At 73.5% G+C, this 57,671-nt stretch carries 43 protein-coding genes, 3 tRNA genes and 1 pseudogene (1 of these 47 running past the window's edge); 41 read left to right on the top strand and 6 right to left on the bottom strand.

What is annotated here, in order from left to right; all coding sequences use genetic code 11:
• From tig to ACIQ9P_RS04870, 6 genes are all read left to right on the top strand, one after another.
• Positions 1 to 311: the final stretch of a trigger factor gene (gene tig / locus ACIQ9P_RS04895; protein WP_402349676.1), read on the top strand. Its footprint begins 1,105 nt before the window's first position; only the last 311 of its 1,416 coding nucleotides appear in the window; the start codon falls outside the window, past its left edge; its stop codon occupies positions 309 to 311.
• 267 nt (positions 312 to 578) lie between these two features.
• On the top strand, positions 579 to 1,196 hold the full coding sequence (locus ACIQ9P_RS04890; protein ID WP_380303373.1) for an ATP-dependent Clp protease proteolytic subunit: 618 nt from the start codon (positions 579 to 581) through the stop codon (positions 1,194 to 1,196).
• A 57-nt stretch (positions 1,197 to 1,253) separates the two neighbouring features.
• On the top strand, positions 1,254 to 1,916 hold the full coding sequence (locus ACIQ9P_RS04885) for an ATP-dependent Clp protease proteolytic subunit (protein ID WP_030397391.1): 663 nt from the start codon (positions 1,254 to 1,256) through the stop codon (positions 1,914 to 1,916).
• Positions 1,917 to 2,194: 278 nt separating this feature from the next.
• Positions 2,195 to 3,484, top strand: a complete 1,290-nt coding sequence (gene clpX, locus ACIQ9P_RS04880; protein WP_350569305.1) for an ATP-dependent Clp protease ATP-binding subunit ClpX — start codon at positions 2,195 to 2,197, stop codon at positions 3,482 to 3,484.
• A gap of 174 nt (positions 3,485 to 3,658) precedes the next feature.
• Positions 3,659 to 6,298 carry a valine--tRNA ligase gene (locus tag ACIQ9P_RS04875; protein WP_402349672.1) on the top strand — a complete coding sequence of 880 codons (2,640 nt, stop codon included), beginning with the start codon at positions 3,659 to 3,661 and terminating at the stop codon, positions 6,296 to 6,298.
• Between the two features lie 276 nt (positions 6,299 to 6,574).
• Complete coding sequence (locus tag ACIQ9P_RS04870) at positions 6,575 to 7,111, top strand: hypothetical protein (protein WP_402349669.1); 537 nt, start codon at positions 6,575 to 6,577, stop codon at positions 7,109 to 7,111.
• Between the two features lie 69 nt (positions 7,112 to 7,180).
• Here the strand turns inward: ACIQ9P_RS04870 and ACIQ9P_RS04865 are convergent, their stop codons facing one another.
• The 3 genes from ACIQ9P_RS04865 to ACIQ9P_RS04855 form a co-directional block, all read right to left on the bottom strand.
• Positions 7,181 to 8,713 (bottom strand): chitinase, encoded by a 1,533-nt coding sequence (locus tag ACIQ9P_RS04865; RefSeq protein WP_402349666.1) that lies wholly within the window; start codon positions 8,711 to 8,713, stop codon positions 7,181 to 7,183.
• A 182-nt stretch (positions 8,714 to 8,895) separates the two neighbouring features.
• Entirely contained in the window at positions 8,896 to 10,062 is a 1,167-nt protein-coding gene (gene wecB, locus ACIQ9P_RS04860; RefSeq protein WP_402349664.1) for a non-hydrolyzing UDP-N-acetylglucosamine 2-epimerase, read from the bottom strand.
• Between the two features lie 75 nt (positions 10,063 to 10,137).
• Positions 10,138 to 11,571 carry a glycosyltransferase gene (locus ACIQ9P_RS04855; protein WP_402349662.1) on the bottom strand — a complete coding sequence of 478 codons (1,434 nt, stop codon included), beginning with the start codon at positions 11,569 to 11,571 and terminating at the stop codon, positions 10,138 to 10,140.
• 173 nt (positions 11,572 to 11,744) lie between these two features.
• Here ACIQ9P_RS04855 and ACIQ9P_RS04850 point away from each other — a divergent pair, with 173 nt between their 5' ends.
• The 8 genes from ACIQ9P_RS04850 (at position 11,745) to rodA (ending at position 20,658) form a co-directional block, all read left to right on the top strand.
• A complete protein-coding gene (locus ACIQ9P_RS04850) occupies positions 11,745 to 13,136 on the top strand; it encodes a bifunctional folylpolyglutamate synthase/dihydrofolate synthase (protein ID WP_402349659.1) in 1,392 nt (463 codons plus the stop codon).
• A gap of 2 nt (positions 13,137 to 13,138) precedes the next feature.
• Positions 13,139 to 13,477 carry a DUF4233 domain-containing protein gene (locus tag ACIQ9P_RS04845; protein WP_402349656.1) on the top strand — a complete coding sequence of 113 codons (339 nt, stop codon included), beginning with the start codon at positions 13,139 to 13,141 and terminating at the stop codon, positions 13,475 to 13,477.
• Between the two features lie 167 nt (positions 13,478 to 13,644).
• Positions 13,645 to 14,058, top strand: coding sequence for a nucleoside-diphosphate kinase (ndk, locus tag ACIQ9P_RS04840; RefSeq protein ID WP_402349653.1), 414 nt, complete (start codon positions 13,645 to 13,647; stop codon positions 14,056 to 14,058).
• Between the two features lie 309 nt (positions 14,059 to 14,367).
• Complete coding sequence (locus ACIQ9P_RS04835; protein WP_030309693.1) at positions 14,368 to 15,393, top strand: rod shape-determining protein; 1,026 nt, start codon at positions 14,368 to 14,370, stop codon at positions 15,391 to 15,393.
• A 93-nt stretch (positions 15,394 to 15,486) separates the two neighbouring features.
• Positions 15,487 to 16,452 (top strand): rod shape-determining protein MreC, encoded by a 966-nt coding sequence (gene mreC / locus ACIQ9P_RS04830; protein WP_402349650.1) that lies wholly within the window; start codon positions 15,487 to 15,489, stop codon positions 16,450 to 16,452.
• 3 nt (positions 16,453 to 16,455) lie between these two features.
• Complete coding sequence (mreD, locus tag ACIQ9P_RS04825; protein WP_402349647.1) at positions 16,456 to 17,094, top strand: rod shape-determining protein MreD; 639 nt, start codon at positions 16,456 to 16,458, stop codon at positions 17,092 to 17,094.
• Positions 17,095 to 17,146: 52 nt separating this feature from the next.
• Positions 17,147 to 19,462, top strand: a complete 2,316-nt coding sequence (mrdA, locus tag ACIQ9P_RS04820) for a penicillin-binding protein 2 (protein WP_402349645.1) — start codon at positions 17,147 to 17,149, stop codon at positions 19,460 to 19,462.
• Positions 19,459 to 20,658 (top strand): rod shape-determining protein RodA, encoded by a 1,200-nt coding sequence (gene rodA / locus ACIQ9P_RS04815; protein WP_402349642.1) that lies wholly within the window; start codon positions 19,459 to 19,461, stop codon positions 20,656 to 20,658. The genes mrdA and rodA overlap by 4 nt, the downstream gene beginning before the upstream one ends.
• A gap of 123 nt (positions 20,659 to 20,781) precedes the next feature.
• On the opposite strand, the gene ACIQ9P_RS04810 is transcribed toward rodA, so the two are convergent.
• Positions 20,782 to 22,068, bottom strand: a complete 1,287-nt coding sequence (locus ACIQ9P_RS04810; RefSeq protein WP_402349639.1) for a M14 family zinc carboxypeptidase — start codon at positions 22,066 to 22,068, stop codon at positions 20,782 to 20,784.
• A gap of 405 nt (positions 22,069 to 22,473) precedes the next feature.
• On the opposite strand from ACIQ9P_RS04810, the gene ACIQ9P_RS04805 reads away from it, so the two are divergent.
• The 11 genes from ACIQ9P_RS04805 (at position 22,474) to ACIQ9P_RS04755 (ending at position 37,316) form a co-directional block, all read left to right on the top strand.
• Entirely contained in the window at positions 22,474 to 24,402 is a 1,929-nt protein-coding gene (locus ACIQ9P_RS04805) for a TIGR03960 family B12-binding radical SAM protein (protein WP_402349636.1), read from the top strand.
• 224 nt (positions 24,403 to 24,626) lie between these two features.
• Positions 24,627 to 25,427 (top strand): TIGR03936 family radical SAM-associated protein, encoded by an 801-nt coding sequence (locus tag ACIQ9P_RS04800; protein WP_402349633.1) that lies wholly within the window; start codon positions 24,627 to 24,629, stop codon positions 25,425 to 25,427.
• A 396-nt stretch (positions 25,428 to 25,823) separates the two neighbouring features.
• A complete protein-coding gene (locus ACIQ9P_RS04795; protein WP_402349630.1) occupies positions 25,824 to 29,531 on the top strand; it encodes an Rne/Rng family ribonuclease in 3,708 nt (1,235 codons plus the stop codon).
• Between the two features lie 238 nt (positions 29,532 to 29,769).
• Positions 29,770 to 30,087 carry a 50S ribosomal protein L21 gene (rplU, locus tag ACIQ9P_RS04790; RefSeq protein ID WP_402349627.1) on the top strand — a complete coding sequence of 106 codons (318 nt, stop codon included), beginning with the start codon at positions 29,770 to 29,772 and terminating at the stop codon, positions 30,085 to 30,087.
• A 14-nt stretch (positions 30,088 to 30,101) separates the two neighbouring features.
• Positions 30,102 to 30,359 carry a 50S ribosomal protein L27 gene (gene rpmA, locus ACIQ9P_RS04785; protein WP_402349624.1) on the top strand — a complete coding sequence of 86 codons (258 nt, stop codon included), beginning with the start codon at positions 30,102 to 30,104 and terminating at the stop codon, positions 30,357 to 30,359.
• 102 nt (positions 30,360 to 30,461) lie between these two features.
• Positions 30,462 to 31,940, top strand: coding sequence for a GTPase ObgE (gene obgE / locus ACIQ9P_RS04780; protein WP_402349621.1), 1,479 nt, complete (start codon positions 30,462 to 30,464; stop codon positions 31,938 to 31,940).
• A gap of 238 nt (positions 31,941 to 32,178) precedes the next feature.
• Positions 32,179 to 33,315: a glutamate 5-kinase gene (gene proB, locus ACIQ9P_RS04775; protein WP_402349619.1), complete on the top strand. Its 1,137-nt coding sequence runs from the start codon at positions 32,179 to 32,181 to the stop codon at positions 33,313 to 33,315.
• Between the two features lie 141 nt (positions 33,316 to 33,456).
• Positions 33,457 to 33,978, top strand: coding sequence for a hypothetical protein (locus ACIQ9P_RS04770; RefSeq protein ID WP_402349616.1), 522 nt, complete (start codon positions 33,457 to 33,459; stop codon positions 33,976 to 33,978).
• Between the two features lie 117 nt (positions 33,979 to 34,095).
• Positions 34,096 to 35,418, top strand: coding sequence for a glutamate-5-semialdehyde dehydrogenase (locus ACIQ9P_RS04765; protein ID WP_402349613.1), 1,323 nt, complete (start codon positions 34,096 to 34,098; stop codon positions 35,416 to 35,418).
• A 100-nt stretch (positions 35,419 to 35,518) separates the two neighbouring features.
• Positions 35,519 to 36,106 carry a hypothetical protein gene (locus tag ACIQ9P_RS04760; RefSeq protein WP_402349611.1) on the top strand — a complete coding sequence of 196 codons (588 nt, stop codon included), beginning with the start codon at positions 35,519 to 35,521 and terminating at the stop codon, positions 36,104 to 36,106.
• A gap of 145 nt (positions 36,107 to 36,251) precedes the next feature.
• On the top strand, positions 36,252 to 37,316 hold the full coding sequence (locus tag ACIQ9P_RS04755) for a hypothetical protein (RefSeq protein ID WP_402349608.1): 1,065 nt from the start codon (positions 36,252 to 36,254) through the stop codon (positions 37,314 to 37,316).
• A 58-nt stretch (positions 37,317 to 37,374) separates the two neighbouring features.
• Here ACIQ9P_RS04755 and ACIQ9P_RS04750 read toward each other — a convergent pair whose 3' ends face one another.
• Positions 37,375 to 38,472 (bottom strand): M48 family metallopeptidase, encoded by a 1,098-nt coding sequence (locus ACIQ9P_RS04750; RefSeq protein WP_402349605.1) that lies wholly within the window; start codon positions 38,470 to 38,472, stop codon positions 37,375 to 37,377.
• A 367-nt stretch (positions 38,473 to 38,839) separates the two neighbouring features.
• Between ACIQ9P_RS04750 and ACIQ9P_RS04745 the strand changes: the two genes are divergently transcribed.
• The 8 genes from ACIQ9P_RS04745 (at position 38,840) to ACIQ9P_RS04710 (ending at position 43,682) form a co-directional block, all read left to right on the top strand.
• Positions 38,840 to 38,986: a hypothetical protein gene (locus tag ACIQ9P_RS04745; RefSeq protein WP_402349602.1), complete on the top strand. Its 147-nt coding sequence runs from the start codon at positions 38,840 to 38,842 to the stop codon at positions 38,984 to 38,986.
• A 167-nt stretch (positions 38,987 to 39,153) separates the two neighbouring features.
• Complete coding sequence (locus ACIQ9P_RS04740) at positions 39,154 to 39,315, top strand: hypothetical protein (RefSeq protein ID WP_402349599.1); 162 nt, start codon at positions 39,154 to 39,156, stop codon at positions 39,313 to 39,315.
• 97 nt (positions 39,316 to 39,412) lie between these two features.
• Positions 39,413 to 40,045 carry a nicotinate-nucleotide adenylyltransferase gene (nadD, locus tag ACIQ9P_RS04735; RefSeq protein ID WP_402349597.1) on the top strand — a complete coding sequence of 211 codons (633 nt, stop codon included), beginning with the start codon at positions 39,413 to 39,415 and terminating at the stop codon, positions 40,043 to 40,045.
• 19 nt (positions 40,046 to 40,064) lie between these two features.
• Positions 40,065 to 41,990, top strand: coding sequence for an LCP family protein (locus ACIQ9P_RS04730; protein WP_402349594.1), 1,926 nt, complete (start codon positions 40,065 to 40,067; stop codon positions 41,988 to 41,990).
• A gap of 174 nt (positions 41,991 to 42,164) precedes the next feature.
• The gene (gene rsfS / locus ACIQ9P_RS04725) at positions 42,165 to 42,635 is read left to right on the top strand and encodes a ribosome silencing factor (RefSeq protein ID WP_045944075.1); all 471 of its coding nucleotides are present in this window, start codon (positions 42,165 to 42,167) and stop codon (positions 42,633 to 42,635) included.
• On the top strand, positions 42,632 to 43,279 hold the full coding sequence (locus tag ACIQ9P_RS04720) for a histidine phosphatase family protein (protein WP_402349875.1): 648 nt from the start codon (positions 42,632 to 42,634) through the stop codon (positions 43,277 to 43,279). The genes rsfS and ACIQ9P_RS04720 overlap by 4 nt, the downstream gene beginning before the upstream one ends.
• 199 nt (positions 43,280 to 43,478) lie before the next feature.
• Positions 43,479 to 43,551, top strand: a tRNA-Ala gene (locus tag ACIQ9P_RS04715).
• A gap of 58 nt (positions 43,552 to 43,609) precedes the next feature.
• Positions 43,610 to 43,682: transfer RNA gene (locus ACIQ9P_RS04710), tRNA-Ala, on the top strand.
• A 128-nt stretch (positions 43,683 to 43,810) separates the two neighbouring features.
• Here the strand turns inward: ACIQ9P_RS04710 and ACIQ9P_RS04705 are convergent.
• Positions 43,811 to 44,845 (bottom strand): helix-turn-helix transcriptional regulator, encoded by a 1,035-nt coding sequence (locus ACIQ9P_RS04705; protein WP_402349591.1) that lies wholly within the window; start codon positions 44,843 to 44,845, stop codon positions 43,811 to 43,813.
• A 102-nt stretch (positions 44,846 to 44,947) separates the two neighbouring features.
• Between ACIQ9P_RS04705 and ACIQ9P_RS04700 the strand changes: the two genes are divergently transcribed.
• From ACIQ9P_RS04700 to ACIQ9P_RS04665, 8 genes and pseudogenes are all read left to right on the top strand, one after another.
• Positions 44,948 to 46,432 carry an MFS transporter gene (locus ACIQ9P_RS04700; protein ID WP_402349588.1) on the top strand — a complete coding sequence of 495 codons (1,485 nt, stop codon included), beginning with the start codon at positions 44,948 to 44,950 and terminating at the stop codon, positions 46,430 to 46,432.
• A gap of 173 nt (positions 46,433 to 46,605) precedes the next feature.
• Positions 46,606 to 46,678 (top strand) — tRNA-Ala (locus ACIQ9P_RS04695).
• A gap of 261 nt (positions 46,679 to 46,939) precedes the next feature.
• On the top strand, positions 46,940 to 48,385 hold the full coding sequence (locus tag ACIQ9P_RS04690) for a hypothetical protein (RefSeq protein ID WP_402349585.1): 1,446 nt from the start codon (positions 46,940 to 46,942) through the stop codon (positions 48,383 to 48,385).
• Positions 48,386 to 48,662: 277 nt separating this feature from the next.
• Positions 48,663 to 51,557: a leucine--tRNA ligase gene (gene leuS, locus ACIQ9P_RS04685; protein ID WP_402349582.1), complete on the top strand. Its 2,895-nt coding sequence runs from the start codon at positions 48,663 to 48,665 to the stop codon at positions 51,555 to 51,557.
• Between the two features lie 317 nt (positions 51,558 to 51,874).
• The gene (locus ACIQ9P_RS04680; protein WP_402349579.1) at positions 51,875 to 52,648 is read left to right on the top strand and encodes a hypothetical protein; all 774 of its coding nucleotides are present in this window, start codon (positions 51,875 to 51,877) and stop codon (positions 52,646 to 52,648) included.
• A 51-nt stretch (positions 52,649 to 52,699) separates the two neighbouring features.
• On the top strand, positions 52,700 to 53,545 hold the full coding sequence (locus ACIQ9P_RS04675) for a DegV family protein (RefSeq protein ID WP_402349576.1): 846 nt from the start codon (positions 52,700 to 52,702) through the stop codon (positions 53,543 to 53,545).
• Positions 53,546 to 53,697: 152 nt separating this feature from the next.
• Positions 53,698 to 54,753, top strand: coding sequence for a helix-hairpin-helix domain-containing protein (locus ACIQ9P_RS04670; RefSeq protein WP_402349573.1), 1,056 nt, complete (start codon positions 53,698 to 53,700; stop codon positions 54,751 to 54,753).
• A 228-nt stretch (positions 54,754 to 54,981) separates the two neighbouring features.
• A pseudogene (locus ACIQ9P_RS04665) lies at positions 54,982 to 57,671 on the top strand (ComEC/Rec2 family competence protein); the annotation flags it as partial.

Here is a 57,671-nt window from a genome sequence, read left to right as displayed (position 1 = left end):
AGGAGCTCAACGTCTCCCAGGAGGAGCTGACCGAGCACCTCATCCGTCGCGCCGCCGGCTCGGGCCTCACCCCGGACCAGTTCGCCCAGCAGGTCGTCCAGGGCGGCCAGGTTCCGCTGCTGGTCGGCGAGGTCGCCCGCGGCAAGGCGCTGGCCACCGTGGTCGAGGCCGCCAAGGTCGTCGACACCGAGGGCAACGAGGTCAACTTCGACGACGACGAGGCCGACGAGTCGGCCGAGACCGTCGAGGCCCCGGCCGCCGAGGCCGAGGCCGAGGTCGAGGCCGAGGTCGAGGAGAAGACCGGGGCCTGACCACCCCGGTAGTCCCGCTCGCCCCGAGCCGCGACAGCGGGCCCGGACGCCGTACGGTGTCCGGGCCCGCTGCGTTGTGTCCGCGAACCCTGCGCTCACAGCGAACAGTTCTGCGTGAGGGATTCTGCGGCCCGGCCTGCGCGTTAGGGTCCATGGACAGCAACAATCACGACGTGATACCCGGAAGCTGTGCGACACCGTGACGGCCGTGGAGCGACCGTCCAAATCGACTGAGCAGGTGGCTAAGTGACGTACCCGCAGATGCAGATGCCCGGCCCGATGGCGCCGCACGCCGCCGCTGGTGACGTGCTCGGCGGCCTCGGCGACCAGGTCTACAACCGGCTGCTCAACGAGCGGATCATCTTCCTCGGTCAGCAGGTCGACGACGACATCGCCAACAAGATCACCGCTCAGCTGCTGCTGCTGGCCGCGGACCCGGACAAGGACATCTTCCTCTACATCAACTCCCCGGGCGGCTCGATCTCGGCCGGCATGGCGATCTACGACACCATGCAGTACATCAAGAACGACGTCGTCACGATCGCGATGGGCATGGCGGCCTCGATGGGTCAGTTCCTGCTGACCGCGGGCGCCAAGGGCAAGCGCTTCTCGCTGCCGAACGCCAACATCCTCATGCACCAGCCGTCCGCCGGCCTCGGCGGTTCGGCCACGGACATCCGGATCCAGGCCGAGCAGCTGCTGCGCACCAAGAAGCGGATGTCGGAGCTGATCGCCTTCCACAGCGGCCAGTCCTTCGAGCAGATCACCCGGGACTCCGACCGTGACCGCTGGTTCACCCCGGAGGAGGCCCTGGAGTACGGCCTGATCGACGCGATCATGCACAGTGCCGCGGACGTCCCCGGCGGCGGCGGCACCGGCGCCTGAGCCCCGTCCCGGGCCCACGAGACCACAGCCACAACGCTCCGGAGGACCAGAACACCCATGAACATCCCCAGCCTGTCGGCCGCCAAGGCCCGCGTCGAGGACATGCGAGCGGAGGGCCGCTACATCGTCCCGCGCTTCGTCGAGCGCACCTCCCAGGGCATCCGCGAGTACGACCCGTACGCCAAGCTGTTCGAGGAGCGCATCATCTTCCTCGGCTCCCAGGTGGACGACGTGTCGGCCAACGACATCATGGCGCAGCTGCTGTGCCTGGAGTCGATGGACCCGGACCGCGAGATCCAGATGTACATCAACTCGCCCGGCGGCTCGTTCACGGCCCTGACGGCGATCTACGACACCATGCAGTACGTCAAGCCCGACATCACCACCGTCTGCATGGGCCAGGCGGCCTCGGCGGCGGCCGTGCTGCTGGCGGCGGGCACCCCCGGCAAGCGGATGGCGCTGCCGAACGCCCGCATCCTGATCCACCAGCCGTACACCGAGACCGGCCGCGGCCAGGTCTCGGACCTGGAGATCCAGGCCCGGGAGATCTTCCGGATGCGCGAGCAGCTGGAGGAGATGCTCTCGAAGCACTCCAACAAGTCGGTCGAGGAGGTCCGCGAGGACATCGAGCGCGACAAGATCCTCACCGCCGAGGAGGCCGTCGAGTACGGTCTGGTCGACCTGGTGATCTCGACCCGCAAGGCATCGCTGACCTCCTGAGGCCGGCACCCCCGCGGCGCCGTCCTCGGCCCGCGGGGGCCGGGGGCGGGGCGTGCGAGCCGATCGCGCGCCCCGCCCCCGGCACACCGGCGGCTCCTCCGACGGCATCTGTTCGGTATCAATTCGCCCAGGGCGTAGGGCAGACCCGGCGAAGAGGGCGGAATCGACGGCTCGGCAGAGTACCGTCGGACAGCGAGACCGATCGCCGTCGGCGTCGTCGGTCCACAGCACCAGGCCCCGGAAACCCCGCGGGGCCCCTGGCGAAGGGGAAGCACCTCGTGGCACGCATCGGAGACGGTGGCGACCTGCTCAAGTGCTCGTTCTGCGGCAAGTCGCAGAAGCAGGTGAAGAAGCTGATCGCCGGCCCAGGCGTGTACATCTGCGACGAGTGCATCGACCTGTGCAACGAGATCATCGAGGAGGAGCTCGCCGAGACCTCCGAGGTGCGCTTCGAGGAGCTGCCGAAGCCCCGCGAGATCTACGAGTTCCTCGACCAGTACGTGGTCGGCCAGGACCTCGCCAAGAAGGCGCTGTCGGTGGCGGTCTACAACCACTACAAGCGGGTGCAGGCCGGCGAGGCCGGCCGCAGCGGCGGGAACGGCCGCGAGGACGCGATCGAGCTGGCGAAGTCCAACATCCTGCTGCTCGGTCCGACCGGCTCCGGCAAGACGCTGCTGGCGCAGACCCTGGCCCGGATGCTGAACGTGCCGTTCGCGATCGCGGACGCCACCGCGCTGACCGAGGCGGGTTACGTCGGCGAGGACGTCGAGAACATCCTGCTCAAGCTGATCCAGGCGGCGGACTACGACGTCAAGAAGGCCGAAACCGGGATCATCTACATCGACGAGATCGACAAGGTCGCCCGGAAGAGCGAGAACCCGTCGATCACCCGTGACGTCTCCGGCGAGGGTGTGCAGCAGGCGCTGCTGAAGATCCTGGAGGGCACCACCGCCTCGGTGCCGCCGCAGGGGGGCCGCAAGCACCCGCACCAGGAGTTCATCCAGATCGACACCACGAATGTGCTGTTCATCGTGGGCGGCGCGTTCGCGGGCCTGGAGCGGATCATCGAGGGCCGGGCGGGTGCCAAGGGCATCGGCTTCGGGGCGAACATCCGCTCGAAGCGGGAGCTGGACGCCAGCGACCACTTCCGCCAGGTGATGCCGGAGGACCTGGTCAAGTTCGGCATGATCCCCGAGTTCATCGGCCGCCTCCCGGTGATCACCAGCGTGCACAACCTCGACCGCGAGGCGCTGCTGCAGATCCTCACCGAGCCGAAGAACGCGCTGGTCAAGCAGTACCGCAAGCTCTTCGAACTCGACGGCGTGGAGCTGGAGTTCTCCCGGGACGCGCTGGAGGCCATCGCCGACCAGGCGATCCTGCGCGGCACCGGCGCGCGCGGTCTGCGGGCCATCATGGAGGAGGTGCTGATGTCCGTGATGTACGAGGTCCCCTCGCGCCAGGACGTCGCCCGGGTGGTCGTGACCGGGGACGTCGTCTCCAAGCACGCCATCCCCACCCTGGTGCCGCGCGACATGATCAAGCGGGAGCGGCGCGACAAGAGCGCCTGAGACCCCTCCGGCCCGCCGGTCCGTTCGTCCGGACCCGGGCCGGGACGAGGGCCCCGGTACCGCCTCCGCGGCGGTACCGGGGCCCTCGTGCTTCCGCCCGGGAACGGTGGTCCGGGTGTCCGGGGGGTGAAAGGCGTTCGTAACCGGGTTCCCGGGTTACGTAAACTGTTCGTCGTGACCGACACCACGAACCAGCGCCCCGCGAACACACCCGCCGGGGACGACGCAGCCACCCTCCCGACGACCTACGCTCCGGCGGACGTAGAGGGCGAGCTGTACGAGCGCTGGGTAGAGCGCGGTTACTTCACCGCCGACGCCGCGAGCGACAAGCCCCCGTTCACCATCGTCATCCCCCCGCCGAACGTCACCGGCTCGCTGCACCTGGGCCACGCCTTCGAGCACACGCTGATCGACGCCCTGGTCCGCCGCAAGCGGATGCAGGGGTTCGAGGCGCTGTGGCAGCCCGGCATGGACCACGCCGGCATCGCGACCCAGAACGTGGTCGAGCGCGAGCTGGCCAAGGAGGGCAAGTCCCGGCACGACCTGGGCCGCGAGGAGTTCGTCGAGCGGGTCTGGAAGTGGAAGGCGGAGTCCGGCGGCCAGATCTCCGGCCAGATGCGCCGGCTCGGCGACGGCGTCGACTGGTCGCGCGAACGCTTCACCATGGACGAGGGCCTGTCCCAGGCCGTCCAGACCATCTTCAAGAAGCTCTTCGACGACGAGCTGATCTACCGCGCCGAGCGCATCATCAACTGGTGCCCGCGCTGTCTGACCGCCATCTCGGACATCGAGGTGGAGTACCAGGACGACGACGGCGAGCTGGTCTCGATCCGCTACGGCGAGGGCGAGGACTCCATCGTCGTCGCCACCACCCGCGCCGAGACGATGCTCGGCGACACCGCGGTCGCCGTCCACCCGGACGACGAGCGCTACCGGCACCTGGTCGGCACCGAGATCGAGCTGCCGCTCACCGGCCGCCGGATCCCGATCGTCGCCGACGAGCACGTCGACCCGGAGTTCGGCACCGGCGCCGTCAAGGTGACCCCGGCCCACGACCCCAACGACTTCGAGATCGGCCAGCGCCACGGCCTGCCGAACATCGCGGTGATGGACGAGCACGCGGTGATCACCGTGCACGGCCCGTTCCTGGGCCTGGACCGGCTGGAGGCCCGCTCGGCGATCGTCGCCGCGCTGCGCGCCGACGGCCGGATCGTCGCCGAGAAGCGCCCGTACGTCCACTCGGTGGGCCACTGCTCGCGCTGCAAAACCACCATCGAACCGCGGCTCTCGATGCAGTGGTGGGTCAAGGTCGGCCCGCTGGCCCAGGCGGCCGGAGACGCCGTCCGGGACGGCCGGGTCAAGATCCACCCGCAGGAGATGGAGAAGCGCTACTTCGACTGGGTGGACAACCTGCACGACTGGTGCATCTCGCGCCAGCTGTGGTGGGGCCACCGGATCCCGGTCTGGTACGGCCCGAACGGCGAGATCGTCTGCGTCGGACCCGACGAGCAGCCGCCGGCCGGCGAGGGCTGGCACCAGGACACCGACGTCCTGGACACCTGGTTCTCCTCGGGCCTGTGGCCGTTCTCCACGCTGGGCTGGCCGGAGCAGACCGAGAGCCTGGCGAAGTTCTACCCGAACTCCGTCCTGGTCACCGGCTACGACATCCTGTTCTTCTGGGTCGCCCGGATGATGATGTTCGGGCTCTACGCGATGGACGGAACCCCGCCGTTCCACACCATCGCGCTGCACGGCATGGTCCGGGACCAGAACGGCAAGAAGATGTCGAAGTCCTTCGGCAACGTCGTCAACCCGCTGGACTGGATGGACAAGTACGGCTCGGACGCGCTGCGGTTCACGCTGGCCCGCGGCGCCAACCCGGGTGTCGACGTCCCGATCGGCGAGGACTGGGTCCAGGCGGCCCGCAACTTCGCCAACAAGATCTGGAACGCGACCCGGTTCGCGCTGATGAACGGCGCCACCGTCGAGGGCCCGCTGCCCGCGCCGGAGGAGCTGACGGCCGCGGACCGCTGGATCCTGTCGCGCCTGAACAGCACGGTCGCCGAGGTGGACGCGCTGTACGACGACTACCAGTTCTCGAAGCTCTCCGAGGCGCTGTACCACTTCGCCTGGGACGAGGTCTTCGACTGGTACGTGGAGCTCTCCAAGACCACCCTGGCCAAGGGTGGCCCGCAGGCCGACGCCGCGCGCCGGGTCCTCGGCGAGGTCCTCGACATCACGCTGCGGCTGCTGCACCCGATCGTGCCCTTCGTCACCGAGACGCTGTGGACCACGCTCACCGGGGCCGAGTCGCTCGTCATCGCCGACTGGCCGCAGGACAGCGGGTTCCGCGACGGCGGCGCCGAGGCGGAGATCGCCACCCTGCAGCGGGTCGTCACGGAGGTGCGCCGGTTCCGCACCGACCAGGGCCTGAAGCCGGGCCAGCGGGTCCCGGCCCGACTGGACCTCGACGGCACCGTGCTGGCCGTGCACGAGGACGCGATCCGCTCGCTGCTGCGCCTGACGGTGCCGGAGGAGGGCTTCGCGGCCACCGCCTCGCTGCCGGTCGCCGGTGCCACCGTGGCGCTGGACCTGTCCGGCACGATCGACGTCGCGGCGGAGCGCAAGCGTCTCGCCAAGGACCTCGCGGCGGCCGAGAAGGAGAAGGCCCAGACCGCCGGCAAGCTCGGCAACGAGGCGTTCCTCGCCAAGGCGCCGGACGACGTGGTCGCCAAGATCCGGACCCGTCAGGAGGCCGCCGAGGCCGACATCGCCCGGATCACCGCCCAGCTCGCGGCGCTGCCGCAGGGCTGACGCGCCGGCGGCTCCCCGGAGCCGCCGCCCGGTCCGACCGGAGCCGCACCCCGCCGACGCGGGGTGCGGCTCCTCCGCTTTTCCGGATGTCGGCTGATCGGGCCTCCCAATAGCCCAATCCATTGCTCCCTTCCGGCGAATATTCGTCCTGGACCGGGTGAGGTCCTATTCCGCCCGAATTGATTCCGGTCTTGCCCGCGCGGTTTCGCGGAATTTCGCAGGTCGGATGTGTACGGTGTGCTTCGAGTTCCGGACAGTGAGGGACGACGGGAGGGCATGGGCGTGGTGGTGGTGACCGAGGTGCTGGCCGACGAACTGCCTGCCGAGGCGGTCGAGGAGGCCAAGGCGCGCGCGGCGACCCTGCTGCTCGCCTTCCGGCACGGCAACCAGCTCGCGTTCGACCGCGCGCTGGACCGGCTGCTGGACGAGCACGTCGAGCGCGAGGTGGCCACGCTGCTCACCTGGATCGCGGCCGAGGCGGTCCGCAAGGCGTACGCGCCCGAGGTGGGCGACCGGGTGCTGCGGTCGATGGCCCGGCGGGCTCCGCGCGACACCGGCGCGGTGCTCGTCGAGGAGGGCGGCGTGGACGCGGCCCGGCTGATCGAGGCTGTCGCGGCCGGCGAGGTGGCGGAGGTCCGGGACCTGGTCGCCGCCACCCCCGACACCACCTTCCTGCTCGGCGGACTGCTCCAGGGCGTGGCGATGATGCTGCCGCTGCTGCCGGAGGGCGAGTTGGCCGAGATCACCGCCGAACTGCGCCGGCGGCACGGCGGGGTGCCCGCGGGCGTGCCGGAGGCCCGGGCCGGCGGCTGACCGGCTCCGGGCCCACGGCCCCGCGTGGCGCTCACGGCCCCGCGTGACGGCTACTGCTCCGTGCGTCGGTTACGGCATCGCGTGCAGGTGCGAGCCGACGGTGGAGGCGATCCCGCCACCGTTCCTGGCGTCCCAGTTGGTCGACCAGGTCATGGCCCCGCCGATCCCGGGCCACTTGGTGTCGGGCTTGAAGCTGCCGCAGTTGGTGCCGGCGGCCAGGCAGTCCAGCGCGTTGTTGACCACGGCCGGGCTGACGTAGCCGCCGCCGGCCGCGCTGGTGGAGGCGGGTACGCCGAGGCCGACCTGGTCGGGCCGCAGCCCGCCCTTGAGCTGGATGCAGGCGAGGCCGGTCAGGAAGTTGACGGTGCCCTGGGAGTAGACCTGCCCGTCGCAGCCCAGCATCGCGCCGGAGTTGTAGTACTGCATGTTGACGATGGTGAGGATGTCCTTCACGTTCAGCGCCAGCTTGAAGTACTCCGCGCCGGTCGACTGCATGTCGATGGTCTGCGGTGCCATGGTGAGGGTGAAGCCGGAGCCCGCCCTGGCCGCCAGGGTGTGCAGGGCCTGGCCCATCCAGGTGGAGCTGACGCCGTTCTCCAGGTCGATGTCGACGCCGTCGAAGCCGTAGGTCTGCATCAGCGACCAGGCGGTGTTGGCGAAGTTGGTGGCGGAAGCGGAGCTGTTGACGGAGACGGTGCCCTTCTCGCCGCCGACCGACAGGATCACCTTCTTGCCGGCCGCCCTCTTGGCCGCGATGTCGGCCTTGAACTGCGCCTCGGTGTAGCCGCCGAGCCGGGAGGAGAGCGTCGGGTCCAGGGCGAAGCCGAGGCCGCCGGCCGTACCGGTGGCCTCGGCGAAGGAGACCGCGATGATGTCGTACGCGGCCGGGACGTCGCTGATCCGCTGCACGGTGGCGCCGTTGTCGAAGTTCTGCCAGTAGCCGGTGAGCAGGTGCCTGGCCGGCGGCCGGGGCGTGGTGGCGGTGGGGGAGGGGGTGGTGGTGTCGGTCGGCGTCGGGCTGGCCGTACCGGTCGGGGTGGGGCTGGTCGCGGTCGGGGAGGGCTTGGGGTCGCCCGGGCCGAGCAGTGACACGTCGTCGGCCAGGAAGGCCGGCTGTCCGTACCAGCCGTGCAGGTAGACGGTGACGCTGGTGGTGGCGGCCCCGGTGGTGAAGGTGGTGCTGAGCTTGGACCAGCCGGTGCCGCCGGGGGTCCAGGTGCTCGGATCGGTGCCGCCGGTGCCGCGGGCGCCGAGGTAGACGTACGAGCCCTGGACCCAGCTGCTCAGCGTGTAGGTCGAGGAGGGTCTGACCGTGACGGTCTGGGTGCACTCGCCGGTCGCGCTGCCGCTCGGGGTCGAGCGCAGCGCGCCGGTGCCGGAGTGGACGGTGGTGGTCTCCGGCGCGCCGGCCGCGCAGGTCCAGCCGTTGAGGCGGTTGGCGTCCTCGAAGCCGCCGTTGCCGACGAGTTCGACGTCGGAGGGGGCGGCCTGGGCGCCGGCGCCGCCGGCGAGGACCAGGCCGCCGAGGCCGAGCGCGACGGCGGTGGCGCCGGCGAGCAGCGAGTGGACGGCGCGCGGGCGCCGGTGTGAGGCAGGTGGCATGACTCCAGCTCCTGTGGGGGAGGCCGGCGGTCCTCGTGGGGGAGGGCCGTCCGGGTGTCGACGGATCTGTGTGCGGGAGCTACCGACAACACAAGTCCCTGTCGGGGGAGGAGACTTGCCTTCACAAGGTGGAGTAGACCAATTCCGCTGTCAAGAGGGCCCCCGGCCGGGGGCCCGGCGGGTCAGGCGGCCTGCGGCAGCCCGGCGGCCCGGTGGGCGAGTCGGGCGGTCAGGTCGGCGATCCGGGCGGAGGCCAGGCCGTCCCCGTACGGGCTGGGGGTGCCGGCGAGCCGGGCGAGCCGCTCCGGGGTGTCGGAGAGCCAGGCGCGGGCGAGTGCGCCGAGTTCGGCGCCGGGCGCCACCAGCGCGGCGAAGCCGGTCTCGACGGCCTCGGGCCGTTCGGTGGAGCGGCGCACGACCAGCAGCGGGCGGCCGAGGACGGTGCACTCCTCCTGGACCCCGCCGGAGTCGGAGACCAGCAGCGCGGCGTGCCGGGCGAGCCCCAGGAAGTCGGCGTAGCCGACCGGTCCGGTCACCGTGAGCCGGGCCAGCAGCCCGTCCAGGGCGAAGCGCTCGACGGCGGCCCGGGTGCGCGGGTGCATCGGGAACAGCACCGGCGTGCCGGCCCGGGCGATCCGGTCGAGTTCGGCGAGCACGGCGCCGAGCGCCTCGGCGGTGTCGGTGTTCTCCGGCCGGTGCACGGTGGCGAGGACGTAGCCGTCCTCGGCGAGGCCGTGCCGGGCGAGCAGGCCGGCCCGCTCCCCGGCGTCGGGCAGCGAGCGGCGGACCACCTCGACGACGGTGTTGCCGGTGAGCGCGATCCGCTCCTCGTCGAGGGCCTCGGCGCGCAGGTTGGCGGCGTTGTCGGGGGTGGCCGCGCACAGCAGGTCGGAGACGTGGTCGACCATCACCCGGTTGTGCTCCTCGGGCATCGCCCGGTCGAAGCTGCGCAGTCCGGCCTCGACGTGGACGAGCGGGATCTCCCGGGCGTTGGCGGCGAGGGCGCCGGCCAGGGTCGCGTTGGTGTCGCCCTGGACGACGACCGCGGCCGGGCGGTCCTCGGCGAAGGCGGCGTCGAGCTGGCCGAGGGACTGGGCGATCTGGCCGGCCCGGGGGCGGCCGCCGACGCCGGTGAGCAGTTCGGGGCGGGGCAGGCCGAGGTCGCGCAGGAAGCGGCCGGACATCGCCTCGTCCCAGTGCTGGCCGGTGTGGACCAGCCGGGTGGCGGGGCCGAGTTCGTGGATCAGTGGGGCGAGCTTGACCAGCTCCGGGCGGGTGCCGAGGACGACGGCGACGCTGCCGGGGGCGAGCGGGCGGGCGGCGGACCGGGGGGCGGGGCACAGGTTCATGGCGGTACGGCTCCGGGGTCTGGGCGGTGCGGTGGTGCGGCGGTGGGGGCGAGGACGTCGGCGGCGCGGCCGGGGTCAGGACTCCAGGGCGGTGGGGGCGCCGACGGCGACTTTCTCGGCGTTGCGCCGGGTCTTGGCCCAGCCGTTGCGGCCGAGCAGTATCCGGACGGCGGCCCGGGTGGCGACCACGAACAGGTGGTAGGCGTAGAGCCAGACCAGCAGGCCCCAGAGCAGGCCGGTGAGCCGGCTCCGGTCGGGGCGGACGAGCCGTCGGTAGGCGGGGCCCCAGAAGACCATCGGCAGGGTGGCGAGCACGAAGGCGACCGCCATCCAGGGGCCGTAGGTCAGCTGGAACTCGGCGGTCTCCTCGGGGAAGAGCACCAGCCCGGCGCCGGTGATGGCGAGCGACAGCGGGGTGAGGACGACCAGCAGGACGCAGACCACCGGCTGGAGGAAGGTGTACAGCACCTCGGCCTTGCCGGCGGGCCGGTAGTGCGGCGAGCGCAGGACCCGGCCGGTGTAGCGCAGGCACTGCAGGTTGCCCTGGGCCCAGCGGGTGCGCTGGGTGAGGAAGCGGCGCCAGGAGACCAGGGCCTCCTGGGAGACGTTGGTCTCGGTGACGTGGGTGAGCCGCCAGCCGGCCAGTCGCAGGTCGAGCCCGGACTCGTAGTCCTCCAGCAGGGCGCGCTCGGGCCAGGGGCGGCCGTCGCGGCCCTCCTCGGCGGTGAGCGCGTCGAGGGCGGTGAGCCGGACGAACTGGCCGTTGCCGCCGAGGCCGACGCTCCCGGTGCGGCGGCGCAGCAGCTGCATGCCGGCGTTGTTGGCCTGGAACTCGACGTCCTGCATCCGGACCAGGGCGCGGGCGAGGGCGTTGGCGAGCCGGCCCCGGCCGGCCAGCGGGCGCGGGTCCTCGGCGTTGCGCATCCGGACGCCGATCTGCACGGCGCCGGTGTCGGGTCGGCCCATGGCGTGCTCGTTGCCGACCTGTTCGAGGGTGCCGGGGTCGAGCTGTCCGTCCGCGTCGACGACGCCGAGGACGACCCGGGAGCGGTCGGTGCCGGGCGGCAGCGCGGCGGAGATCTCCCGGTAGGCGGCGTTGAGGGCGGCGCCCTTGCCGATCCGGGCGTGCGGGCGGCGGCGCTGGACCAGGTGGACCCGGGTGTCGTGCGCGGCGGCGGCGAGGACCAGGTCGCGGGTGGTGTCGTCGCTGTCGTCGTCGATCACCCAGAGGTGGGCGGCGGGGGCGACGGCGCGCAGTCCGGCCAGGGTCCGGGCGATCACCGCCTCCTCGTCCCGGCAGGGGATCATCAGGTGCCACTCGAAGGCGGCGGGGTCGCCGGGCCGGGCCGGGCGGTTGTGCCGGAAGGCGTGCCGGGAGCCGGCCCAGTAGACCAGGAAGCGGCCGAAGACCAGGGCCATGTAGACCACGAGGGCCAGCGAGATCAGCCCGCCGAGCTGGACGAAGCCGTCCCGGCGCATCTCGAAGAACTGGCGCAGGGCGTCGGGCATGGCGCGATGCTCCTCATGATCAAAGGTGTTTTGTCTCCCTGGGATGCGAATCAATGCTTCATTGCGGTCTGATATCGCCAAAACGATAGTAAACGCGGAAAACGGCCAACTCGGGCAAAGTGGTGGTTCTCACCCCGTCGGGAGTGCCGCCCCGCGCTCCGTAGACTGTGGACGTGAGCGACAAGGCCGACCCGAACCCGTACACCCTCCGCCCCGCCGACGGCGGCACCGGTGACCCCCTGCGCGACGTCGAGGTGGAACTCTCCGAGCGCTGGCCGGAGAACAAGCTGGAGCCCTCGCTCGACCGGATCGAGGCGCTGATGGACATCCTGGGCCAGCCCCAGCGGTCCTTCCCCTCCATCCACATCACCGGCACCAACGGCAAGACCTCCACCGCCCGGATGATCGAGCAGCTGTTCAACACCTTCGAGCTGCGCACCGGCCGCTACACCAGCCCGCACGTGGAGAGCGTCACCGAGCGGATCAGCCTGGACGGCCTGCCGATCAGCCCCGAGCGGTTCGTCGAGGTCTACCGCGACATCGAGCCCTACGTGCGGATGGTCGACGAGCGCGAGCCGGTCGCGATGTCCTTCTTCGAGGTGCTCACCGGCATGGCCTACGCGGCCTTCGCCGACGCGCCGGTGGACGTCGCCGTGGTCGAGGTCGGCATGGGCGGCTCCTGGGACGCCACCAACGTCATCGACGCCGGGGTCGCCGTGATCACCCCGATCGGCCTCGACCACACCGACAAGCTCGGGGGGACCACCGGCGAGATCGCCGTCGAGAAGTCCGGGATCGTCAAGCCCGACGCCGTCGCGATCGTCGCCCAGCAGCAGCTCGACGCCGCCCAGACCATCCTGCGGCGCGCGGTCGAGGTGGACGCCACGGTCGCCCGCGAGGGCATGGAGTTCGGTGTCGTCCGCCGCGAACTCGCGATCGGCGGCCAGCTGGTGACGCTGCGCGGGATCGGTGGCGAGGAGTACGAGGACGTCTTCCTGCCGCTGCACGGCGAGCACCAGGCCCAGAACGCGGCCCTCGCGCTGGCCGCCGTCGAGGCGTTCTTCGGCGTCGGCGGCGCCCGCGGCGGACAGCTCGACGCCGACAAGGTCCGCCAGGCGTTCTCCGGCGTCAGCTCCCCGGGCCGGCTGGAGGTCGTCCGGCGCAGCCCCACCATCCTGCTGGACGCCGCCCACAACCCCGCCGGCGCCCGCGCCACCGCGACCGCCATCGGCGAGTCCTTCGGCTTCACCCGGCTCGTCGGCGTGATCGGCACCAGCGGCGACAAGGACGTCGCCGGTCTGCTGGAGGCGTTCGAGCCGCTCCTCGCCGAGGTCGTGATCACCCAGAACTCCACCCACCGCGCGATGGACGTCGACGAGCTCGCCGCCCTGGCCGTCGAGGTCTTCGGCGAGGACCGGGTCCAGGTCGAACCCCGGCTGGACGACGCCATCGCCGCCGCCGTCACCCTGGCCGAGGAGGAGGGCGACCTCGGCGGCGCCGGGGTGCTGGTCACCGGATCCGTCATCACCGTGGGCGAGGCCCGCCTGCTGCTCGGGAGGAAGTGACGATGAGGACGCTCTGCTCCTCGACGCTGATCGGCGAGGCCCTCGTGGTGCTGTTCGCGGCCCTGGTCGCGATGCAGCTCACCGACGTCTCCCACGGCGCCCTGTGGACGGTCAGCGGCATCGCCATGGTGCTCTGCGTCCTGCTCTGCGGCATGATCACCCGCCCCGGCGCGGTGGCCGTCGGCTGGGCGCTGCAGCTCGGGCTGATCGCCAGCGGCTTCGTGGTGCCGACCATGTTCGTGCTCGGCGTGATCTTCGCCGGCCTCTGGTGGTGCTCGGTGCACTACGGCCGGAAGATCGACACGCTCAAGGCCGCCCGGACCGCCGCCGCGGCCGCCTGAGACGGGCTCCGGACCGGGTCCGGGGCGTTCGCTCACGCAAGGTAACCTCTGCGGTAGTCGCACGGCGCACGCGGAATCGCGCGTGCGTGCCGATCCGCGTGCGTGCCGATCCGTGCGTGCGCCGGTCCCGTGCGCGCGCCGAACCCGATTTCCCCAGGAGACGCCCCGTGTCCCAGCGCACTCTCGTCCTGCTCAAGCCCGACGCCGTCAAGCGCGGCCTGGCCGGCGAGATCATCAGCCGGATCGAGCGCAAGGCCGGCTGGCGGCTCGCCGCCGCCGAGCTGCGCACCTTCGAGCGGGCGACGCTGGAGCAGCACTACGCCGAGCACGTCGGCCGCCCGTTCTACGAGCCGCTGCTGGAGTTCATGACCTCCGGCCCGTCGATCGCCCTGATCGTCGAGGGCGAGGAGGTCATCGCCGGTATCCGCATGCTGGCCGGCGCCACCAACCCGCTGGACGCCGGGGCCGGCACCATCCGCGGCGACTACGCGACCATCACCCGCGAGAACCTGATCCACGCCTCCGACTCGGTCGAGTCCGCCGAGCGCGAGATCAAGATCTTCTTCCCCGCCCACGCCTGACGCGCGAGCACCGGGACCTTCGGGACGCCCCGGCCGGGACCATTGGCCCGGCCGGGGCATTCTTATCGGGAAATAGGGAACCAGGCCCTCCGACACGACGTCCCAATGCCCTGAGAAGCGATCACGCCCCGGACAATGGACGGCGTGCCCCGGGTCGACGTCCGTGCCGAACGGCGTGACTACGATGGACGCGACTCAAGGGCCCGGTAAGGCAGCTCAGCTGGTCGCCGCCCGTCTGCGGGCGCGCACACCGTCCACCCCCACATGACTCCGAGCCCGGGAAGGCACCCACACCCCATGGCGAGCAACCTGTCGTTCATCGGCCGCGACCTGGCGATCGACCTCGGAACTGCCAACACGCTGGTGTACGTCAGGGGCAAGGGGATCGTCCTCAACGAGCCGTCCGTGGTCGCGGTCAACACCAACACCGGCGGCATCCTCGCCGTCGGCTCCGAGGCCAAGAAGATGATCGGGCGCACCCCCGGCAACATCGTGGCCATCCGCCCCCTCAAGGACGGCGTCATCGCCGACTTCGAGATCACCGAGCGGATGCTGCGCTACTTCATCCTCAAGGTGCACCGCCGCCGCTTCCTCGCCCGCCCCCGGGTCGTCGTCTGCGTCCCCTCCGGCATCACCGGCGTCGAGCGCCGCGCGGTCATCGAAGCCTCCCTCCAGGCCGGCTGCCGCCAGGTGCACATCATCGAGGAGCCGATGGCCGCCGCGATCGGCGCCGGACTCCCGGTCCACGAGCCCACCGGCAACATGGTCGTCGACATCGGCGGCGGCACCACCGAGGTCGCCGTCATCTCGCTCGGCGGCATCGTCACCGCGCAGTCCATCCGGGTCGCCGGCGACGAACTGGACAACGCCATCGTCCAGCACATCAAGAAGGAGTACTCGCTGCTCCTCGGCGAGCGCAGCGCCGAACAGATCAAGATGAGCATCGGCTCCGCCTTCGGCCTGGAGGGCGAGAAGGACGAGCACGCCGAGATCCGCGGCCGCGACCTCGTCAGCGGCCTGCCCAAGACCGTCGTCATCTCCGCCGCCGAGGTCCGCGAGGCCATCGACGAACCGGTCAACTCGATCATCGACGCGGTCAAGACCACCCTCGACCAGTGCCCGCCCGAGCTGGCCGGCGACGTCATGGACCGGGGCATCGTGCTCACCGGCGGCGGCGCCCTGCTCCGCGGCCTGGACGAGCGACTGCGCCGCGAGACCGGCATGCCGATCCACATCGCCGAGAACCCGCTCGACTCCGTCGCGCTGGGCTCCGGCAAGTGCGTCGAGGAGTTCGAGGCGCTCCAGCAGGTACTGGACGCCGCGCCGCGCCGTTAGCAGAACCGGAACACCAGCCGAACCGACGGGTCCCCGCCCGGGTCCACAGCCCGGGCCGGCGGACCAGGGGCACGAAGGGGCAGTACCAGCACCGTGAGGGACACACGAGAGAGCCGGCTGCTGCTCATCCTGCTGGTGGCCATCGCGTTCGCACTGATCACCGTCGACATCAAGGGCGGCGAGAGCTCACCGCTCGGCGGCGCCCGGCGCGCCGCCGCCACCGTCCTCGGCCCGGTCGAACGCGGAGCCGCCAGCGCGGTCGACCCGGTCGCCGACACCGTCCGCGCCTTCCGCGACGCCGCCTCCGACAGCGGCCGCACCGACCAGCTCGCCCGCGAGAACACCGAACTCCGGCAGAAGCTGGCCTCCTCCGACATGGCGGGCGGGCGCACCAAGCAACTCGACGACCTGCTGCGCACCGCCGGCGCCGGCGGCTACACCGTCAAGGCCGCCCAGACCATCGCGATCGGCCCGGCCCAGGGCTTCTCCTGGACCATCACCATCGACGCCGGCAGCGACGACGGACTCACCCGCGACATGACCGTCGTCAACGGCCAGGGCCTGGTGGGCCGGATCACCACCGTCGCCCCCACCACCTCCACCGTGCTGCTCGCCTCCGACCCCGGCTTCACCGCCGGCACCCGGCTGGAGGGCACCGGCGAGATCGGCTTCGCCGCCGGCGGCGGCACCAGCGCCATGAAGGTCTCCCTGCTCAACGGCAAGGCCCAGGTCAAGGAGGGCGACCGACTGGTCACCTTCGGCTCCCAGAGCGGCCGCCCGTTCGTCCCCGGCGTCCCGGTCGGCCGGGTCGTCCAGGTCGAGGCCACCCCCGGACAGCTCACCAAGACCGTCCTGGTCGAGCCCTTCGTCCAGTTCACCCGGCTGGACCTGGTCGGCGTCGTCGTCGTCCCGCCCCGCACCGACCCGCGCGACGCCGTCCTGCCGCCCGCCCCCGCGCCGACCGCCCAGGGCCAGGCCCCGGCCGCACCCGCCGCCCCCGCGGCACCCGCCGCGCCGGCCGCCGCCGCCCCGCCCGCCAAGCCCACTGGGGGGAACTGAGCCATGCGCCTCGCCCGCATCCCCGTCTCCGCGGTCCTGATCCTGCTCGGACTGCTGCTCCAGGTCAGCGTCTTCGGCCGACTGCAACTGCCCGGAGCGACCCCGGACATACTGCTGCTCGTCGTCGTCGGCCTCGCCCTCGTCTACGGCCCCACCGGCGGCTGCCTGGTCGGCTTCGCGGCCGGCCTGCTGGCCGACCTCGCCCCGCCCTCGGACCACGCCATCGGCCGCTACGCGCTGGTGCTCTGCCTGATGGGCTACGCCGCCGGACTGCTGCGCCCCGAGCACGGCCGCCAGCGCTCGGTCTCCAGCGCGCTGCTCGTGGTCGCCGTCGCCGCCGTCGCCTCCACCCTGCTGTACGCGATGGTCGGCGCCCTCGTCGGCGACACCGCCGCCCGGCACGTCGGACTCGGCCAGCTCGTCGTCACCGCCCTGCTCTACGACCTCCTGCTCGCCCCCTTCGTGGTACCCGCCGTGATGCTGGCCGGACGCCGCTTCGGCAAGGACCCGCTGTCGGTCGCCGACGACGACGAGGGCGGCCCCGGCCTCGGCAGCCTCGCCCGCTACCGCACCACCCGCGAGGCCGCGACCGGACCGGGATACCGCAAGAAGCGCCTGCTCGGCGCGGGAAAGCGCCCGTAGCCCCGGCCCAGACCAGCCCGCCCGCCCTGTTCAGTTTTGGAGCGCACGAGACGTGAGCAACATCCCCGAGACCGGCCGAACCCGGCGGGTGACGATCCGTCTGGTGGTGCTGCAGATCCTTGTGCTCTCGCTGCTCGCCACCCTCGGCGGGCGCCTCTGGTACCTGCAGATCCGCAACGCCAGCGTCTACACCGCCAAGGCGACCGGCAACCACATCCGCGAGGTGGTCGAACCGGCCGTCCGCGGCGAGATCCTGGACGCCTCCGGCCGCATCCTCGCCGGGAACGAGACCAAGCTGGTCGTCTCCGTCAGCCGCACCTCGCTGCTCCAGCAGAAGGACGCCGGCAAGGCGGTGCTGACCCGGCTCGCCGAGGTGCTCGGGATGCCCGCCAAGGACGTCCAGGAGAAGGTCCGGCTCTGCGACGCCAAGACGCCGCAGCCCTGCTGGAACGGTTCTCCGTACCAGCCGATCCCGGTCACCAAGGAGGCGACCACCCAGCAGGCGATGCAGATAATGGAACGCCGCGAGGACTTCCCCGGGATCACCGCCCAGCCCACCGCCGTGCGCCACTACACCGGCGCCGAGGGCGCCAACCTCGCCCAGGTGCTCGGCTACCTCTCGCCGGTCACCGACGACGAGGTCTCCAGGACCGCCGACAAGGCCGGCCTCGACCGCTACCTGCCGGCCGACCAGATCGGCCGGGCCGGACTGGAGTCCGTCTACGACCGCGACCTGCGCGGCACCGCCGGCATCACCAAGCTGGAGGTCGACAACCTCGGCCGGGTCATCGGCACCGCCGACCAGGCCCTCCCGCAGACCGGCAACAACCTGGTGACCAGCATCGACGCCAAGGTGCAGAAGGTCGTCGAGGACAACCTGGCGCAGGCGATGGGCGACGCCCGGAAGACCTTCGACAAGGTCACCAACCGCAACTACGAGGCCGACTCCGGCGCCGCCGTCGTGATGGACGTGCACACCGGGCGGATCGTCGCCATGGCCAGCGCCCCCACCTACGACCCCAACCTCTGGCAGGGCGGCATCAGCGGCCAGGACTACCAGGCGCTGACCAGCAAGGAGTCCAACTTCCCGCTGCTCAACCGGGCCATACAGGGTCAGTCCGCCCCCGGCTCGACCTTCAAGGTCATCTCCACCACCGCCGCCGTCCAGGCCGGCTACTCGCTCGACGGCCGCTACGACTGCCCGAAGGCCATGACCATCGGCGGCCGCGAGTTCAAGAACTTCGAGAGCGAGAGCTTCGGGGCGATCTCCCTGGAGCGCGCCCTGGAGGTCTCCTGCGACACCGTCTTCTACGGCCTGGCGTACGACCAGTGGATGAAGGACGGCGGCATCAAGCCGAAGAAGGACCCGGGCGACTGGTTCTTCAAGACCGCCCACCAGTTCGGCCTCGGCGCCAAGACCGGCATCGACCTCCCCAGCGAGGTCACCGGCCGGGTTCCCGACCGGCAGTGGAAGCAGTCCTTCTACGACAACAACAAGGACGCCTGGTGCAAGCAGGCGGAGAAGGGCGGCAACACCTTCTCCGACCAGATCGCCCGCGAGAACTGCGTCGACGGCTACCAGATGCGCGCCGGTGACGCCGTCAACTTCGCGATCGGCCAGGGCGACACCCTGGTCACCCCGGTCCAGATGGCCCGGATCTACTCGGCCCTCGCCAACGGCGGCACCTTCTACCGGCCGACCGTCGCCAAGGCCGTGATAAGCCCGGGCGGGGATCTCGTCCGCGAGATCGCCCCGCACGAGGACGGCCGGCTTCCCGGCGACCAGAAGCTGCTCGGCTACATCGACCAGGCCACCGCCGGCGTCGTCACCAGCGGTACCGCCGCCTGGAAGTTCACCGGCGCGGGCTGGCCCCAGGGCAAGATCGAACTGCACGCCAAGACCGGCACCGCCGAGGTCGAGGGCAAGCAGACCACCTCGTGGCTGACCACCTACAGCCGCGACTACGCGGTCGTGATGACGATAAGCCAGGGCGGCACCGGCTCCGGCGGCTCCGGCGACGCGATCCGCCGGATCTACCAGTCCCTGTACGGCGTCGACGACAAGGGCAACATCGACCAGGGCAAGGCGCTGCTGCCGAAGCCGCAGGCCGAGCTGCCGAAGTTCAACCCGGACGGCACCGCGATCATCAAGCCGGTGTCCTTCGACGCCGGGGCGGGTCCGGCCGGCTCGGCGCTCCCGACCGGCTCCGTCGTCCCGGCCGGCGACCCCGGGGTGACCGACGGCTCGCCGCGGGTCTTCCTGGACCCGGACCGGTCCGGCGGCACCCCGGTGCCCGTCGCCGCCGCCGCGACAGCCGCGGCCGCGGTCGAACCCACCCGCTCCAGCACCGGAAGGGGCCGGGCATGACCTCCTACGGTTCGTACCGCCAGCTCCGGCTCGCCCCGCGGCGCGGCGGCGTGCCCAAGGCGCTGGCCAAGGACTCCCCGCTGTGGCGGATCGACTGGATACTGCTGCTCGCGGCGGCCGTCCTCTCGCTGGGCAGCTCGCTGCTGGTCTGGTCGGCCACCCGGGGGCGCGACTCCCTCACCCACGGCGACCCGCAGTACTTCCTGTTCCGGCACCTGACCAACGTCATGGTCGGGGCGGTGCTGTGCGCGGTGGTGATAGCGATAGGGAGCCGGCGGTTCCGCACCGTGGTGCCCTTCCTGTACGCCGGTGTGATCCTGCTGCTGATGGCCACCCTGAGCCCGCTCGGCTCGACCATCAACGGCCAGCACTCCTGGATCCAGCTGGGCGGCGGCTTCTCCGTGCAGCCGGCCGAGTTCGCCAAGCTGGCGATCGTGCTGTCCATGGCGCTGGTGATGTCCGACCAGGTGGACGCCGGGGAGCGCGAGTTCCCGGCGAACAAGGCGGTGTTCCGGGCGCTGGTCTGGGCGACCCTGCCGATGGCCATCGTGATGCTGATGCCGGACGCCGGTTCGGTGATGGTGATGGCCGTCATCGTGCTGGGCATCCTGCTCGCCTCCGGCGCGGCCAACCGCTGGGTGTTCGGGCTGATCCTGGCGGGCGTCGGCGGCTGCGTCGCGATCTGGAAGCTCGGCGTGCTGAGCAAGTACCAGATCGACCGGTTCGCCGCCTTCGCCAACCCGGCGCTCGACCCGTCCGGTGTCGGCTACAACACCGCGCAGGCCCGGATCGCGATCGGCTCCGGCGGGCTGACCGGCAAGGGCCTGTTCCACGGCACCCAGACCACCGGGCAGTTCGTGCCGGAGCAGCAGACCGACTTCGTCTTCACCGTCGCCGGGGAGGAACTGGGCTTCCTCGGCGCCGCGGCGATCATCGTGCTGCTGGGCGTGGTGCTCTGGCGGGGCTGCCGGATCGCCCGCCACGCCACCGACCTGTACGGCACGATCGTGGCGGCCGGAGTGGTCGCCTGGTTCGCCTTCCAGGGCTTCGAGAACATAGGGATGTGCCTGGGCATCATGCCGGTGGCCGGCATCCCGCTGCCGTTCGTCTCCTACGGAGGGTCGTCGATGTTCTCCACCTGGGTGGCGATCGGGCTGCTCCAGGCGGTGCAGAGCCAACGGCCGATAGCGGCCTGAGCGGGGCCGCGCGGGTGCGGCGAGGGCCGGTCCGGGAGCGTCCGGGCCGGCCCTCGCCGCGTGTCAGGGTTCTCGCCGTTACGTCCGGGTCCTGACCGCGCGTCCGGGCCCTCGCCGCGTGCGCTAGGGCAGCAGCAGGTCCGCGGCCGCGAGCACCGCCCGGGTCTGGTGGGCGACCTGGGTCTCCACCGGCACCCAGCGGGTGCCCAGGCGCTGCAGGCCCTCCAGGCTCGCCGCCGCCACCGCCCGGGCCCGCGCCCGGGCCGCGTCCGCCGCCGGGCCGCCGCTGTCCGCGAGCAGTCGCAGCAGCATCGCGGCGATCCGCAGCGGCAGCCGCTCGGCGACGATCCGGGCCGTGGTCACCCGGGACACCGACAGCGCCGCCGCCGACCAGTTCGCCAGCCAGTCGTCCACCACCGGCGGGCAGACCGCCAGATTGAACTCCACCGAGCGCAGCAGCGGCCCGTACGCCACCCCCGCGTGCGGCGGCACCTGCGGCAGCAGGGCGGTCAGCTCCGCCACCCGGGACCGCAGCCGGTCCGCGCAGGCCGCCATGGCGGCCGCCACGTCCGGCGCCGGACGGTGGTCGCCGACCGCGTCGACCGCCCACATCGGGACCTCCAGCACGGCCGTCGTCCCGCCGTGGCGCCCCGCGTAGGCCCAGGTGGACAGCTCCGGGCGGTCCGGGAGGGGCTGTCGGCTCCGGCCCGGCGACGGCATCAGATAGGTGCCGGGGGCCGGGCTGGCCCAGCCGAGAGCGTCGTAGGAGTCGACGTCCAGCGGGATGCCGCCGCGGGCCGCCGAACGGGCGAAGCGCCCGGCCAGGGCCGGCAGCGGCCGGGTCAGCTGCACGAAGGCGCCGCCGAAGTCCACGCCGTGCAGCGAGCACTGGAGCACCGGGCGCAGTTCGTCGATCAGTCCGGTCAGGACCCGGCTCTCCGGCATCGGGGCGAGCGGGCCGTCCGGGTGCGGCAGCAGTTCGGGCTGCTCGTGGAAGGCCGGGCGGAAGAAGTGCTCGTAGTGCCGGGCCGCGGTGAGCGGGCCGTTCAGCCAGCCCTCGTTCAGCGCGGCGCCGTCCGGGTCCAGGCAGAGCAGGATGTGCCAGCCGACCCCGGGGCGGGGCGGTTGCGCGAGCGCCAGCTCGGCCAGCCGGACGGCGGCGGCGAGGCCGACCGGCTCGTTCGGGTGCGGGCCGCCCACCACGAGGACGGTGTGCTCGCCCCCGTCCACCGAGAGCAGCACCAGCGGGCGTCCGGCGCGGGAACGGCCCACCTCGCGCACCCGGCAGCGGCCGGGGTGGCGGCGGGCCAGCCCGCGGGCCGCGGCGATCGCCCGGGCCACGGTCGGGTAGCTCTCGGTGTCGTTGCACGGGCTGTCGATCCGGCGCGTCCGCCGGCCCGTGTCGGTCATGGCTCTCCTGTCCTCGGGGCGGGCGGGGCAGCCCGATCGGGGGCCTGGGCGGGGAGTCCGGCGCGGAGTCGCGCCGGGCCGCCCGGCACGGCCGGTTCGCGCGCGGCCAACTCCCTTGTCCCGGGGGGCGCACAGGACCTTCCGGTGGAGCCTTGCCAGTACCGCACGTGGCCTCGGAGCGTGTCAACAGTCGCCGGGGTCCCGCGGTGGGGCCGCGTTCACGTGCCGGGACCTGTCCGTACACCCCTCGGCACGGACGGTCGACCGGCCGTGCGGCCGGCCCCGGGGCGTGCTCGCCCGGGCCCGGCGGACACGGCGGTTCGGCTACTCTTGAGGGTCACCCCTCCCAGCCGTCGCCCCGCTGAGCGCGCGGCGGTCCGAACGTCGTAAGGGTTCCTGGTACTCATGACTGTCGAATCGGTCTTCCCACGCCTGGAGGCTCTCCTCCCGCACGTCCAGAAGCCGATCCAGTACGTCGGCGGCGAGCTCAACTCGACCGTCAAGGACTGGGACGCCTGCGACGTCCGCTGGGCGCTCATGTACCCCGACGCCTACGAGGTGGGCCTGCCCAACCAGGGCGTCATGATCCTGTACGAGGTGCTCAACGAGCAGGAGGGCGTCCTCGCCGAGCGCACCTACAGCGTGTGGCCGGACCTGGAGGCGCTGATGCGTGAGCACGGCGTGCCCCAGTTCACCGTGGACGCCCACCGGCCGGTGAAGGCGTTCGACGTGTTCGGGCTCTCCTTCTCCACCGAGCTCGGCTACACCAACATGATGGCGGCGCTCGAACTGGCCGGGATCCCGTTGGAGGCCCGGAACCGCACCGAGGACGACCCGGTCGTGCTGGCCGGCGGCCACGCCGCGTTCAACCCCGAGCCGATCGCGGACTTCATCGACTGCGCGGTGATCGGTGACGGCGAGCAGGCCGTGCTCGACATCACCAGGATCGTCCGGGAGTGGAAGGCCGAGGGCCGCCCCGGCGGCCGCGACGAACTGCTGCTGCGGCTGGCCCGCACCGGCGGCGTGTACGTGCCGAGGTTCTACGACGTCGAGTACCTGGCGGACGGCCGGATCGCCCGGGTCGTGCCGAACGCCCCCGGCGTGCCGTGGCGGGTCTCCAAGCACACCGTGATGGACCTCGACGAGTGGCCCTACCCGAAGCAGCCGCTCGTCCCGCTCGCGGAGACCGTGCACGAGCGGATGTCCGTGGAGATCTTCCGCGGCTGCACCCGCGGCTGCCGTTTCTGCCAGGCCGGCATGATCACGCGCCCCGTGCGGGAGCGAAGCATCACCGGCATCGGCGAGATGGTCGAGCGCGGGCTGAAGGCCACCGGCTTCGAGGAGGTCGGCCTGCTGTCGCTGTCCTCCGCCGACCACACCGAGATCGGTGACATCGCCAAGGGCCTGGCCGACCGCTACACCGACGACAAGGTCGGCCTCTCCCTGCCGTCCACCCGCGTCGACGCCTTCAACATCGACCTCGCCAACGAGCTCAGCCGCAATGGCCGCCGCTCCGGGCTCACCTTCGCCCCCGAGGGCGGCAGCGAGCGCATGCGCAAGGTGATCAACAAGATGGTGTCGGAGGAGGACCTGATCCGCACCGTCTCCACCGCGTACGGCAACGGCTGGCGCCAGGTGAAGCTGTACTTCATGTGCGGCCTGCCCACCGAGACCGACGAGGACGTGCTCCAGATCGGCGAGATGGCGAAGAACGTCATCCAGAAGGGCCGCGAGGTCACCGGCCAGAACGACATCCGCTGCACCGTCTCCATCGGTGGGTTCGTGCCCAAGCCGCACACCCCGTTCCAGTGGGCCCCGCAGCTGTCCGCCGAGGCCACCGACGCCCGCCTGGCCAAGCTGCGCGACTCGATCCGCGGCGACCGCAAGTACGGCAAGAACATCGGCTACCGCTACCACGACGGCAAGCCCGGCATCGTCGAGGGCCTGCTCTCCCGCGGCGACCGCCGGGTCGGCGCGGTCATCCGCGCGGTCTACGAGGACGGCGGCCGCTTCGACGGCTGGCGCGAGCACTTCTCCTACGACCGCTGGATGGCGTCCGCCGAGAAGGGCCTGGCCGGCACCGGCGTCGACGTCGACTGGTACACCACCCGCGAGCGCGGCTACGAGGAGGTCCTGCCCTGGGACCACCTGGACAGCGGCCTCGACAAGGACTGGCTGTGGGAGGACTGGCAGGACGCCCTGGAGGAGGTCGAGGTCGACGACTGCCGCTGGACCCCTTGCTTCGACTGCGGCGTGTGCCCCCAGATGGACACGGCCATCCAAATCGGTCCCACCGGCAAGAAGATGCTCCCGCTCACCGTGGTGAACAAGTAGTCGGACCGGGTTTTCGGGGCCCCCGTCGGATCCGTCCGGCGGGGGCGCCCGGCGTTCGGGGTGGGTGGGGGCGGAGCGAGGGGTGGGCGGGGGCGCGTACCCTTTGAGGTGAAAGAGTCCGGACAGTGGCGGGAAATCGCCGCCGCCGCGGACGGGGACCACTGACGAAGGACTGAGCGACCCTGGCACGCCGTACGCCCGACGGTCCGCCGCCCGCGCCGACGGTGCAGCGGATTCGTCTCCGCTACACCAAGCGCGGCCGGCTCCGCTTCACCAGCCACCGCGACTTCCAGCGCGCCTTCGAGCGCGCCCTGCGCCGGTCGGTGGTGCCGATGGCCTACTCGGCCGGCTTCACCCCGCACCCCAAGGTGTCCTACGCCAATGCCGCGCCGACCGGTGTGGCCAGCGAGGCGGAGTACCTGGAGATCGGCCTCGCGGCCCACCGGGACCCGGAGGAGCTGCGCGTCCAACTGGACGAGTCGCTGCCCGCGGGCCTGGACGTGATCGACGCGGTCGAGGTGCGGACGCCCAACTTCGTGGAGCGCCTCGAAGCCTCCGAGTGGCAGGTACGGCTCGACGACGTCGAGCCGGGGGAGGCGGCCCGCGCGGTCGCCCTCTTCCTCGCCGCGGAGCGGGTCGAGGTCGAACGCCTCACCAAGAACGGTCTGCGGGTCTTCGACGCGCGCGGAGCGGTGGCGGCTCTCGAACTCCTCCCGTCGCAGGTCGACGGCGGTACGGACACGGAGGGCGAAGAGGCCCGCGATGTTCGGACCGGGCGTCCCTGTGCGATACTGCGGCTGGTAGTACGACACGCCACACCCGCCGTACGACCCGACGACGTGTTGTCCGGTCTCCGTGTGACGGCCGACCTGGCGCCGCCGGTCCCCGCAGAGGTGACCAGGCTGGCGCAGGGGCCGCTCGACGAGGAGACCGGCACGGTGACCGACCCGTTGGCGCTCGACCGCGCCGCGGCCCAGGCCGGCCCAGTGGCGGCCGGCGAGCCGCGCGCAACCGCGTCCGCCTAGCGGGCGGAGGCCGGGTCCAGTTCCCCACTGGATCCGCTGGTCCTCCGGGCCCCCGCTGCTCCCCAGGGGAGCGAGCGTCGTCGAAGCACAAGCCGGCCTCTTGCGGCCCGCCGACCCCGATGGTCGGTGGGCCCGAGGCCCCCGTCCGGGAGCCACCCGGGGTTGGGGGACGGCGCAGCTTGGGAAAACCTCAGAAGACTGGTCAGACCAGAAGACTTTCGACACCCCGCCGAGGGCGGGGCGCCGAGCGAGACTACGAGCCCCTGTGCGGCCTCGCGTCCGCGCGGCGGCACCGTGAGAGGGTCCGGGCCGAGCATCCTCGTGATGCCGGCCGGCCACCGGTGCCGTGCCGTGCCCGGATGCGGAGCCCGGGGGCCTGACGGGAGATCCACCCGCATGCTCGATAACACCGATCCGCAGCAGCCCGCGGCAACGGAACCGAACGACGCCGCCGCGAACGGCGGGGACGGCGCGTCCGCCGCGCCGCCGCGTCGACGCCGCCGCGCCGTGTCCCGCCCGGCCGGAGCGCCGCAGGGCGCGGCCGACGCCGCCGCCGAGACGGTCGTCCCGGCCGAGGCCGAGGCCACCCGTCCGGCCGAGGCGCCCGCCGCCGAGCCGGCGGCGGAGAAGCCGGTCCGGGCCCGCCGCACCCGCAAGCGGGCCGAGGCGCCCGCCGGGGCGCCCGAGGACTCCTCGATCGTGGTCACCGCGCCGGAGGCCGAGCCGGCCCCGGCCGCCGCCGCGAAGGCGGCGAAGGCCCCCAAGGCCGAGAAGGCCGCCAAGACCGAGGCGGAGCCGGCGGAGAAGCCGGTCCGGGCCCGTCGGACCCGCAAGAAGGCCGAGCCCGAGGCCGCCCCCGCGGTCGAGCCCGCTCCCGTGGCCGAGGCGCCCGCCGCCGAGGCGGAGCCGGTGGCCGTCGAGGCCCCCGCCGTCACGGAGGAGCCGGCCGCGCCCGCGCGCCGTCCCCGCCGCCGTCGCGTGGTCGAGGCCGCCCCCGTGGTCGAGGAGCCGGTCGCCGAGGAGCCCGAGGTCGAGGAGGCCCCGGTCGAGGAGCCGGCCGCCCCGGCCCCCGTCGTCGAAGCGCCCGCGCCGGTCGTCGAGGCTTCCGAGCCGCCGCAGCGGGTCCGCCGCCGCGCGGTCCGTCCGTCCACCGCGATCTTCCAGGCTCCGGTGTTCCAGGAGCCCGCCCCCTTCGTCGCCCCGACCGCTCCGGTGGCCCCGGCCGCCGCCGCGGCCCCGGCCGTTCCCGCCTCCGCTCCCGCTCCCGCCGCCGCGCGGCCGGCCGCCGTCGAGGCGGAGCCCGCCCCGGCCGCGTCGCACCAGGAGGAGGAGTTCGAGTACAGCGGTGTCGGCCGCCGTCGCCGCGTCCGCACCTCGGTGCGGGTGCAGACCCCGGCCCGGGGCAAGCGCGGCTCCGCCGTGGCGCGGTCGGCCGAGGCCCCCGCCGCCAAGGCCGAGGCCCCTGCCGCCAAGGCCCAGGCGCCCGCCGCCAAGGCCCCGGCCGCCGTCAAGGCGCCGGTCGTGGCCGAGGCGCCCGCCGCCGTGGAGGCCCCGGCCGTCGCGGCCCCCGCCACCGGCCCCGAGGCCGAGGACGAGTGGGAGGACGGTCGCCCGTCGCGCCGCCGCCGCCGGGGCGGCCGCCGCCGCCGTCGCGGTGAGGCCGAGGAGGGCGAGGCCGAGGCCCCCGAGACCGAGCGGTCCGCTGTCGAGGAGCCCGTCGCGGCCGTCGACGAGGACGACGAGGACGACGACGACCTGGCCGCCGGCCTGTCCTCCTCGCGCCGCCGCCGTCGCCGTCGCCGCCGCAGCGGCGAGGCCGGCGCCGTGGAGGTCGCGGAGACCACCGAGGACGGCGTCCGCACCGTGGTGAAGGTGCGCGAGCCGCGCCGCCGCTCCACCGAGCCGTCGTTCGACCCGGACGAGGTGCAGTCCATCAAGGGCTCCACCCGCCTGGAGGCCAAGAAGCAGCGCCGCCGCGAGGGCCGCGAGCTGGGCCGCCGCCGGGTGCCGATCATCACCGAGGCCGAGTTCCTCGCCCGCCGCGAGTCGGTCGAGCGGGTCATGGTGGTGCGTCAGAACGGCCAGCGCACCCAGATCGGCGTCCTTGAGGACGGCGTGCTCGTCGAGCACTACGTCAACAAGGAGCAGGCCACCTCGTACGTCGGCAACGTCTACCTGGGCAAGGTCCAGAACGTGCTGCCGTCGATGGAGGCCGCGTTCGTCGACATCGGCAAGGGCCGCAACGCCGTCCTGTACGCCGGTGAGGTCAACTTCGGCGCGCTCGGCGGCCACGGCGGCCCGCGCCGGATCGAGTCGGTGCTGAAGTCCGGCCAGTCCGTGCTGGTCCAGGTCTCCAAGGACCCGATCGGCCACAAGGGCGCTCGCCTGACCAGCCAGATCTCGCTGCCGGGCCGCTACCTGGTCTACGTGCCCGAGGGCTCGATGACCGGCATCTCCCGCAAGCTGCCGGAGAACGAGCGCGCCCGTCTGAAGCAGATCCTCAAGAAGATCGTCCCGGACGACGCGGGCGTCATCGTGCGCACCGCCGCCGAGGGCGCCTCCGAGGACGAGCTGACCCGCGACGTCCAGCGCCTCCAGCAGCAGTGGGAGGACATCCGGAAGAAGGCCGCGACCGGCAACGCCCCGGCGCTGCTCTACGGCGAGCCGGACATGACCGTCCGGGTCGTCCGCGACATCTTCAACGAGGACTTCACCAAGGTCATCGTCTCCGGCAACGAGGCGTGGAGCACCATCCACGACTACGTCGCCAACGTGGCCCCGGACCTCGCCGGACGGCTCCAGCGGTGGACCTCCGAGGTGGACGTGTTCGCCACCTACCGGATCGACGAGCAGCTGATGAAGGCGCTGGACCGCAAGGTCTGGCTGCCCAGCGGCGGCTCGCTGGTGATCGACCGCACCGAGGCGATGATCGTCGTCGACGTCAACACCGGGAAGTTCGTCGGCCAGGGCGGCAACCTGGAGGAGACGGTCACCCGGAACAACATCGAGGCGGCCGAGGAGATCGTGCGCCAGCTGCGGCTGCGCGACCTCGGCGGCATCATCGTGATCGACTTCATCGACATGGTCCTGGAGTCCAACCGCGACCTGGTGCTGCGCCGTCTGCTGGAGTGCCTGGGCCGGGACCGGACCAAGCACCAGGTGGCGGAGGTCACCTCGCTGGGCCTGGTCCAGATGACCCGCAAGCGGGTCGGCCAGGGCCTGCTGGAGTCCTTCTCCGAGCCCTGCGTGCACTGCAACGGCCGCGGCGTGATCGTCCACATGGAGCAGCCGGGCTCGCACGCCCACGCCCACACCGGTGGCGGCGCGGCCGTCGTCGAGGCGGGCACGGGCGGCGGCAAGCGCCGGCGCCGGGGCAAGGGCGGCGCCGGGAACGAGGAGTCGCAGGCCGTCGAGTCGGCCGAGGTCGTTCCGCTCGACGAGGCCGACGAGGTCGAGGAGCTCTTCGAGATCGTCGAGTCCGCGCCGGTCCGCGAGGAGATCGAGGGCCAGCTGGCGATCGAGGTGCCGGGCGAGGCCGAGGCCGAGCCGGTCGCCGTCGAGCCGGTCGCCGTCGAGGCCCCGGCGGAGGCTCCGGCCGCCGCGACGGCCGCTCCTGCCGGACGGCCCCGCCGTCGGGCGGTCCGCAAGGCGACGGCTCCGGCCGGTGCGCCGGCCGGGGCGGAGATCGTGGTGCTGCAGGCCAAGGCCGAGGCGGCCCTGGAGTCGGCCCTGGCGGCCGTCTCCCCGGCGGCGCAGGCCCCGGCCGAGGAGCCGCAGGCCGAGCCGGCCCCGGTCGAGGAGACCCGGGTCGAGCCGGCCCCGGCCGAGGCGGTGGCCGAGCCGGCCGTCGTCGAGGCGCCGGAGGCCGACGCGGCCGCCGGGACCGAGGCCGGTCCGGACGCGACCGAGGAGCCCGCCGAGGAGGCGCCGGCGCCGAAGAAGCGGGCGGTCCGCAAGACCGCCGCCAAGAAGACCACCGCCGCCGCCGCCAAGAAGACGACGACGGCGGCCAAGAAGACCACCGCCCGCAAGACCGCCACCAAGCGGACGAGCGCGGCGGCCAAGAAGGCAGCGTCCGCCGAGGGTGATACGGCGGCCGAGTAGGCCCCGGGCCCCGGGCGGAAACCCTCCGCCCGGGGCTCCGTACGGGCCGGTTTGCCCCTGCGGCGACCGGCCCGTATTCTTGACCACTGGCGTGTCTACGCCATTGCTCCCGAGCACATCACCTCCCGGTCCTCGCAAGAGGACGGCTCCCCGCGAGGGGGGACGGGGGAGGCCCCTGTGTCCGTACCCAGGTGGCTGGCATCGAGAGTTCCGACCGAGTTGGGAAAGTAGGTACCGCATGTACGCGATCGTTCGCGCAGGCGGCCGCCAGCACAAGGTCGCCGTCGGCGACGTGCTGGAGATCGACCGTATCGAGGCCAAGCCGGGTGACTCGGTGGAGCTCTCCACCATCCTGGTGGTCGACGGCGAGGCCGTCACCTCCGACCCGTGGGTGCTGGCCGGCGTGAAGGCTCACGCCGAGGTTGTCGACCAGACCAAGGGCGACAAGATCATCATCCTGCGCTACAAGAACAAGACGGGCTACCGCCGCCGTCAGGGTCACCGCCAGCGTCACACCGCGGTGCGCATCACCAGCATCGACTCGGTCAGCAAGTAAGGGGATAGCGAAAAATGGCACACAAGAAGGGCGCAAGCTCTACTCGTAACGGCCGTGACTCGAACGCCCAGCGCCTCGGCGTGAAGCGCTTCGGCGGCCAGGTCGTCTCCGCCGGCGAGATCATCGTCCGCCAGCGCGGCACCCACTTCCACCCGGGTGCCGGTGTCGGCCGCGGTGGCGACGACACCCTGTTCGCGCTGACCGCCGGTGCTGTGCAGTTCGGCACCCGCCGCGGCCGCAAGGTCGTCAACATCGTGGCCGTCGAGGTCTGAGTCACACCAGACTCACAATGAAGGGTGGGCCGGAATGTTCCGGTCCACCCTTCATGCTTTACGCAGGTAGAACACTGACTTCTTCGTACTGGAGGCACACCCATGACCACCTTCGTGGACCGCGTCGAACTTCATGTCGCCGCGGGCAACGGGGGCCACGGCTGCGCCTCCGTGCACCGCGAGAAGTTCAAGCCGCTCGGCGGCCCGGACGGCGGTAACGGTGGAGACGGCGGCAGTGTCGTGCTCACCGTCGACGCGCAGGTCACCACCCTGCTCGAATACCACCACTCGCCCAAGCGCAAGGCCGGCAACGGCAAGCCCGGCGCCGGCGGCCACCGCACCGGCGCGCTGGGCCAGGACCTCGTCCTCTTCGTACCGGACGGCACCGTCGTGCTGGACCGCGAGGGCAACGTGCTCGCCGACCTGGTCGGCCACGGCACCAGCTTCGTCGCGGCCCAGGGCGGCCGCGGCGGCCTCGGCAACGCCACGCTCGCCTCCGCCCGCCGCAAGGCGCCCGGCTTCGCGCTGCTCGGCGAGCCCGGCGACGCCCGTGACATCGTCATGGAGCTCAAGTCCGTCGCCGACGTCGCGCTGGTCGGCTACCCGAGCGCCGGCAAGTCCTCGCTGATCTCCGTGCTCTCCGCCGCGAAGCCGAAGATCGCCGACTACCCCTTCACCACCCTGATCCCCAACCTCGGGGTGGTCACCGCCGGCGAGACCGTCTACACCATCGCCGACGTCCCCGGCCTCATCCCCGGCGCCAGTCAGGGCCGCGGCCTGGGCCTGGAGTTCCTGCGCCACGTCGAGCGCTGCTCCGTCCTCGTCCACGTGCTGGACTGCGCCACCCTGGAGCCCGGCCGCGACCCGCTGACCGACCTGGAGACCATCGAGGCCGAACTCGCCGAGTACGGCGGCCTCGACGACCGCCCGCGGCTGGTCGCCCTCAACAAGGTCGACGTGCCGGACGGCCAGGACATCGCGGACCTGACCCGCGCCTCCCTGGAGGAGCGCGGCTACCGGGTCTTCGAGGTGTCGGCCGCCTCCCGCAAGGGTCTGCGCGAACTCAGCTTCGCCATGGCGCAGATCGTCGGCGAGGCCCGCGCGGCCAAGCCGCTGGAGGAGTCCACCCGGATCGTGCTGCGGCCCGCCGCCGTCGACGAGGAGGGCTTCACCATCACCGAGGAGGACGGCGCCTACCGCATCCGCGGCGTCAAGCCGGAGCGCTGGGTCCGCCAGACCGACTTCTCCAACGACGAGGCCGTCGGCTACCTCGCCGACCGGCTGGCCCGCCTCGGCGTCGAGGACAAGTTGTGGAAGGTCGGCGCGCACGAGGGCGACACCGTCGTCATCGGCTCGGACGAGAACTCCGTCGTCTTCGACTGGGAGCCGACCATGGCCGCCGGTGCCGAGATGCTCGGCCGCCGCGGCGAGGACCACCGGATGGAGACCCAGCGTCCGGCCGTCGACCGCCGCCGCGAGAAGCAGAAGAACCGGGACTCCGCCGAGGCCGAGTACCTCGCCTTCGAGGCGCTCTCCAGCGGCCGCCAGGCCGCCATCGAGGGCGACGACGAGGAGAACTGACGCCCCGTCGCACCCGTCGCGAGCCCCCGTCACCCGTTCAACGGGCGTCGGGGGCTCGCGCGTTGACGGCGCGCCGGTCGCGGCGGGCCCCTCCGGCACCGCGTCCCGCGCGCCGTCCGGAGGCCGTCCGGGGGCCGGAACGGGGTGCGGGACGACCGCCCCGATCGCGTAGATTGCGGGGAACACGGCCGGGCCGGGCCCGCCGCCAGCGCACCACACCGGAAGGGCGGGACCCGAGATGAGCGAGGACGAACTGCGGGCGGAGGTGCTGACCGCCCGGCGCATCGTCGTCAAGGTCGGCTCCTCCTCGCTCACCACCGCCGCCGGCGGCATCGACGCCGACCGGGTGGACGCCCTCGTCGACGCGCTCGCCAAGGTCCGCAACCGCCCGGACGCCCCCGAGGTGGTGCTCGTCTCCTCCGGCGCCATCGCCGCCGGCCTCGCCCCGCTCGGCCTGGAGCGGCGGCCCAAGGACCTCGCCCGTCAGCAGGCCGCCGCCAGCGTCGGCCAGGGCCTGCTGATCGCCCGCTACACCGCCTCCTTCGCCCGCTACGGCCTGCGCGTCGGCCAGGTCCTGCTCACCGCCGAGGACGCCAGCCGGCGCGCCCACTACCGCAACGCCTACCGCACCCTGGACCAGCTGCTGGCGATGGGCGCGATGCCGGTCGTCAACGAGAACGACACCGTCGCCACCGCCGAAATCAAATTCGGTGACAACGACCGGCTGGCCGCGCTCGTCGCCCACCTCGTCCGCGCCGACCTGCTGGTGCTGCTCTCCGACGTCGACGGGCTCTACGACGGCGACCCCAGCCGCCCCGGCACCAGCCGGATCGCCCGGGTCACCGGCCCGCACGACCTCGACGGCGTCGAGATCGGCAGCGCCGGCAAGGCGGGCGTCGGCACCGGCGGCATGGTCACCAAGGTCGAGGCCGCCCGGATCGCGACCGGCGCCGGCATCCCGGTCGTCCTCACCGCCGCCAGCCACGCCGCCGACGCCCTCGCCGGCCGCCCCACCGGCACCCTGTTCCTGCGCACCGGCAGCCGCTCCTCCGACCGGATGCTCTGGCTCGCCCACGCCAGCAGCCCGCGCGGCACCCTGCACCTGGACGCCGGGGCCGTCGAGGCCGTGGTCTCCGGCGGCGCCTCACTGCTGCCCGCCGGGGTCACCAAGGTCGACGGCGAGTTCGCCGCGGGCGATCCGGTGGACCTTCTTGCCGAAAACGGCCACATCGTGGCGCGCGGACTGGTCAACTTTGATGCGAGGGAGTTGCCCCGCCTGCTCGGCCGGTCCACCCGGGACCTGGCCCAGGAGTTCGGCGCCGCCTACGAGCGGGAGGTCGTCCACCGCGACGACCTGGTCGTCCTGCGCGGCTGACCCGCCGTCGGACCGCCGGGGAGAGGGGCGGCTCCGCGCGGGGAGCACGCCCGGCCACGGGCGAGGAGGGGCGCGGTCGGAACCGCGTCGGCCGGGGCCGGCGGGCACGACGACACGACATCGCCGAACAGGAGGCCGCCGGTGGAACGCAGGCGCGAGGCAGCGCTGACCGGAGGAACCGCGGGCCGCCGGCTGACCAGCATCGACGGCGGCGGGGACGACGGCCCCGCCGGACCGTCCGGTCCGCCGGAGGGTCCCGGCACGGTCCGCCGGCTCCCGACGGAGCGGCACACCGCGGCCGAACCGCCCGCGGCGCCCGACCAGGCCCGGCTGTGGCACGTGGTGCTCAGCGTGGCCGGGCCGGTCACCCCGCTGTCCGAGCTGAGGGCCGGGCTGGAGCGACTGGCGCACGACCACTCCTTCTTCCTGACCGCCCGCTACGCCGCCGACCACGCCGAGATCCGCTACTGGGAGCAGGCCCGGGACCTGCACGACGCGGCCGCGATCGCGCTGCGGCTGTGGGGCGAGCACAAGGCGACGGCCAAGCTGCCGCCGTGGGAGATCGTCGGCCTGGAGGTGGTCGACCGGGCGACCTACCACAAGCGGGTCGCCGAGGGCTTCGCCGGCCCGCCCCCGCAACTGGGCGGCGTCCACCCCTACTGAGCGGCCGGGCGGCCGCCGGGGCGAGGGCCGGCCGGGCCCGCCGCAGGGGCCGGCGACGGCGTCTCACCGGGCGAAACAGGGCGGGGGAGCGGCGGCACCCTCCACTACCCTGGGCGCATGAGCAGCGTCCCCGCCTCCGCCGACAGCCCCGTCCTCGCCGTAGCGCGCCGAGCCAGGGAGGCCGCCGCCGAGCTGGCCCCACTGCCGCGCGCCGCGAAGGACGCCGCGCTGCGGGCGGTCGCCGACGCCCTGGTCGCCCGCGCCGCCGAGATCACCGCCGCCAACGCCGAGGACGTCGACCGGGCCCGCGCGGCCGGCACCCCCGAGTCGGTGATCGACCGGCTCACCCTCACCGAGGAGCGGATCGCCGCCATCGCCTCCGACGTCCGCGACGTGGCCGGACTGCCCGACCCGGTCGGCGAGGTCGTCCGCGGTTACACCCTGCCCAACGGCCTGGACGTCCGTCAGGTCCGGGTGCCGCTCGGCGTGGTCGGCATCATCTACGAGGCCCGCCCCAACGTCACCGCCGACGCCGCCGCGCTCTGCCTGAAGTCCGGCAACGCCGTGCTGCTGCGCGGCTCGGCCTCCGCCTACCGCTCCAACAGCGCCCTGGTCGCCGTGCTGCGCGACGCCGTCGCCGGGGCCGGACTGCCGGCCGACGCGGTCCAGCTCGTCCCCGGCGAGAGCCGGGACTCCGTGCGGGAGCTGATGCGCGCCCGCGGCCTGGTCGACGTGCTGATCCCGCGCGGGGGCGCCTCGCTGATCCGCACCGTCGTCGAGGGTTCCACCGTCCCCGTCATCGAGACCGGCACCGGCAACTGCCACGTCTACGTGGACGCCGAGGCCGACCTCGCGATGGCCGTCGGCATCCTGCTCAACTCCAAGGCCCAGCGGGTCAGCGTCTGCAACGCCGCCGAGACCCTGCTCGTCCACCAGGACATCGCCGACGCCTTCCTGCCGCTCGCGCTCGCCGCCCTCGCCGGCGCCGGGGTCACCGTGCACGGCGACGAGGCGGTGCTCAAGGCCGCCGAGGGCACCGGCGCCACCGTGCTGCCCGCCACCGACGAGGACTGGGAGGCCGAGTACCTGTCCTACGACATCGCGGCCGCCGTCGTCCCCTCGCTGGACGCCGCCGTCGCGCACATCCGCCGCTGGACCTCCGGCCACACCGAGGCCATCGTCACCACCTCGCAGGCCGCCGCCCGCCGCTTCACCAGGCTCGTCGACTCGACCACGGTCGCCGTCAACGCCTCGACCCGGTTCACCGACGGCGGTGAGTTCGGCTTCGGCGCCGAGATCGGCATCTCCACCCAGAAGCTGCACGCCCGGGGCCCGATGGGTCTGCCCGAGCTGACCAGCACCAAGTACATCGTCACTGGTGACGGCCACGTCCGGGGCGAGGCGACGCAGACCGTGGGCGGCGCCGCCGACGCCGGCTGAACCCGCCCCGTCCGGGCCCGGACACCCCGCCGTCACACGGGTGACGGACCAAGTGGCCCGAGCCCCAGACAAATCGCCCGCCCGGTAATACGCTGAATCCGTGGCTGACGATGTGGGGGGCTTGCCGTACCCCGACGGTGCCGACCACGGTGGTGCGGACGAGGAATTCGCCACCGTGGTCTTCGACGAGGCGTTCGTCCGGTCCGCCGCCGTGCACGAGCCGACGGCCAAGGAGCGGCAGCTGGCCGCCGCCGAGGCCCGGCTCGAGCCCGACGCGACCGGACCCGGCTGGGGCTTCGAACCCCCGGCCGCGGACGGACTGCCACTGGAGCTGCGCCCGTACCCGAGCCGGCTCGACGACGACCACCTCTATCCCGATCCGTGGTCCGGCCCCGGCCGGACCACCGGACGGCGTTCGCGGCGCTGGCGCCCGGGCGGATTCGACCCGATCGGCGCCGGCCGCGGCCGGTACGTCGCTCAACAGCGCTGGCACCGGCCGGTGGCCTGGGTGCTCGCCGTGATCATGGGCGTGAGCCTGGTCGCGGTGGCGGTCGCGGCCATCTACCAGGGTGTGGGCGGGGCCGGCGGCGCTCCCCGGCGGCCCGAGTCCGGCAGCAGCAGCCCCGGGGCCGACCCGCTGCCGACATCGGCCGAGCCGTCGCTGGTGGTCACCGGCCCCGCGGGCTGAGCCACCGCCCGGTGTGCCGGACCGCCGCCCGGCGGGCGCGCCGGTCCGGCGCGCCCCGGGGCGGCCGCCGCCGGTCACGGAGAGCTTCCGGTGATCTGCCGCAGGACCCTCGTGGCGGAGCCGGGGTGCGCCTTACCCTGGTGTCATGGGTGACCCGCGCGAGCCTCCGGAGGGTGCGCCCGACGGTGGTTCCGGAAACGAGGACGAGTACCGGTCCGTCGTGTTCGACGAATCGTTCGTCCGGGCTGCCCGGATCCAGGAGCTGTCCGCGCGCGAGCGGCTCTCCGGGTCCTACGCCCGCCCCACCCGGCCCAAGGTCCGGCTGGGGCCGCTGGGCAGCGTGCCCCGGCAGGCGCTGGCGCTGCTGCTGGTGATCCTGCTGGCGTTCGGCGCCGCCGTGTACTTCGGCGTCACCTCGCCGACCCGGCCCACCGCCCGGCCCCAGGGCAGCCAGCTGACCGTGAGCCTGGTGGCGCTGAGCCCGCCCTCGGCGGTCCACCCGGTGGCCGACCCGGCCAACCCGTTCGCGACCCTGCCGCCGGGCTACAGCGACGGCGCGGTCGGACTGGGGACGCCCGCCGGGACGGCCAGCGGCCACTTCTCCCGGGTCGAGGTGACCAAGGCGCTCGACACCGTGCAGCGTTACCTGGTGGCCTCCTCGCTGTCGCCCGCCGTGCTGGTGCAGGGGGCGACCGCGGAGGTGCGGGCCTTCGTGACGCCCGGCGAGCAGGCCCAGTTCGACGCCAGCGTGCTCCAGCCGACCGACGACCGGCACCACGCGCTGACCGGCTGGCTGGTCCGCTTCGACCCGGCGCAGGTCGCGCTGGCCGCCGACACCGTGAAGGTGGCCGGGGCGATGCGGATCGACGAGGCGGACAGCGGCACCCTGCGGATCACCACCGACCACACCTTCGTCTACGCGCTGAAGGCCGCCGGGGCGCCCGCCGGGGCGCCGGTCACCCTGGAGACCGTGCGGCGGCAGCTGACCTTCGAGTTCGACCGGATCGACCTGGCGGCGGCGCAGCTGCGGTTGGTCGACTCGGTGCTGCAGGCCGGGCCGGCACCGTGCGACGGCTCGCTGGCCGGAGTGGTGCAGCCGGTGCTGGCCGGGACGGGGCCCGCCGCGCCGTCGGGATCGCCGCCGGCGGTGGACCCGGGCAACCACGCCCGGCCGGCGTGGCAGGTGTGCGGGGTGCTGGCGGGCGGTTGAGCCCGTCGGCGGCCCCCGGTCGAGGTGACCGGGGGCCGTCCGCCGGGCGGGGCCGGGCTCAGTTCGTCCCGGACTCGCCGTCGCTGTTGCCGTTGGAGCCGTTGGAGCCGTTGCCGTTCGGGCCGTTGCCACCGGCGCGGGCCCCGGTGAAGGTGTCGCGGAGCTTGCCGCCGACCGTCGCCGCGCCGCCCGCGACATCGCGGATCAGGCCCATCAGCGGGTCCTTGCTCTCCTTCACCGAGGTCGTGTAGTGGTCGGCCGCCGCCCGCCACTGGTCGCCGACCGAGGTGTTGGGGTCGTCGGTGCGGCGCGGGTAGGCACCGGCCAGGATGGAGCGGTAGTCCTCGCTCTCCGCCCACTTCTTCAGCTGGGCGACCCGGACCACCGCGAACGGGTGGCTCTGCGGCAGCACCTGGAGCAGCTTGAGCACGCCGTCGCGCAGGTCGCCGGCCTTCTCGTACTCCTCGGCCTGCTCCAGGAAGGCGTCCACGTTCATCTCGGCCAGGTTGTGGCCGCCGGCCAGCTTCATCAGCGCCCGCATCGACGCCTGGAGGTCCTGCCCGGCGAGCAGCCCGGCCCGGTCGCTGGAGAGCTCGGCCTTGCGGAACCACTCCTTGAGCGCGGTGACGATCGCCATGATCGCCAGATTGCCGAGCGGCACCCAGGCGATCCGGGCGGCGATGTTGGTGAGGATCATCAGCATCGTCCGGTAGACCGCGTGCCCGGACATCGCGTGACCGACCTCATGGCCGATCACCGAGCGGAGCTCCTCCTCGTCGAGCAGCTCGACCAGGCCGCTGGTGACCACGATCACCGGCGTGTCGATGCCGATGCAGAAGGCGTTGACCGCCGGGTCCTGGCTGACGTAGAGGTCCGGCACCTTGTCGAGGTCGAGCACGTAGGCGGCGTCGCGCACCATGCCGTGCAGTTCGGGGAACTGCCGCTCGGAGGTCTTCACGGCGGTGGCCAGGAACATCAGCCGGATCGAGCGCTCGGAGACCAGGCCGGCGAGCTTCTTCAGCACGTCGTCGAAGCCGGTGAGCTTGCGCAGCGCGACGAGCGCGGACCGGTCCGCCGGGTGCTCCCAGGCCCGGGTGGAGATCTCCGGGAAGCGCTGACGGCGCCGGCTCGGGGTCTTCGCGATGGGGTCGGTCATGGTGTGAGTACCCTCCTGTCGACGGCGGCCCCGGCACCCGGCCGGCCCCCGCTGGTCCTTCGCCTGTAACGACTGTCTGTGCAACGTCCGTGGTTGCGTACTCGTCCCCGCGGCCACCCTACGTGTCGTCGGGAGCTGGTCCGGGGGCCGGTCCGGGGGTGCTCCGGAGTCGGTCGAGCGGTTCGTCCGGGTCGCTCCGGCGCCGGTCCGGGGCTCGTCCGCCGACCCGTGGGCGGTCGGCGGCGCGGCGCGGACGGTGTCCGCGGGGGCGGTGGGCCGCCCCGGTGTGAGGGCGGTTTACCCTGAATGCCCGGGGAAAGCCGGGCCACCTCCGGCCGCGGCACCGAGCAGTCCGAGGAGCCCGCCCATGTCGACCGCCGCCCTTGCCAGCCTGGCCGCCCCGATCTCCGGTGAGGACGGCCCCGGGCTCTTCCTGCGGATCATCCTGATCGCCTCCTTCGTCGGCGTCGGTCTGCTCGCCTGGCTCCTGCTGCGGGCCGGCCGCAACAACTGACCGACTTCTCCCCGGCGGGGCGTCCCCGGCGGAGGGTCCACGGTGGTTCGGACGTGGCGGGCCGCCGAGCGGTTGCCTTGTGACCCCCCGTACGATGACCGGTGGGCCCTCACCGGCCCGCACGACACCCCCTGTCCGTCATCCGAGCCGAGAAGGTCCCGCCGACCATGAGCACTGCCGCCGCCGCACTCCCTGTCCTGAACCTTCTCGCCAACGAGGGCGAGGGGGGCAACCACGACAGCCTCAACCCGTACCTGACGGGTGGCGCCGCGTTCTTCGTCCTTCTGCTGCTGCTCTTCGTGACCACCCGCTTCAACCGGGACCGCTGACCCGGCCGACGGCGGCCCGGGGTGCGCAACCGCCCCCGGGACGCCCGGCACCCGGCCGTTCCCGCACCGTAACGGGCGTCGCGTAAGGTGTGGCGCCATGGGAGAGCAGACCGGGAGTCCCGGTGTACCGGCGCCGGCGAAGCGTCGTCTCGGCGTCATGGGCGGCACCTTCGACCCGATCCACCACGGGCACCTGGTCGCGGCCAGTGAGGTCGCCAGCGCGTTCCACCTGGACGAGGTGATCTTCGTCCCGACCGGGCAGCCCTGGCAGAAGAGCGACCGCGAGGTCACGCCGGCCGAGGACCGCTACCTGATGACGGTCATCGCCACCGCGGAGAACCCGCAGTTCTCGGTCAGCCGCATCGACATCGACCGCGAGGGACCGACCTACACCGTCGACACCCTGCGCGACCTGCGCGGGCTGCACCCGGACGCCGACCTCTTCTTCATCACCGGCGCCGACGCCCTCGCCCAGATCCTCTCCTGGCGCGACTCCGAGGAGCTCTTCTCGCTCGCCCATTTCATCGGTTGCACCCGGCCCGGGCACACTCTGTCGGACGCCGGGCTTCCGGTGGGCGGGGTCTCCCTGGTGGAGGTCCCGGCGCTGGCCATCTCCTCCACGGACTGCCGCAACCGGGTCGCCAAGGGCGAGCCGGTCTGGTACCTCGTCCCGGACGGCGTGGTCCGCTACATCGACAAGCGGGCGCTCTACGCGCCGCACCGGACCTGATCCCCGGAGGGGCCGACGGATGAGCGAGCGCAGGGGACCGCAGGGGCAGCAGCCCGGGCAGCCGGAGGACTGGCCGAACGGGCAGTACCCGCCGTACCAGTCGCAGGGCGGTTACGAGCAGCAGCAGTACGACCAGTACGAGCAGGCCGGCCTCTACGAGCCGACCGGCCAGTACGACGCGTCGGGGCAGTACCGGCAGCCGGAGCAGTACGACCAGTACGGGCAGCCGGCCGCTTCCGAGCCCTACGGGCAGGGCCAGTACGGCTACCAGGACCAGTATCAGCAGCAGGGGTACCAGCAGGGCTACGGGCAGGGGTACGAGCAGCCCGCCGAGCAGCGGCCCGACGCGTACGGGCAGCAGTCCGCCCAGGGCTACCAGCAGCAGGGCGGCTACGGCTACCAGGACCAGTACCAGCAGCAGGGGTACCAGCCGTACGAGCAGCCGCAGGCGCCGGGGCAGCAGCAGTCTCAGCAGCAGTCCCCGGCGCAGGCGTACACGACCGCTCCGATGCCGGCCGTCGTCGTGCCGGAGCCGGCCGCGACCCCGTCGGCCGCCGCTCCGGCGACCCCGCGGGCCCGGGTGCCGCGTCCCGCCGCCGCCGAACCGGCCGCGCCCGCCCGCCCCGAACCGCCGTCCGAGCAGGTCGGCGGCTCCCGCGCGACCCGGTCCAGGACCGCGGGCGGAGCCGGGGACTCCTACGCCACGGGCGAGTTCACCTTCGTCGACGAGGAGGAGACGGAGTCCGAGGACGTCATCGACTGGCTCAAGTTCGCCGAGTCCCGCAGCGAGGTGCGCGCCGAGCGCCGCCGCAAGCTCCGCAACCGGCTGATCGGCCTCGTCGCCGTGGTCGCGGTCGCCGGTGCCGGCACGGGCGGCTACCTCTGGTTCACCCGCGACAAGGGGGCGGCCGCCGCCTCCGCCGCCGCCGGCCCGCGCCAGGTCAACGTCGTCCACCTGCGCGACCTCCAGGGCAAGGTCTCCAGCGCGCTGCTCGTCAACGACACCGCCGGCAAGAAGGGCACCGTGCTGCTCCTGCCCGACACGCTGCGGCTGCCCGGCGCCGGCGACCCGCCGGTCACCACCGTCGGCCAGGCCATGGACGCCCTCGGCGCCTCCGGCACCCGGGACGGCCTGACCACCGTGCTCGGCGCTCCCGTCGCCGGTACCTGGCGGCTCGACACCCCCTACCTGGAACTGCTGGTCACCCAGCTCGGCGGCGTCCGGGTGGACACCGACGCCGAGGTCCACGAGGGCGGCAGGCCCGACGGCAAGGTGCTCGCCGCCGCGGGCAAGAACACCCTGCTCGGCGGGAAGGCCGCGGTCGCCTACGCCACCCTGCAGAACGGCGGCGAGAACCGTGACGCCCAGCTCGCCCGCTTCGGCCAGGTGATGGACGCGGTGGTGCGCACGATGCCGGTCGAGTTCAAGGACGCCAAGGACGACGTGCACCGGATGAACGCGGTGCTCGACCCCTCCCTGCCCGAGGACGCGCTCGCCGGGGTGCTCGCCCAGCTCGCCCAGCAGGCCAAGGCCGGGCAGTTCGGCACCGCCACGCTGACCGTCAAGCCGGACGGTTCCCTGGACGAGGCCACCGCGGGCAAGCAGGTCAAGGAGGTGCTCGGCGGCACCGTGAAGTCCGCGACCAGCGCCGACTCGCCCGCCCGGGTCTCCGTCCAGGACGCCTCCGGCAACGACCAGGCGGCGGCCGCCGCCCAGGTCCAGGTGGTCAACGCGGGCCTCACCTTCGTGCCCGGCGGGGCCAAGGCCGCGCCGCAGGCCGCCAGTGAGATCCGCTACACCGACGACGCCCGGCAGGCCGCCGCGAAGTCGCTGGCGACCAGCCTCAACCTGCCGGAGACGGCGGTGAAGAAGGTCACCGACGCCCAGAACGCCGACCTGGTCGTGGTGCTCGGCAAGGACTACGCGCCGCCGAAGGCCCCGTAGGCCCGGCCGCCGGACGGGGCGCCCCCCGCCCCCGGCGGCCCGCGCCCCGTCGGCCCACGGCCCGGCGGTCCCGGAAAACGGTTCCGGGGCCGCCTGGGCGGCGTGAGATCCTGGAAGGCGATCCGCGCGCCCCGTGCGCCGGGCGCCCCCAAGCCGCCGAGCCGGAAGTACATCGTGACCGCCACTGAGCACAGCCAGGAACTCATCAACGTCGCCGCCCAGGCGGCGGCCGACAAGCTGGCCCACAACATCGTCGCGTTCGACGTCAGCGAGGTGCTGTCGATCACCGACGCCTTCCTGATCGCCTCCGCGAGCAACGACCGCCAGGTCCGCTCGATCGCCGAGGAGATCGAGGACCAGCTGCGCGAGAAGCTGGACATCAAGCCGGTGCGCCGCGAGGGCGAGCGCGAGGGCCGCTGGGTCCTGCTCGACTACCTCGACATCGTCGTGCACGTCCAGCACTCCGAGGAGCGCTCCTTCTACTCGCTGGACCGCCTCTGGAAGGACTGCCCCGAGCTGCCGCTGCCGGAGGACGCCGTCGCCTCCCGCAACCGCCCCGACGCCCACACCGACGCGGCCGGCAACGCCCTGGCCCCGGCCGAGCAGGCCCCGGCGGACGACTTCGGCGCCGAGGACTACAGCTGAGCCGGGACGCGCGAGGTCCGCGCATCGTCTTCTGGCGGCACGGCCAGACCTCCTGGAACCTCGAATCGCGCTTCCAGGGCACGACGGACATCGAGCTGACCGGGCAGGGCGTGCTGCAGGCGCAGCGGGCCGCCCGGCTGCTCTCCGGCCTGCGTCCGGACCTGCTGGTCTCCTCCGACCTCTCGCGGGCCCGCCGTACCGCCGACGAGCTCGCCAGGGTGACCGGCCTGGACGTGCAGCACCACGAGGGCCTGCGCGAGACCTATGCCGGCACCTGGCAGGGGCTGACCAACGCGGAGATCCGCGAGCGCTTCCCGGCGGAGTACGCGGCCTGGGCGCAGGGCGAACCCGTCCGGCGCGGCGGCGGTGAGCTCGCGACCGAGGTCGCGGACCGCGCGGTGCCGGTGGTGCTGGACGCGGTCGACAAGCTGCCCGAGAACGGCACCCTGGTGGTGGTCAGCCACGGCGGCACCATCCGCACCGTGCTGGGGCGGATGCTCGGCCTGGAGCCGGAGTTGTGGGAGTGCTTCGGCGGGCTGTCGAACTGCTGCTGGTCCGTGCTGGGCCTCGGCGCGCGGGGCTGGCGGCTGCTGGAGCACAACGCCGGCACCCTGCCGCAGCCGGTCATCGGCGACGACACCTGAGTGGGTCCGGACACCGTCCGGACGGTGTCCGGGGCACCCGGGCATGGTCCGGACGGTGTCCGGGCGATGTCCCGGGCGAAGGGGTGGAGCGGGGCCGGGGAGGACGGATTTCGCAGTTCCGGGTCCGACCGGTTAGAGTTTTCCTCGTTCGCACGGAGGGAACGCGGCCCGGAAGGGAAGCGGGAAATCCGGACGACGAGGGGCTGTAGCTCAGTTGGTAGAGCGCTTGCATGGCATGCAAGAGGTCCGGGGTTCAATTCCCCGTAGCTCCACTCCGCACCCGGAGTCCCCTCAGGAGAGCTTTTCTTGTCGGTGGGCTGTGCGTGTCGCGGGGCTGTAGCTCAGTTGGTAGAGCGCTTGCATGGCATGCAAGAGGTCCGGGGTTCAATTCCCCGTAGCTCCACAGACGAACGGAAGGCCGTCACCCCCGGGTGGCGGCCTTCGGTCGTTCCCGGGGTCGTTTCCCAGGGGTGCCGCCGTCCCGGGGGCGGCCCGGCCGGTGCGCGCGGCCCGGCGGCCGACGGGCCCGGCTCAGCCGACGGGCCCGGTGAACCGGTGGCCGCACGGCGCGGTCCAGCCGCCCGGAGGCAGCGCCGACAGCCGCTCGACCCGCTCACGGTCCGCCGCCCCGTCCGGTGTGTAGACCGCCACGTAGGCTTCCGGCACCCCCGGGATCGTCAGGTACGTCGCGTTCAGCCGCATCACCCCCACCTGCGGATGCCGGAACACCTTCAGCGCCGTCCGCCGCGTCGACACCTCCTGCCGGGCCCACAGTTCCCGGAACTCGGCGCTCACCCGCAGCAGCGACCGCACGTACTCCTCCCAGAGCGGCTCCCCGACGTGCTTGCCGTACGCGCCGCGCAGCACCGCGACCATCTGCGGCAGTTGCTCGGCCCGGTTCAGGAACGGGTTGCAGCACTCCGGACTGGTGACCGTGCACCAGAGGCTGTTGAACCAGCCGTCGCCGGTACGGGGCCGGCTGGTGGCGAACAGCGCCTCGTAGGCGGGGTTCCAGGCCAGGACGTCGAACCGGCTGTTGGAGACGGCGGCCGGCAGTGGCGACAGCGCGTCCAGGATCACCTGGGTCGAGGGGTCCAGCACCGGCGGGTCCGGGTGCGCCGACGGGCGGACCGCCACCCCGGCGAGCCGGAACAGGTGCTCGCGCCCGGTGGCGTCCAGCAGCAGCACCCGGGCCACCGCCGTCAGCACCTGCGCGCTGGCGTTGATCGGGCGGCCCTGTTCGAGCCACGTGTACCAGGTCACCCCGACGCCGGCGAGCTGGGCGACCTCCTCGCGGCGCAGCCCGGGGGTGCGGCGGCGCAGGCCGGGCGGCAGGCCGACGTCCTCGGGGGAGACCCGGGCGCGGCAGGCGCGCAGGTACTCGGCCAGCTCGGTGCGGCGCCGGTCGCGCCGGTCGGGCTGTCCGGAGCGGTCGGGTTGTCCGGAGCGGTCCGGCTGTTCGGCCCGGGCGGGTCGGTCATGCCGTTCGGGCCGTTCGGGCCGGGTGGGTCGGACGGTTCGGGCCGGGGCGGGGTCGACGGTGCCGGGGGCGTCCACGACGGTCATACCCGCCATGGTGCCGCAGCCCGGTGAGGCGCAACAGGTGCTGTCAGTACCAGGATCCGCAGGCTCTAACCACTGGTACCGGGCTCCGGCGAACCTCGAACCATGACCGATCTCCAGACCCGACGCGGCCCGGTACGGACCGCCCCGCCGACCGCCGCCGCCGGTGCCGGGACCGGCGCGGCCCCCGTCGCGCGGCCCGGGCTCCTGCTCGCGCTCGTCCTCGGCGGCCAGTTCATGGCCGTGCTCGACACCGCCATCGTCAACGTCGCCGTGCCGACCGTCCGGACCGACCTGCACGCCTCCGGCGCGGCCCTCCAGTTCGTGGTGGCCGGCTACACCATCGCCTACGCCGTGCTGCTCATCACCGGCGCCCGGCTCGGCGCCCGGTACGGGTACAGCCGGGTCTTCCAGTCCGGCCTGGCCGCCTTCACCGCCGCCTCACTGGCCTGCGGGCTCGCCCCCGCCACCGGCTGGCTGATCGGCTTCCGGCTGCTCCAGGGCGCCGGGGCGGCCCTGATGGTCCCCCAGGTGATGAGCATCATCCAGCGGACCTTCACCGGCCGGGCCCGGATCCGGGCCCTCGGCCTCTACTCGGCCGTGCTCGCCGGTGGCATCGCCGCCGGCCAGGTGCTCGGCGGCGTGCTGGTCAGCGCGGACCTGTTCGGTTCCGGCTGGCGCCCGGTCTTCCTGGTGAACCTGCCGATCGGCCTGGCGCTGCTCGCCGCCGGGGCCCGGCTGCTGCCCGACCTGCCCGGCGACCGCGAGCGCGGCTTCGACCTGCCCGGCCTGCTGGTGCTCGGCGCCGCCCTCGGCCTGCTGGTGGTCCCGCTGGTGCTCGGCCACGAGCTCGGCTGGCCGCTCTGGGGCTGGACGCTGCTGGGCGCCAGCGCGCTGATGTTCGCCCTGTTCGCGGTCGTCGAGCGGCGGATCGCCCGGCGTGGCGGACAACCGCTGATCAACGGACGCGTGCTCGGCGCGGCCGGACTGCTGCCCGCCGTCGGCGCGCTGCTGATGATCATGCTGGCCTTCGCCGGCTTCATGTTCTCCTTCGCCCTGCACCAGCAGACCGGGCTGGGGCACAGCGCCCTGCGGGCCGGGCTCTGCTCGGCGCCGATCGCGGTCGGCTTCGGCGCCGCCAGCCTGTACTGGCAGCGGCTGCCCCGGCGTCTGCACGCCGTCCTGCCGCCGCTCGGCACCGGCCTGCTCGCCGTCGGCTACCCGGTGCTCGGACTGATGCTGGGGGACGGGGCCGGGATCGGCGCCGGGCCGTTGCTGTTGACCGCCGTCCTCGGGCTGCTCGCGGGCTGCGCCTACGCGCCGCTGTTCGCCCGGGCGCTCGCCCGGGTGGCTCCCGCCGACGCTGCGGACGCCAGCGGGCTGGTGGTCACCGCCGTCCAGCTCGGCCAGGTGATCGGGATCGCGCTGCTGGGCTCGGTGTTCCTCGGCGCGGTGGACCAGCCGGCGTCCGCCCGGGGGTCCGCGCACGCGATGCTGCTGACCACGGTCGCCATCGGCGTGGTCGTCGCGCTCGCCGCCCTCGCGGCCGGGTTCGCGGTCAGGGAGCGCGCGGCGGGGCGGGAGGGGTAGGGCGGGCGTCCGGGGCGCGCCGGGGCGGGATCTCGTCGAAGGCCGGCGGGGGTCCGCGCGGGGCCCGCGGAGAGCCTGCGGGAACGGATTCGTGGAGCACCCCCCGGACCGTGTAAAGTAGGCGATGTCGCCGAGGGAAACGGAACGAAACCCCCGGTGACATCGCAGGTCGAGGGGCTGTAGCTCAGTTGGTAGAGCGCTTGCATGGCATGCAAGAGGTCCGGGGTTCAATTCCCCGTAGCTCCACAGAAATCGAAGGCCGTCTCCCGGAAACGGGGGGCGGCCTTCGGCGTTCCCGATGTTTCCCGGCGCTTCCGGGCCTTCCCGGCGCACCGTCCGGGTCCCGGCGTCCGGTTCGGTAGCCGGTGTCCGGTTCGGTGCCCGCTCGCAGGCCGTTCGTGGCCTCCAGGACGGTGCGGCCGGGTGCGGCCCGGTGGGACCGGGTGCGGCGACCGGTTTCGGGGACCTCCCGACGACGGCCCCCGGAGGACCGCTACCGTCGGAGCCATGGCGGATCTGGAGCGCAGACGCAACGAGGAACTCGCCCGGATACTCCACCAGCTCGGCTGGAGCCCGGAGCGGCTCGCCCGCGAGGTCAACCTCACCCTCCCGGCCCGGCTCGGGATCAGCTCCACCGCCCCCTACAAGTGGCGCGACCGGGGCATGGTCCCGCGCAGCCCCCACGACCAGGCCGTCTGCGAGGTCTTCAGCCGCACCCTCGGCATCGCCGTCACCTACGAACAGCTCTGGGGCCGGATGGGCGGCCACCGCGGCGCCAAGATCCTCTCCCCGCGTCTGCTGACCGATCCGTGGACGGCCGACACCGCCCAGACCGCGCTGCGCGAGACCGCCGCCGACGCCGGACCCGTCCGCCTCACCGACCTCTTCCGCGGTGCCGACCTGGCCGAGGCCGCCCGTCGGCTCACCACCCCGCCCCCGGCCCTCGGCGGTGACGGCGCGCTGCGCGTCGACCCCGCGCTGCTCGGCGAACTCGCCGCCGCCCACCGCAGCAAGCAGCGACTGGAACGGTCCTGCGGCGGCGGACTCGTCCTCGGTCCCGCCCGGGCCGAACTGGCCATGGTCACCAAGCTGTTGGAGCTCGGCGCCTACGACGAACCGCTCGGCCGGGCGCTGTACGGCGCGGCCGGCCGCCTCGCCCGCCTCGCCGCCTGGGCCGCGTACGACCTCGGCCACGACGCCACCGCCCAGCGGGCGTTCGCGGCAGCGCTGCGCGCCGCCCACCTCAGCGGCGAGCGGCGGGCCGGGGTGGCCGTGCTCGGCGGCCTCGTCGTCCTGGCCACCGGGAGCGCGGGCGGGCGCGGGCTGGACGCGGTCACGGTGCTGGCCGAGGCGGTGGCGGCGGCCGGTGACGCCCTCGACCCGGCCGACCGGGCGCTCCAGCTCGGCCGGATCGCCCGTGCGCACGGGCGGCGCGGCGACGCCGCCGGGCTGGCGGAGGCGGTGGGGCGGGCGTTCGCGGAGCTCGGCGGGGAGGCGGGTGCGGCGACCGGCGGGGAGGCGGGTGCGGACGCGGGCACCGGGGCCGGTGCGGAGACGGGCGGGGAGGCCGGCGGGGAGGTGCGGGCCGATCTTGCCGGGATGGTGGGGGAGGGGTACCTCTTCCTCGGCGAGCACCGGCGGGCCCAGGAACTGCTGGCGGCGGCGGTGGCGGCGCTCGGCCCGGGGCGGGCCAGGGCGCGGGCGCTGCTGATGGTGCGGCTGGCCGAGTCGCAGCGGCTGGCCGGTGCCGCCGCCGAGGCGGCGCGGACCGCGGACCGGGCGCGGGCGCTGGCCGCCGGGATGCAGTCGGAGCGGGTGGCGCGGGCGTTGCGCGGGTTCGACGCGGCGTTCCGTTCGGCGGAGTCGGCGGAGTCCGAGGCGGAGGTGCTGTCGGTGTTGTCGGTGTCGGCCTCGGCGGAGGCGGCGGAGGTGCCGGCGGGCACCTCCGCCTGACGGGCGCGCCCGTGGTCTCCCCCGGAGGCGCCCGACCCCTTGCGGTACCCTGAGCCCATGCGAACCGCGCGCCTGCTTCTTAGTCGGCCGCGCTGACCAGGACCGGCCACGCCCCAGGGCGGAGCCGGAGTCGGCGTGGCACCCCCTCCTGCGAGGGGCTTTTTTGTTTTCCGCCCGGCTTCCGGCCCGGCACCGTCCGGCCCGGTCCGGGCACCCCGCCCCGCCGCCGGCCCGCAACGCCGGTTCGCCAACTGACATCGATGGAGCTTTAAGGACCATGAGCGAGACGACCCCTGCGTCCGGCGCGGCCGACGCCGCGACCGAGCCGTTCCGGTACAGCGCCGCCCTGGCGGCGGAGATCGAGTCCCGCTGGCAGGACATCTGGGAGAAGGAGGGCACGTTCCACGCCCCCAACCCGGCCGGCGACCTGGCCGATCCCGCCGCCGCCGACGTCGCCGCGAGGCCGCACAGCTTCATCATGGACATGTTCCCGTACCCGTCGGGCGCGGGCCTGCACGTCGGCCACCCGCTGGGCTACATCGCCACCGACGTGTTCGCCCGCTACCAGCGGATGAACGGCTTCAACGTGCTGCACACCCTGGGCTACGACTCGTTCGGCCTGCCCGCCGAGCAGTACGCCGTGCAGACCGGCACCCACCCGCGGGTGTCCACCGAGGCGAACATCGCCAACATGCGCCAGCAGCTGCGCCGACTGGGCCTGGGCCACGACCCGCGCCGTTCGATCGCCACGATCGACCCGGAGTACTACCGCTGGACCCAGTGGATCTTCCTGCAGATCTTCAACTCCTGGTACGACGAGCAGGCCCACCGGGCCCGCCCGATCGCCGAGCTGGTCACCGAGTTCGAGGGCGGCACCCGCGAGGTCCCCGGCGGCCGCGACTGGGCCGCGCTGAGCGGCGCCGAGCGCGAGGAGGTGCTGGGCGAGTACCGGCTGGCCTACGCCAAGGAGGTGCCGGTCAACTGGTGCCCCGGCCTGGGCACCGTGCTGTCCAACGAGGAGGTCACCGCCGACGGCCGCTCCGAGCGCGGCAACTTCCCCGTCTTCAAGTCCAACCTGCGCCAGTGGATGATGCGGATCACCGCCTACTCCGACCGGCTGATCTCCGACCTGGACCTGCTGGACTGGCCCGAGGCGATCAAGCTGCAGCAGCGCAACTGGATCGGCCGCTCCGAGGGCGCCCGGGTCGACTTCGCCGTCGGCGAGCGGAAGATCACCGTCTTCACCACCCGCCCGGACACCCTGTTCGGCGCCACCTACATGGTGCTGGCGCCCGAGCACGACCTGGTCGACACGATCGTCCCCGCCAGCTGGCCCGAGGGCACCCCCGAGAGCTGGACCGGCGGCGCCGCCACCCCCGCCGAGGCCGTCACCGCCTACCGCGCCGCCGCGGCCGCCAAGTCCGACGTCGAGCGCCAGGTCGAGGCCAAGGTCAAGACCGGGGTCTTCACCGGCGCCCACGCCGTCAACCCCGTCAGCGGCGAGCCCGTCCCGGTCTTCATCGCCGACTACGTGCTGATGGGCTACGGCACCGGCGCCATCATGGCCGTCCCCGCCCACGACCACCGCGACTTCGCCTTCGCGCGCGCCTTCGAGCTGCCGATGCGCTGCGTCGTCGCCCCCACCGACGGGCGCGCCGAGGACCCGTCCGGCTGGGACGACGCCTTCGACACCTACGACTCCGTCATCGTCAACTCCGCCCACACCGAGGGCACCGAGGACGGCGTCTCGCTGAACGGCCTGAGCGTCACCGACGCCAAGGCCGCCGTCACCACCTGGCTGACCGCCCGCGGCATCGGCGAGGGCACCGTCAACTACCGCCTGCGCGACTGGCTGTTCAGCCGCCAGCGGTACTGGGGCGAGCCGTTCCCGATCGTCTACGACGAGGACGGCGTCATGCACGCGCTGCCCGAGTCGATGCTGCCCGTCGAGGTCCCGCAGGTCGACGACTACTCGCCGCACACCTACGACCCGTTCGACTCCACCTCCACGCCGAAGACCCCGCTGTCCCGCAACGAGGACTGGGTCAACGTCGAACTGGACCTGGGCGACGGCGTGAAGACGTACCGCCGCGAGACCAACACCATGCCCAACTGGGCCGGCTCCTGCTGGTACGAGCTGCGCTACATCGACCCGTCCAACCGCGAGCAGGTCGTCGACCCCGCCAACGAGCGGTACTGGCTGGGCCCCACCGAGGAGAAGCCCGGCGGCGGCGCCGACCTGTACGTCGGCGGTGCCGAGCACGCCGTCCTGCACCTGCTGTACGCCCGCTTCTGGCACAAGGTGCTGCACGACCTGGGGCACGTCTCCTCCGTCGAGCCGTTCCACAAGCTGTTCAACCAGGGCATGATCACCGCCGACGTCTACCGCGACGAGCGCGGCTTCCCGGTGCCCGCCGCCGAGATCGAGGAGCGCGACGGCCAGTACTTCTGGCAGGGCGAGCCGGTCAAGCGCGAGGCCGGCAAGATGGGCAAGTCCCTGAAGAACGCCGTCGCCCCCGACGAGATCGCCGACGAGTACGGCGCCGACACGCTGCGCCTGTACGAGATGTCGATGGGCCCGCTGGACGTCTCCCGCCCGTGGGACACCCGCGCCGTCGTCGGCTCCTACCGCTTCCTGCAGCGGCTGTGGCGCAACATCGTCTCCGAGAGCAGCGGCGAGCTGGTCGTGACGGACGAGGAGCCGGACGAGGCGACGCTGCGCGCCCTGCACAAGGCCGTCGACGGCATCCGCGCCGACATGGCCGGGCTGCGCTTCAACACCGCGGTGGCCAAGGCGATCGAGCTGAACAACTACCTGGTCAAGCGGGGCTCCACGCCGCGTTCGGTGGCCGAGCAGGTCGTCCTGATGGTCGCCCCGCTGGCCCCGCACATCGCCGAGGAGCTGTGGCGCCGACTGGGCCACGGCGACTCGCTGGCGCACACCGACTACCCGGTGGCCGACCCGGCGTACGTCGTCGACGAGTCGGTGACCTGCGTCGTCCAGATCAAGGGCAAGGTCAAGGCCCGGCTGGAGGTCGCGCCGTCGATCTCGGACGCCGAGCTGGAGGCGCTGGCGCTGGCCGACCCGGCGGTCGTCGCGGCGATCGGCGGGGCCGAGGTGCGCAAGGTGATCGCGCGGGCGCCGAAGCTGGTCAACATCGTCACCGGCTGACGTCGGGGTCGGGGCCTTGCGGCTCCGGTGGGGCGGGCGTTCCTTCGGGGTGCCCGCCCCGCGGCGTTCCGGGGCCCGGGGCCGCTCCGGGGCGGGCGCCGCTCCGGTGCGGAGCCGCTCGGGGGCCGGAGTGTCGGGTGTGCCGCCGGACCTCGGGGTTTCCCCCGAGCCGTCCCTGATCCTTTCCCTGAACTCGGGCCCGGCACCCCCGAACGGCGGCCCGCCCGGCCGGTACCGGGGCTACGGTGGAACCCTCGGTGGGCCGGCCCGCGTTGGGCCCGGTGGGGGCCGGTTCGGCTGGCGGAAGGCGGCATGTGATGGAGATCCTCGGGGTGTTGCTGGGAGTCGCCCTACTGCTCGGGCTCGGGGTGGTGGTGCTCGTCGTCATCGGCCTGGTCAAGGCGGCCAGGGCGGTCGGCGAGAAGGTGGAACGCCAGGAGGCCAAGGCCCGACGGGCCGTGGAGAACGTCACGCTCAAGGCGAAGTCCTACACCCAGACCGGTCCGCAGGGGCAGATCTCCGCCGTCCGCCTGGGCCTGCGGACCTCGCTGGACGGCACTCGGAGGGTCCTGGAGGGCGCCGTCGGCCAGGACGGCCAGCTCGGCGAGGCGCTCGCGCTGCTGGGCCGGCTGGACGCCCACGCGGCGGAGCTCGACGGCGAACTGCGGATGCTGGAGCGCGAACCGGACGTCTTGCGGGTCGCGGCGAAGCTGCCCGAGCTGCGGGAGCGGGCGGAGCGGATCACGCACTCGGCGGAGACCATGCGGTGGGCGGCGCAGGACCGGATGCACCAGTTCGCGGCCGACGAGCTGGGGCGGCTGAGCCGGGAGTGCGAGGACGAGGCGGGGGCGCTGCGACACTGGGACACCGGGGCGGGCGCGTCGGGTTCCGACGCTTCGGCGGGGGCTTCGGCCTCGGGGGCCGCCGCCGGCACGTCGGGTGCGGCGCGAGAGGCCGGCGGGGCCAGGCACGGACTCACGGACGGCCGGGGCGGCCGGCCCAGCGCCGAGGAGATCCTCGGCCTCACCGACCCGGTGACCAGGATGGCGCAGCGGCTGCGGAAGCCGACCACCGGCCCCTCGGCCGGCTGAGCGGCCGCCGGATGCTGCCGACCGGCCCGAGCGGGGAGTAACCTCCGCCTCATGCCCGCCGACCACGCACTTGTCACCGACTCCACCGCCTACCTGCCCCAGCAGGCCGTCGACCGGCACCGGATCACCATCGTCCCGCTGAGCGTCGCGGTCGGCGACGAGGTGCGGGCGGAGGGCGTCGAGATCTCCCCGAAGGACGTGGCCGAGGCGCTGCGGGGCAAGCACCGGGTGACCACCTCGCGGCCCAACCCGGAGGCGTTCGCCGCCGCCTACCGGGCGGCCGCCGAGAACGGCGCGCGCGGCATCGTCTCGGTCCACATCTCCGGCGAACTGTCCGGGACGGTGGAGGCCGCCCGACTCGCGGCCGCCGAGTCGCCCGTCCCCGTGCGGGTGGTGGACAGCCGACTGGTCGGCATGGCGCTCGGCTACGGGGTACTCGCGGCGGCCGAGGCGATCGAGGCCGGGCAGGGGCTCGACGAGGCGGCGGCGGCGGTCGTGCGGCGGACCGCCGGGACCAGTGGCTTCTTCTACGTCGACACCCTGGAGTACCTGCGCCGGGGCGGGCGGATCGGCGCCGCGCGGGCGCTGCTGGGCTCGGCACTGGCGGTGAAGCCGCTGCTGCACCTGGACGGCGGGCGGATCGAGCCGCTCGAGAAGGTGCGCACGGCGTCCCGGGCGATCGCCCGGCTGGAGGAGATCGCGGTCGAGCGGGCGGGGGAACGGGAGGTCGACATCGCCGTTCACCACCTGGCGGCCGAGGACCGGGCCGAGCCCCTGGCGGAGCGGCTGCGGGGGCGGGTCCCGAGGCTGCGCGAGCTGTACGTGGCCGAGGTGGGCGCGGTGATCGGCGCGCACGTCGGGCCGGGGCTGCTGGCGGTGGTGGTCTCACCCCGGTGAGGTCGGCCGGGGCGGGTGCGGTCGCCCGGCTGTCAACGCCGACCGGCCGGTCTCACCCTTCGGGGTGACCTCGGTTGTCCACAACCCCCGGGTTTTCCACAGGATTTCCGTAAAGTCCGCGCGATGCCCGGCTGGTTCCTACCGTGCTCCGCATGACGAACCTGCGCATCGGCGCGCGCAAGCGCCACGAGATCCGTCGGGCCGACGAGACCGCCCGCCTGCGGATGGCGGCCCTGCTGCCGGGAGCGGCGGACCTGCCGGACACCGAGCCCTCGGTGTACACGGCGTCCCCGCCGGCCCCGGGGGCGGACGGTCCGCACGCCGATCCGTCCGGCGGCGGCACGGCCGGAGGCGTGCCACCGAGTTTCCCGCCCGCGGGCGGTGAGCCGGGGCATTCGAACCCCTCGCACCCGGTGAACCCGGTGAACCCGGTGAACCCGGTGAAGGGTGCCGATCCGCCGGGACCGCCCGGTCCACCGGCCCCACCGGATCCGCCCGGGTTGCCGGACCCTTCCGGGTCGCCGGGCCTGCCCGGGCTGCTGGGTCCGCCGGGGCATCCGCTGGCGCTCGACCGCCGGGCGGCGGTCGGCCTGCTGGTCCTCCTGCTGCTCACCCTCGGCTACGGCGTCCAGCACTTCTGGCTCGCGCGGCCGCAATCGGTCGAGGTGCCCACGGCGGCCGTCGCCCCGCCGGCGCCGACCGGAGCCCTGGGCGCCGGTCTGCCCGGCGATGGGCCCGGGCCCCCGGGAGGCGAGACGGGCGGAGGCGCCCCAGTCGTCGTGGTGGTCGACATCGGTGGCCGGGTCGCCACCCCGGGCGTCCACGCCCTGCCGAACGGCTCCAGGGTGGCGGACGCACTGCGGGTCGCGGGCGGAGCGCTGCCGGGGACGGACATCAGGAACCTCAACCTCGCCCGCGTCCTGGCGGACGGCGAACAGATCCTCGTCGGCGAGCCGAGCCCCCAGCCGCCCGCGGGAGCGGGGCCGGGACCGCCCCCGGCCGGGCCGTCGAAGCAGCCGGTCAGCCTGAACCGCGCGACCCTCGAACAGCTCGACACGCTCCCCGGCGTCGGCCCGACGCTCGCCCAGCGCATCCTCGCCTTCCGTGCCTCCCACGGCGGCGCCTTCCGTTCGCTCGACCAACTCCGTCAGGTGAGCGGCGTGGGCGAGCACATCTACGCGGAACTCCGGCCGCTGCTGACCCTCTGACGGGTGTTCGGCTTCTCGTCGTGCCGTCTGCTCCCCGTCCGGCCGCTCCGCCCTGCCCCGCCCCGTTCCGCTTTCGCTCGCACGGAAGGAGGTGCCGTCATCACTGTCACCCTCGCCCCCGGCCCCGCCCCCGGCCCCGGCCCCGGCCTTGGTCCCAGCCCTGGCCCCGCCGCCGGACCGGGGCCGGGCGACCTCCGACTGCTGCTGCCCGCCGGGGCCGCCTGGGCGGTGGCCGCCTGGGCCCTCGGACCGGGGTCCGGCCACGGTGCCGCGCTCGCGGTGGCGGCGGGCGCGGCGGCACTCCTCGGGCTGCTCCTCCTCGTCCTCGGGATCCGGGCGTCCACCGCTTCGACCCGGTGGCACCCCGTCGCCGCGACGGTGTCGGTGGTCCTGCTCACCGCGGCCGCCGCCGCGACCGCCACCCTCCTGCACACCGCCGACCTGCGGCGGGGGCCGCTGCCCGGACTGACCCGGACCGGCGGCCCGGCCCCGGAGGTGGGCGTCGACCTGACCGTCGCCGGGGACCCGAGGATCCGGGTCGCCCACGGCGGAGGAGCCGGCGCCGGAGAGAGCCTGCTCACCGTCGAAGCGGTCGTGGACGGCGTCACCGTCCCCGAGGGCCTCCTCCCGGGGGAGCCGGGCCCGCACACCGTTCGGACCCGCACACCCGTCACCGTCCTGGTGCGCGGCGAGGACACGGCCGCCTGGGAGCACCTGCTGCCCTCCGCCCGGGTGGCCGCCGAGGTGTCCGTCCGACCCCCGGGGGAGGGCGACCGAGAGTCGGCGGCCCTGCTGATCGCGCACGGCGAGCCCCGCGTTTCGGTGCCACCGAGCCTCCCGCAGCGGATCGCCGGACGGCTCCGGTCGGGGCTGCGCTCGGCGACGGACGGCCTGCCGCCGGACGAGCGCGGACTGCTCCCGGGCCTCGTCGTGGGCGACACCTCCCGGCTGCCGGACGACCTCCGGGAGGCGTTCCGGGACACCGATCTGGCCCACCTGGTGGCGGTCAGCGGGGCCAACCTCGCGATCGTGCTGGGGGTGCTGCTCGGCGCCCCGGGACGTGCCGGCACCGCCGAGCGGAGCGGACTCGCCGCCCTGCTCGGGATCCCGCTGCGCACCACGGCGCTGCTGGGGGCCGCCGTGACGCTGGCCTTCGTCACGATCTGCCGCCCCGAGCCCAGTGTGCTCAGAGCGGCGGGCACCGGGTTGATCGGGCTGCTGGCGCTGGCCACCGGCCGTCCGCGCCGGGCGTTGCCGGCACTGGCCGGTACGGCCCTGCTGCTGATCCTTCTCGACCCGTACCTGGCGCGCTCCTTCGGCCTCCTGCTGTCGGTGCTCGCCACGGCCGGGCTGCTGGTGCTCGGACCGCGCTGGGCGGACGCGCTCCGGGCGCGGGGCTGGCCTCGGCACCTGGCGGGCGCGGTAGGTGCGACGGCCGCGGCCCAGGCCCTCTGCGCGCCGGTGACGGTGCTCCTCTCCGGGCACGTCAGCCTGGTCGGGATCCCGTGCAACCTGCTGGCCGAGCTGGCGGTGGCCCCGGCGACCCTGCTCGGCTTCGCGGTCCTGGCCGCCGACCCGGTCTCTCCGGCGCTGGCCCGGTTGCTCGCCGAGCCCGCCGCGGTGCCGACCGGCTGGCTGGCCTCGGTGGCCAGGCACGGCGCCGAACTGCCGGGCGGCCGGCTGTCCTGGCCGGGAGGGTGGTTCGGGACGGTGAGCCTCGCCGTCGGCACGGCCGCGCTGTGCTGGACACTCCCGTGGCTGCTGCCCCGGGCCGCCGCCGGGCCCCGCCGATGGCGCTCCCCACGCGGCTGGATCCGCCCGGTGGTGACGGGAGCGCTGCTGCTGGTCCTGCTGACCGTGCTGCTGCGGCCGCCGCCGCTGGCCCGGATCGCGACGGGCTGGCCACCGCCCGACTGGCGGCTGGTGATGTGCGACGTGGGGCAGGGCGACATGGTGGTGCTGCCGGTGCCGCCCGAGGGCGAGGGGCCGCCGGACAGCGCGGTGGTGGTGGACGCCGGTCCGGACCCGCGGGAGGCCGACCGCTGTCTGCGTGAGCTCGGGATCGACCGGGTGCCGCTCTTCCTGGCGACGCACTTCCACGCGGATCACGTCGAGGGCTTGCCGGGGGTGCTGCGCGGCCGGAGGGTCGGGGCGGTGGAGGGCACGGCGGTGAACGATCCGCCGGGCGAGGCCGCCCGGGTGGCGGACTGGGCGGCGCGGGCCGGGGTCCCGTTGACGCGCGCCGCTCGTGGCGAGCGGCGGTCGGCGGGGCCGGGGGTGTCGTGGGAGGTGCTGTGGCCGGACGGAGAGGAGTCCGCGGTGATGTCGGGTCCGAACAACGCGAGTGTCGTGCTGCGGGTGACGGTGGCGGGCGGCCTGCGATTCGCCCTGCTGGGCGACCTGGAGCCGCCGGCCCAGGAGGCGTTGCTGAGCCGGCTGAGGGCGGCGGGGAAGGAGAACGGGGTGGACGTGCTGAAGGTGGCGCATCACGGCTCGGCCCGTCAGGACTGGGAGCTGACGGCGGCGCTGAGCCCCCGGCTGGCTCTGATCTCCTGCGGGGAGGGCAACCCGTACGGCCATCCGTCGCCGCGGACGGTGGACCGTCTGAGGGCTTTGGGCGCCACGGTGCTGCGCACGGACCGGGTGGGTGACATCGCGGTGACCGGCGACGGCCCGGGCCACCTCGGCGCTTCCGTCCACCCGCGCGGGGAGCGCCCCGGCCACCGCCCGTCCGGGCCCCGCCCCAGTCGCGCCGCCGCGGCCGGCACCCCGTGGGGGGGGGGGGGGGGGGGGGGGGGCCCCCCCCCCCCCCCCCGGGGGGCCCCCCCCCCCCCCCCCCCCCCCCCCCCCCCGCCCCCCCCCCCCCCGGCGCGCCCCCCCCCCCCGCCCCCCCCCCGCCCCCCCCCCCCGGCGGGCGG

Source organism: Kitasatospora sp. NPDC094019, assembly GCF_044764505.1.
Classification (GTDB): Bacteria; Actinomycetota; Actinomycetes; order Streptomycetales; family Streptomycetaceae; genus Kitasatospora.
This window is presented reverse-complemented; position numbering and strand designations above follow the sequence as displayed.

Bases quoted from the DNA above. Each gene is read 5' to 3' on its own strand.
- ACIQ9P_RS04675 (WP_402349576.1), top strand. From the start codon at position 52,700: ATGCCCGCCGACCACGCACTTGTCACCGACTCCACCGCCTACCTGCCC.
- ACIQ9P_RS04765 (WP_402349613.1), top strand. From the start codon at position 34,096: ATGAGCAGCGTCCCCGCCTCCGCCGACAGCCCCGTCCTCGCCGTAGCG.
- ACIQ9P_RS04855 (WP_402349662.1), bottom strand. From the start codon at position 11,571: ATGCCCGACGCCCTGCGCCAGTTCTTCGAGATGCGCCGGGACGGCTTC.
- ACIQ9P_RS04870 (WP_402349669.1), top strand. From the start codon at position 6,575: ATGGGCGTGGTGGTGGTGACCGAGGTGCTGGCCGACGAACTGCCTGCC.
- ACIQ9P_RS04745 (WP_402349602.1), top strand. From the start codon at position 38,840: ATGTCGACCGCCGCCCTTGCCAGCCTGGCCGCCCCGATCTCCGGTGAG.
- rodA (WP_402349642.1), top strand. From the start codon at position 19,459: ATGACCTCCTACGGTTCGTACCGCCAGCTCCGGCTCGCCCCGCGGCGC.
- ACIQ9P_RS04805 (WP_402349636.1), top strand. From the start codon at position 22,474: ATGACTGTCGAATCGGTCTTCCCACGCCTGGAGGCTCTCCTCCCGCAC.
- rplU (WP_402349627.1), top strand. From the start codon at position 29,770: ATGTACGCGATCGTTCGCGCAGGCGGCCGCCAGCACAAGGTCGCCGTC.
- ACIQ9P_RS04700 (WP_402349588.1), top strand. From the start codon at position 44,948: ATGACCGATCTCCAGACCCGACGCGGCCCGGTACGGACCGCCCCGCCG.
- nadD (WP_402349597.1), top strand. From the start codon at position 39,413: ATGGGAGAGCAGACCGGGAGTCCCGGTGTACCGGCGCCGGCGAAGCGT.
- proB (WP_402349619.1), top strand. From the start codon at position 32,179: ATGAGCGAGGACGAACTGCGGGCGGAGGTGCTGACCGCCCGGCGCATC.
- ACIQ9P_RS04890 (WP_380303373.1), top strand. From the start codon at position 579: ATGCCCGGCCCGATGGCGCCGCACGCCGCCGCTGGTGACGTGCTCGGC.
- ACIQ9P_RS04740 (WP_402349599.1), top strand. From the start codon at position 39,154: ATGAGCACTGCCGCCGCCGCACTCCCTGTCCTGAACCTTCTCGCCAAC.
- ACIQ9P_RS04885 (WP_030397391.1), top strand. From the start codon at position 1,254: ATGAACATCCCCAGCCTGTCGGCCGCCAAGGCCCGCGTCGAGGACATG.
- wecB (WP_402349664.1), bottom strand. From the start codon at position 10,062: ATGAACCTGTGCCCCGCCCCCCGGTCCGCCGCCCGCCCGCTCGCCCCC.
- ACIQ9P_RS04810 (WP_402349639.1), bottom strand. From the start codon at position 22,068: ATGACCGACACGGGCCGGCGGACGCGCCGGATCGACAGCCCGTGCAAC.
- ACIQ9P_RS04795 (WP_402349630.1), top strand. From the start codon at position 25,824: ATGCTCGATAACACCGATCCGCAGCAGCCCGCGGCAACGGAACCGAAC.
- leuS (WP_402349582.1), top strand. From the start codon at position 48,663: ATGAGCGAGACGACCCCTGCGTCCGGCGCGGCCGACGCCGCGACCGAG.
- ACIQ9P_RS04705 (WP_402349591.1), bottom strand. From the start codon at position 44,845: ATGACCGTCGTGGACGCCCCCGGCACCGTCGACCCCGCCCCGGCCCGA.
- ACIQ9P_RS04680 (WP_402349579.1), top strand. From the start codon at position 51,875: ATGGAGATCCTCGGGGTGTTGCTGGGAGTCGCCCTACTGCTCGGGCTC.
- ACIQ9P_RS04865 (WP_402349666.1), bottom strand. From the start codon at position 8,713: ATGCCACCTGCCTCACACCGGCGCCCGCGCGCCGTCCACTCGCTGCTC.
- ACIQ9P_RS04750 (WP_402349605.1), bottom strand. From the start codon at position 38,472: ATGACCGACCCCATCGCGAAGACCCCGAGCCGGCGCCGTCAGCGCTTC.
- obgE (WP_402349621.1), top strand. From the start codon at position 30,462: ATGACCACCTTCGTGGACCGCGTCGAACTTCATGTCGCCGCGGGCAAC.
- ACIQ9P_RS04690 (WP_402349585.1), top strand. From the start codon at position 46,940: ATGGCGGATCTGGAGCGCAGACGCAACGAGGAACTCGCCCGGATACTC.
- ACIQ9P_RS04755 (WP_402349608.1), top strand. From the start codon at position 36,252: ATGGGTGACCCGCGCGAGCCTCCGGAGGGTGCGCCCGACGGTGGTTCC.
- ACIQ9P_RS04730 (WP_402349594.1), top strand. From the start codon at position 40,065: ATGAGCGAGCGCAGGGGACCGCAGGGGCAGCAGCCCGGGCAGCCGGAG.
- ACIQ9P_RS04845 (WP_402349656.1), top strand. From the start codon at position 13,139: ATGAGGACGCTCTGCTCCTCGACGCTGATCGGCGAGGCCCTCGTGGTG.
- mreD (WP_402349647.1), top strand. From the start codon at position 16,456: ATGCGCCTCGCCCGCATCCCCGTCTCCGCGGTCCTGATCCTGCTCGGA.
- rpmA (WP_402349624.1), top strand. From the start codon at position 30,102: ATGGCACACAAGAAGGGCGCAAGCTCTACTCGTAACGGCCGTGACTCG.
- ACIQ9P_RS04670 (WP_402349573.1), top strand. From the start codon at position 53,698: ATGACGAACCTGCGCATCGGCGCGCGCAAGCGCCACGAGATCCGTCGG.